The 52,454-nt window shown below is 64.3% G+C and carries 69 protein-coding genes and 1 pseudogene (1 of these 70 running past the window's edge); 26 read left to right on the forward strand and 44 right to left on the reverse strand.

The genetic code is table 11. The annotated features are described in order from the left end of the window. On the reverse strand, positions 1–324 hold a 324-nt coding region (locus tag GR328_RS12525), incomplete at its 3' end, for a response regulator (protein WP_160884877.1). 126 nt (positions 325–450) lie between these two features. Here GR328_RS12525 and dsbD point away from each other — a divergent pair. The 7 genes and pseudogenes from dsbD (at position 451) to GR328_RS12560 (ending at position 7,036) form a co-directional block, all read left to right on the forward strand. After that, positions 451–2,274, forward strand: coding sequence for a protein-disulfide reductase DsbD (gene dsbD / locus GR328_RS12530; RefSeq protein ID WP_343039370.1), 1,824 nt, complete (start codon positions 451–453; stop codon positions 2,272–2,274). Between the two features lie 39 nt (positions 2,275–2,313). Further along, positions 2,314–2,766 (forward strand): thioredoxin family protein, encoded by a 453-nt coding sequence (locus GR328_RS12535; RefSeq protein ID WP_160884879.1) that lies wholly within the window; start codon positions 2,314–2,316, stop codon positions 2,764–2,766. A 43-nt stretch (positions 2,767–2,809) separates the two neighbouring features. Beyond that, complete coding sequence (locus GR328_RS12540) at positions 2,810–3,436, forward strand: DsbA family protein (RefSeq protein WP_160885110.1); 627 nt, start codon at positions 2,810–2,812, stop codon at positions 3,434–3,436. Between the two features lie 53 nt (positions 3,437–3,489). Then, a pseudogene (locus GR328_RS12545) lies at positions 3,490–4,164 on the forward strand (L,D-transpeptidase); the annotation flags it as partial. A gap of 51 nt (positions 4,165–4,215) precedes the next feature. Then, entirely contained in the window at positions 4,216–4,917 is a 702-nt protein-coding gene (locus GR328_RS12550; RefSeq protein ID WP_160884881.1) for a DsbA family protein, read from the forward strand. Positions 4,918–5,099: 182 nt separating this feature from the next. Next, positions 5,100–6,017, forward strand: coding sequence for a L,D-transpeptidase family protein (locus GR328_RS12555; RefSeq protein ID WP_246215844.1), 918 nt, complete (start codon positions 5,100–5,102; stop codon positions 6,015–6,017). Between the two features lie 107 nt (positions 6,018–6,124). After that, positions 6,125–7,036, forward strand: coding sequence for a DMT family transporter (locus GR328_RS12560; RefSeq protein WP_160884882.1), 912 nt, complete (start codon positions 6,125–6,127; stop codon positions 7,034–7,036). 69 nt (positions 7,037–7,105) lie between these two features. Here GR328_RS12560 and GR328_RS12565 read toward each other — a convergent pair whose 3' ends face one another. From GR328_RS12565 to GR328_RS12580, 4 genes are read right to left on the reverse strand one after another with little or no spacing between them, the layout of a single operon-like run. After that, positions 7,106–7,546 carry a protein tyrosine phosphatase family protein gene (locus GR328_RS12565; protein WP_160884883.1) on the reverse strand — a complete coding sequence of 147 codons (441 nt, stop codon included), beginning with the start codon at positions 7,544–7,546 and terminating at the stop codon, positions 7,106–7,108. A 13-nt stretch (positions 7,547–7,559) separates the two neighbouring features. After that, a complete protein-coding gene (gene trxC, locus GR328_RS12570) occupies positions 7,560–8,000 on the reverse strand; it encodes a thioredoxin TrxC (RefSeq protein ID WP_160884884.1) in 441 nt (146 codons plus the stop codon). A gap of 23 nt (positions 8,001–8,023) precedes the next feature. Next, a complete protein-coding gene (locus GR328_RS12575; RefSeq protein ID WP_160884885.1) occupies positions 8,024–8,809 on the reverse strand; it encodes a sulfite exporter TauE/SafE family protein in 786 nt (261 codons plus the stop codon). 38 nt (positions 8,810–8,847) lie between these two features. Then, the gene (locus GR328_RS12580) at positions 8,848–9,393 is read right to left on the reverse strand and encodes a rhodanese family protein (RefSeq protein ID WP_160884886.1); all 546 of its coding nucleotides are present in this window, start codon (positions 9,391–9,393) and stop codon (positions 8,848–8,850) included. Positions 9,394–9,517: 124 nt separating this feature from the next. Between GR328_RS12580 and GR328_RS12585 the strand changes: the two genes are divergently transcribed. Both GR328_RS12585 and GR328_RS12590 read left to right on the forward strand, forming a co-directional pair. After that, positions 9,518–10,405 carry an MBL fold metallo-hydrolase gene (locus tag GR328_RS12585; RefSeq protein WP_160884887.1) on the forward strand — a complete coding sequence of 296 codons (888 nt, stop codon included), beginning with the start codon at positions 9,518–9,520 and terminating at the stop codon, positions 10,403–10,405. Positions 10,406–10,617: 212 nt separating this feature from the next. Continuing rightward, positions 10,618–11,232 (forward strand): L,D-transpeptidase, encoded by a 615-nt coding sequence (locus GR328_RS12590; RefSeq protein WP_160884888.1) that lies wholly within the window; start codon positions 10,618–10,620, stop codon positions 11,230–11,232. A 97-nt stretch (positions 11,233–11,329) separates the two neighbouring features. Here GR328_RS12590 and GR328_RS12595 read toward each other — a convergent pair whose 3' ends face one another. From GR328_RS12595 to GR328_RS12650, 12 genes are all read right to left on the reverse strand, one after another. Beyond that, a complete protein-coding gene (locus tag GR328_RS12595) occupies positions 11,330–11,881 on the reverse strand; it encodes a hypothetical protein (protein ID WP_160884889.1) in 552 nt (183 codons plus the stop codon). A 28-nt stretch (positions 11,882–11,909) separates the two neighbouring features. After that, positions 11,910–12,392: a DUF411 domain-containing protein gene (locus tag GR328_RS12600; protein ID WP_160884890.1), complete on the reverse strand. Its 483-nt coding sequence runs from the start codon at positions 12,390–12,392 to the stop codon at positions 11,910–11,912. A gap of 23 nt (positions 12,393–12,415) precedes the next feature. Beyond that, the gene (gene dmeF / locus GR328_RS12605) at positions 12,416–13,420 is read right to left on the reverse strand and encodes a CDF family Co(II)/Ni(II) efflux transporter DmeF (protein ID WP_160884891.1); all 1,005 of its coding nucleotides are present in this window, start codon (positions 13,418–13,420) and stop codon (positions 12,416–12,418) included. 114 nt (positions 13,421–13,534) lie between these two features. After that, entirely contained in the window at positions 13,535–13,972 is a 438-nt protein-coding gene (gene copM / locus GR328_RS12610) for a CopM family metallochaperone (RefSeq protein ID WP_246215845.1), read from the reverse strand. A 26-nt stretch (positions 13,973–13,998) separates the two neighbouring features. Then, positions 13,999–14,373, reverse strand: coding sequence for a hypothetical protein (locus GR328_RS12615; RefSeq protein ID WP_160884892.1), 375 nt, complete (start codon positions 14,371–14,373; stop codon positions 13,999–14,001). Positions 14,374–14,393: 20 nt separating this feature from the next. Then, positions 14,394–17,519 (reverse strand): efflux RND transporter permease subunit, encoded by a 3,126-nt coding sequence (locus GR328_RS12620; protein ID WP_160884893.1) that lies wholly within the window; start codon positions 17,517–17,519, stop codon positions 14,394–14,396. Between the two features lie 9 nt (positions 17,520–17,528). Further along, the gene (locus GR328_RS12625) at positions 17,529–19,250 is read right to left on the reverse strand and encodes an efflux RND transporter periplasmic adaptor subunit (protein ID WP_160884894.1); all 1,722 of its coding nucleotides are present in this window, start codon (positions 19,248–19,250) and stop codon (positions 17,529–17,531) included. A 62-nt stretch (positions 19,251–19,312) separates the two neighbouring features. After that, entirely contained in the window at positions 19,313–19,777 is a 465-nt protein-coding gene (locus GR328_RS12630; RefSeq protein ID WP_160884895.1) for a hypothetical protein, read from the reverse strand. A 135-nt stretch (positions 19,778–19,912) separates the two neighbouring features. Next, a complete protein-coding gene (locus GR328_RS12635; RefSeq protein WP_160884896.1) occupies positions 19,913–20,398 on the reverse strand; it encodes a cupredoxin domain-containing protein in 486 nt (161 codons plus the stop codon). A 12-nt stretch (positions 20,399–20,410) separates the two neighbouring features. Continuing rightward, positions 20,411–20,908, reverse strand: a complete 498-nt coding sequence (locus GR328_RS12640) for a DUF4396 domain-containing protein (RefSeq protein WP_160884897.1) — start codon at positions 20,906–20,908, stop codon at positions 20,411–20,413. A gap of 10 nt (positions 20,909–20,918) precedes the next feature. After that, complete coding sequence (locus tag GR328_RS12645; RefSeq protein WP_160884898.1) at positions 20,919–21,149, reverse strand: heavy-metal-associated domain-containing protein; 231 nt, start codon at positions 21,147–21,149, stop codon at positions 20,919–20,921. Between the two features lie 63 nt (positions 21,150–21,212). Next, a complete protein-coding gene (locus GR328_RS12650; RefSeq protein WP_160884899.1) occupies positions 21,213–21,479 on the reverse strand; it encodes a heavy-metal-associated domain-containing protein in 267 nt (88 codons plus the stop codon). A 247-nt stretch (positions 21,480–21,726) separates the two neighbouring features. Between GR328_RS12650 and GR328_RS12655 the strand changes: the two genes are divergently transcribed. Then, complete coding sequence (locus tag GR328_RS12655) at positions 21,727–22,164, forward strand: cupin domain-containing protein (protein WP_160884900.1); 438 nt, start codon at positions 21,727–21,729, stop codon at positions 22,162–22,164. Positions 22,165–22,435: 271 nt separating this feature from the next. On the opposite strand, the gene GR328_RS26855 is transcribed toward GR328_RS12655, so the two are convergent. The 5 genes from GR328_RS26855 to GR328_RS12680 form a co-directional block, all read right to left on the reverse strand. Further along, positions 22,436–22,663: a hypothetical protein gene (locus tag GR328_RS26855; RefSeq protein ID WP_205789943.1), complete on the reverse strand. Its 228-nt coding sequence runs from the start codon at positions 22,661–22,663 to the stop codon at positions 22,436–22,438. An 83-nt stretch (positions 22,664–22,746) separates the two neighbouring features. After that, the gene (trhA, locus tag GR328_RS12665; RefSeq protein WP_160884901.1) at positions 22,747–23,394 is read right to left on the reverse strand and encodes a PAQR family membrane homeostasis protein TrhA; all 648 of its coding nucleotides are present in this window, start codon (positions 23,392–23,394) and stop codon (positions 22,747–22,749) included. A gap of 163 nt (positions 23,395–23,557) precedes the next feature. Then, positions 23,558–23,740 (reverse strand): hypothetical protein, encoded by a 183-nt coding sequence (locus GR328_RS12670; protein WP_160884902.1) that lies wholly within the window; start codon positions 23,738–23,740, stop codon positions 23,558–23,560. A 477-nt stretch (positions 23,741–24,217) separates the two neighbouring features. Next, positions 24,218–24,808: an alpha-ketoglutarate-dependent dioxygenase AlkB gene (locus GR328_RS12675; RefSeq protein ID WP_160884903.1), complete on the reverse strand. Its 591-nt coding sequence runs from the start codon at positions 24,806–24,808 to the stop codon at positions 24,218–24,220. Between the two features lie 260 nt (positions 24,809–25,068). After that, positions 25,069–25,512, reverse strand: coding sequence for a hypothetical protein (locus GR328_RS12680; protein WP_160884904.1), 444 nt, complete (start codon positions 25,510–25,512; stop codon positions 25,069–25,071). A gap of 463 nt (positions 25,513–25,975) precedes the next feature. On the opposite strand from GR328_RS12680, the gene GR328_RS12685 reads away from it, so the two are divergent. Then, positions 25,976–28,174, forward strand: a complete 2,199-nt coding sequence (locus GR328_RS12685; protein ID WP_205789945.1) for a family 1 glycosylhydrolase — start codon at positions 25,976–25,978, stop codon at positions 28,172–28,174. A gap of 125 nt (positions 28,175–28,299) precedes the next feature. Here GR328_RS12685 and GR328_RS12690 read toward each other — a convergent pair whose 3' ends face one another. Continuing rightward, positions 28,300–28,578 (reverse strand): hypothetical protein, encoded by a 279-nt coding sequence (locus tag GR328_RS12690; RefSeq protein WP_160884906.1) that lies wholly within the window; start codon positions 28,576–28,578, stop codon positions 28,300–28,302. Between the two features lie 134 nt (positions 28,579–28,712). Between GR328_RS12690 and GR328_RS12695 the strand changes: the two genes are divergently transcribed. Next, entirely contained in the window at positions 28,713–28,856 is a 144-nt protein-coding gene (locus GR328_RS12695; RefSeq protein ID WP_160884907.1) for a hypothetical protein, read from the forward strand. 118 nt (positions 28,857–28,974) lie between these two features. Continuing rightward, on the forward strand, positions 28,975–29,517 hold the full coding sequence (locus GR328_RS12700) for a DUF892 family protein (protein WP_160884908.1): 543 nt from the start codon (positions 28,975–28,977) through the stop codon (positions 29,515–29,517). 25 nt (positions 29,518–29,542) lie between these two features. Here GR328_RS12700 and GR328_RS12705 read toward each other — a convergent pair whose 3' ends face one another. From GR328_RS12705 to GR328_RS12735, 7 genes are all read right to left on the reverse strand, one after another. Continuing rightward, a complete protein-coding gene (locus tag GR328_RS12705) occupies positions 29,543–30,289 on the reverse strand; it encodes a Crp/Fnr family transcriptional regulator (RefSeq protein ID WP_160884909.1) in 747 nt (248 codons plus the stop codon). 263 nt (positions 30,290–30,552) lie between these two features. Beyond that, the gene (locus GR328_RS12710; RefSeq protein ID WP_160884910.1) at positions 30,553–31,158 is read right to left on the reverse strand and encodes an exopolysaccharide biosynthesis protein; all 606 of its coding nucleotides are present in this window, start codon (positions 31,156–31,158) and stop codon (positions 30,553–30,555) included. Further along, on the reverse strand, positions 31,155–32,255 hold the full coding sequence (locus GR328_RS12715) for an SDR family NAD(P)-dependent oxidoreductase (RefSeq protein ID WP_160884911.1): 1,101 nt from the start codon (positions 32,253–32,255) through the stop codon (positions 31,155–31,157). Before GR328_RS12715 ends, GR328_RS12710 begins: the two co-directional genes overlap by 4 nt. Further along, entirely contained in the window at positions 32,252–33,478 is a 1,227-nt protein-coding gene (locus GR328_RS12720) for a patatin-like phospholipase family protein (protein WP_343039371.1), read from the reverse strand. Before GR328_RS12720 ends, GR328_RS12715 begins: the two co-directional genes overlap by 4 nt. Next, positions 33,388–34,614: an NAD(P)/FAD-dependent oxidoreductase gene (locus tag GR328_RS12725; protein WP_160884913.1), complete on the reverse strand. Its 1,227-nt coding sequence runs from the start codon at positions 34,612–34,614 to the stop codon at positions 33,388–33,390. Before GR328_RS12725 ends, GR328_RS12720 begins: the two co-directional genes overlap by 91 nt. 144 nt (positions 34,615–34,758) lie before the next feature. Then, positions 34,759–35,085, reverse strand: coding sequence for a hypothetical protein (locus GR328_RS12730; RefSeq protein WP_160884914.1), 327 nt, complete (start codon positions 35,083–35,085; stop codon positions 34,759–34,761). A 59-nt stretch (positions 35,086–35,144) separates the two neighbouring features. Then, the gene (locus GR328_RS12735) at positions 35,145–35,489 is read right to left on the reverse strand and encodes a response regulator (protein WP_160884915.1); all 345 of its coding nucleotides are present in this window, start codon (positions 35,487–35,489) and stop codon (positions 35,145–35,147) included. A gap of 708 nt (positions 35,490–36,197) precedes the next feature. Here GR328_RS12735 and GR328_RS12740 point away from each other — a divergent pair. Beyond that, positions 36,198–36,416 (forward strand): hypothetical protein, encoded by a 219-nt coding sequence (locus GR328_RS12740; RefSeq protein WP_160884916.1) that lies wholly within the window; start codon positions 36,198–36,200, stop codon positions 36,414–36,416. Between the two features lie 11 nt (positions 36,417–36,427). Here GR328_RS12740 and GR328_RS12745 read toward each other — a convergent pair whose 3' ends face one another. Continuing rightward, positions 36,428–36,718, reverse strand: coding sequence for a hypothetical protein (locus GR328_RS12745; RefSeq protein WP_160884917.1), 291 nt, complete (start codon positions 36,716–36,718; stop codon positions 36,428–36,430). A 750-nt stretch (positions 36,719–37,468) separates the two neighbouring features. On the opposite strand from GR328_RS12745, the gene GR328_RS28560 reads away from it, so the two are divergent. The 6 genes from GR328_RS28560 to GR328_RS12775 all read left to right on the forward strand — a co-directional run bounded on the left by GR328_RS28560 (position 37,469) and on the right by GR328_RS12775 (position 40,705). After that, the gene (locus GR328_RS28560) at positions 37,469–37,549 is read left to right on the forward strand and encodes a hypothetical protein (protein WP_425487038.1); all 81 of its coding nucleotides are present in this window, start codon (positions 37,469–37,471) and stop codon (positions 37,547–37,549) included. Positions 37,550–37,568: 19 nt separating this feature from the next. Next, complete coding sequence (locus tag GR328_RS12755; RefSeq protein WP_246215847.1) at positions 37,569–38,090, forward strand: sigma-70 family RNA polymerase sigma factor; 522 nt, start codon at positions 37,569–37,571, stop codon at positions 38,088–38,090. A gap of 23 nt (positions 38,091–38,113) precedes the next feature. After that, complete coding sequence (locus GR328_RS12760; RefSeq protein WP_160884919.1) at positions 38,114–38,497, forward strand: DUF2934 domain-containing protein; 384 nt, start codon at positions 38,114–38,116, stop codon at positions 38,495–38,497. A gap of 28 nt (positions 38,498–38,525) precedes the next feature. Beyond that, positions 38,526–38,900 (forward strand): LemA family protein, encoded by a 375-nt coding sequence (locus GR328_RS12765; RefSeq protein ID WP_160884920.1) that lies wholly within the window; start codon positions 38,526–38,528, stop codon positions 38,898–38,900. A gap of 105 nt (positions 38,901–39,005) precedes the next feature. Further along, entirely contained in the window at positions 39,006–40,373 is a 1,368-nt protein-coding gene (locus tag GR328_RS12770; RefSeq protein ID WP_160884921.1) for a DUF2254 domain-containing protein, read from the forward strand. A 170-nt stretch (positions 40,374–40,543) separates the two neighbouring features. Further along, positions 40,544–40,705 (forward strand): LemA family protein, encoded by a 162-nt coding sequence (locus GR328_RS12775; protein WP_160884922.1) that lies wholly within the window; start codon positions 40,544–40,546, stop codon positions 40,703–40,705. Positions 40,706–40,731: 26 nt separating this feature from the next. On the opposite strand, the gene GR328_RS12780 is transcribed toward GR328_RS12775, so the two are convergent. The 3 genes from GR328_RS12780 to GR328_RS12790 form a co-directional block, all read right to left on the reverse strand. Continuing rightward, complete coding sequence (locus GR328_RS12780; protein ID WP_205789947.1) at positions 40,732–41,022, reverse strand: hypothetical protein; 291 nt, start codon at positions 41,020–41,022, stop codon at positions 40,732–40,734. Between the two features lie 45 nt (positions 41,023–41,067). Beyond that, positions 41,068–41,277, reverse strand: coding sequence for a hypothetical protein (locus tag GR328_RS12785; RefSeq protein WP_160884923.1), 210 nt, complete (start codon positions 41,275–41,277; stop codon positions 41,068–41,070). 160 nt (positions 41,278–41,437) lie between these two features. Continuing rightward, positions 41,438–41,617: a hypothetical protein gene (locus GR328_RS12790; RefSeq protein ID WP_160884924.1), complete on the reverse strand. Its 180-nt coding sequence runs from the start codon at positions 41,615–41,617 to the stop codon at positions 41,438–41,440. A gap of 207 nt (positions 41,618–41,824) precedes the next feature. On the opposite strand from GR328_RS12790, the gene GR328_RS12795 reads away from it, so the two are divergent. Together GR328_RS12795 and GR328_RS12800 are read left to right on the forward strand one after the other, a co-directional pair. After that, on the forward strand, positions 41,825–42,106 hold the full coding sequence (locus tag GR328_RS12795) for a hypothetical protein (protein ID WP_160884925.1): 282 nt from the start codon (positions 41,825–41,827) through the stop codon (positions 42,104–42,106). 21 nt (positions 42,107–42,127) lie between these two features. Beyond that, positions 42,128–42,790 carry a histidine phosphatase family protein gene (locus GR328_RS12800; protein ID WP_160884926.1) on the forward strand — a complete coding sequence of 221 codons (663 nt, stop codon included), beginning with the start codon at positions 42,128–42,130 and terminating at the stop codon, positions 42,788–42,790. Between the two features lie 31 nt (positions 42,791–42,821). Here GR328_RS12800 and GR328_RS12805 read toward each other — a convergent pair whose 3' ends face one another. Together GR328_RS12805 and GR328_RS12810 are read right to left on the reverse strand one after the other, a co-directional pair. Further along, the gene (locus GR328_RS12805; RefSeq protein ID WP_160884927.1) at positions 42,822–42,971 is read right to left on the reverse strand and encodes a hypothetical protein; all 150 of its coding nucleotides are present in this window, start codon (positions 42,969–42,971) and stop codon (positions 42,822–42,824) included. Between the two features lie 44 nt (positions 42,972–43,015). Continuing rightward, positions 43,016–43,630, reverse strand: a complete 615-nt coding sequence (locus GR328_RS12810) for an undecaprenyl diphosphate synthase family protein (RefSeq protein WP_160884928.1) — start codon at positions 43,628–43,630, stop codon at positions 43,016–43,018. 301 nt (positions 43,631–43,931) lie between these two features. Here GR328_RS12810 and GR328_RS12815 point away from each other — a divergent pair, with 301 nt between their 5' ends. Continuing rightward, the gene (locus GR328_RS12815; protein ID WP_160884929.1) at positions 43,932–44,441 is read left to right on the forward strand and encodes a ferritin-like domain-containing protein; all 510 of its coding nucleotides are present in this window, start codon (positions 43,932–43,934) and stop codon (positions 44,439–44,441) included. A 553-nt stretch (positions 44,442–44,994) separates the two neighbouring features. Here GR328_RS12815 and GR328_RS12820 read toward each other — a convergent pair. Beyond that, positions 44,995–45,213, reverse strand: coding sequence for a hypothetical protein (locus GR328_RS12820; RefSeq protein ID WP_160884930.1), 219 nt, complete (start codon positions 45,211–45,213; stop codon positions 44,995–44,997). Positions 45,214–45,468: 255 nt separating this feature from the next. On the opposite strand from GR328_RS12820, the gene GR328_RS12825 reads away from it, so the two are divergent. Further along, on the forward strand, positions 45,469–45,624 hold the full coding sequence (locus GR328_RS12825; RefSeq protein ID WP_160884931.1) for a hypothetical protein: 156 nt from the start codon (positions 45,469–45,471) through the stop codon (positions 45,622–45,624). Between the two features lie 71 nt (positions 45,625–45,695). Here the strand turns inward: GR328_RS12825 and GR328_RS12830 are convergent, their stop codons facing one another. The 6 genes from GR328_RS12830 to GR328_RS12855 form a co-directional block, all read right to left on the reverse strand. Next, positions 45,696–46,769: an alpha-amylase family glycosyl hydrolase gene (locus GR328_RS12830; RefSeq protein WP_160884932.1), complete on the reverse strand. Its 1,074-nt coding sequence runs from the start codon at positions 46,767–46,769 to the stop codon at positions 45,696–45,698. Positions 46,770–47,008: 239 nt separating this feature from the next. After that, a complete protein-coding gene (locus GR328_RS12835) occupies positions 47,009–48,202 on the reverse strand; it encodes a sensor histidine kinase (RefSeq protein ID WP_160884933.1) in 1,194 nt (397 codons plus the stop codon). A gap of 214 nt (positions 48,203–48,416) precedes the next feature. After that, a complete protein-coding gene (locus tag GR328_RS12840) occupies positions 48,417–48,722 on the reverse strand; it encodes a hypothetical protein (protein ID WP_134499943.1) in 306 nt (101 codons plus the stop codon). An 83-nt stretch (positions 48,723–48,805) separates the two neighbouring features. Continuing rightward, complete coding sequence (locus GR328_RS12845) at positions 48,806–49,108, reverse strand: hypothetical protein (protein WP_160884934.1); 303 nt, start codon at positions 49,106–49,108, stop codon at positions 48,806–48,808. Then, entirely contained in the window at positions 49,105–49,305 is a 201-nt protein-coding gene (locus tag GR328_RS12850) for a hypothetical protein (protein WP_160884935.1), read from the reverse strand. The genes GR328_RS12845 and GR328_RS12850 overlap by 4 nt, the downstream gene beginning before the upstream one ends. 147 nt (positions 49,306–49,452) lie before the next feature. Beyond that, positions 49,453–49,662, reverse strand: coding sequence for a cold-shock protein (locus GR328_RS12855; RefSeq protein ID WP_160884936.1), 210 nt, complete (start codon positions 49,660–49,662; stop codon positions 49,453–49,455). Between the two features lie 467 nt (positions 49,663–50,129). Here GR328_RS12855 and GR328_RS12860 point away from each other — a divergent pair, with 467 nt between their 5' ends. Further along, positions 50,130–50,384 (forward strand): DUF2934 domain-containing protein, encoded by a 255-nt coding sequence (locus GR328_RS12860; RefSeq protein WP_160884937.1) that lies wholly within the window; start codon positions 50,130–50,132, stop codon positions 50,382–50,384. Between the two features lie 53 nt (positions 50,385–50,437). On the opposite strand, the gene GR328_RS12865 is transcribed toward GR328_RS12860, so the two are convergent. Continuing rightward, on the reverse strand, positions 50,438–51,709 hold the full coding sequence (locus tag GR328_RS12865) for a glycosyltransferase family 2 protein (RefSeq protein WP_343039372.1): 1,272 nt from the start codon (positions 51,707–51,709) through the stop codon (positions 50,438–50,440). Between the two features lie 165 nt (positions 51,710–51,874). On the opposite strand from GR328_RS12865, the gene GR328_RS12870 reads away from it, so the two are divergent. Beyond that, positions 51,875–52,454, forward strand: the 5' portion of a protein-coding gene (locus GR328_RS12870) for an SDR family oxidoreductase (RefSeq protein WP_205789951.1). Its footprint extends 218 nt past the window's final position; the window shows 580 of its 798 coding nt (coding positions 1–580); its start codon is at positions 51,875–51,877; the stop codon falls past the right edge of the window.

Consider the following 52,454-nt stretch of genomic DNA (forward strand, 5'->3'; position numbering starts at 1 on the left):
GACCTCGTCGAGATCGAAGGGCTTGCCGAGATAGTCGTCCGCGCCGCTGTCGAGGCCGCCGATCCGGTCGGCCACGGTGTCCTTGGCGGTCAGGAGCAGGACCGGCGTGGGGTTCTGGCAGCGCCGCAGTTCGCGCAGGACGTCGAGCCCTGAGCCGTCCGGCAGCATCAAGTCGAACACGAGCGCGTCGAACGTCGCGGCGGCCAAGGCAGCCCGGGCGTCGCCGCAGGACGCCACCGCATCGACCGTGAAGCCGTGAATGCCAAGACCGACCTTCAGCCCGTCGAGCAGCACCGCATCGTCTTCGAGCACAAGAATACGCATCGAGCACCTCCGCGGGCTCTGTGGTCCGCTCGCCTTAAGGCAGCCTTAAGGTTGGCCGGGAGTTTGGGGACATCATTCCGGATTCGAGGTTCTCCCTTGTCCCACAATCCTATCCGAATTTTGTTCGTGCTTGCTGCGTTTGTTCTCAGCTCGGCCGGGGCGCAGGCGCAGTTTAAAATCCCGAGCGCCGACGAGGCGTTCAGGCTCAGCGCCTCGAAGAGCGCCGATGGAGGCGTCATCCTCGACTGGGCGATTGCCCCGGAAATGTATCTCTATCGCGACAAAGTGATCGTGTCGGCCTCTCCCGGCGATGCCCAGCCAATACCGGTCGAGACCAGCCCCGGCATCAAGAAGGACGATCCGACCTTCGGCGCAACCGAGGTCTACCATGACGCGGCCCGCGCGACGGTGTCGGCCGGCTCGCTGGCCGCCGCCGGCTCGCCGCAGACGATCCATGTCACCTACCAGGGCTGCGCTGAAAAACTTGGCATCTGCTATCCGCCCGAGACGAAGGCCATAGAACTCGCGACGCTTCCAGCGGCGGCGAACCAGAGTGCAGCGGCTTCGAATGGCAGTTCACCCTGGAGCACCGTGCCGACTGGCCCTTCTCAGGCGGTCGGGACCACAACGTCCACCAGCGCCGCCCCATTGGCCTCGCAAGCCGCTCCACAGGACAATGTCTGGATGAGCGGCAGCCTTGTCTCGGTCCTGGCGACCTTCCTCGGCTTCGGGTTGCTGCTCGCCTTCACCCCCTGCGTGCTGCCGATGGTCCCGATCCTGTCGGGCATGCTCGCCCGCAGCGGAGGCCAGCTCTCGGCGGGGCGGGGACTCGCGCTCTCGACCACCTACGTGCTCGCCATGGCGGCGGCCTATGGCCTGCTCGGCATCGCCGCGGCCTGGTCCGGGCAAAACATCCAGGCGGCCCTGCAGACGCCCTGGGCGCTGGGCGCCATGAGCGTGCTCTTCGTGGTCCTCGCGCTGTCGATGTTCGGTCTGTTCGAGCTCCAGCTCCCCAGCTCCTTGACCAGCTTCATCTCCGGCCGGACCTCCGGGATGGGCGGCTCGCTTCCCGGCGCGGCGGCCCTGGGCTTCACCTCGGCCCTGATCGTCGGCCCTTGCGTGACGCCGCCGCTGGCAGGAGCACTGCTTTACGTGTCCCGGACCGGCGATATGGCACGCGGCGCCGCAGCCCTGTTCATGCTGGGCCTCGGCATGGGCCTGCCGCTGATCGTGTACGGCACCATCGGGGCCAAGGCCCTGCCGAGATCCGGACCTTGGCTGGTGCGCGTCAATCAGGTTTTCGGCGTCGTCTTTCTGGGTGTCGCTGTCTGGATGCTTGCCCGCGTCGTGCCGGCCCAGGTGACACTTGCTCTATGGGCCATGCTCGCCATCGGAGCCGGCGTGTTCCTCGGCGCCTTCGATCCGGTGCCGAGCTGCCCGGCCCGCCGGGTCGCGAAGGCGGCGGGCATAGCGGCGGTGCTCTATGGCGGCACCCTGGTCGTTGGCACGGCAGGTGGAGCAACCGATCCGCTCCAGCCGCTCGCCTTCCTGGCCCGCGGATCGCAACCTGAGCCAACGACTGAGCTGGCAGCTACCCAGGTGACCACGCCCGAGCAGTTCGATGCAGCAATCCGCAGGGCCCAAGCACAGGGCCAGCCGATCCTCGTCGACTTCACGGCCGAGTGGTGCGTGACCTGCAAGGAGATCGACCGCGATGTCTTCGCCAATCCCACCGTGCAGGCCCGGCTCAAGGACGTGGCGTTCATCAAAGCGGACGTGACGGACTACAACGACGCGAGCCGCGATCTGATGCGGCGCTTCGGCGTGGTCGGGCCGCCGACGATCCTGTTCCTCGATCCGAAGACGGGACAGGAGATTGCCCCGGCCCGCACCATCGGTGCGGTTGATGCCGACGGCTTCCTCCAGAAGCTCATGCTTTCAGGTGTCTGACACCAGCCCCGTGTTTATCCTTTCGATTGGAGCTGACGGATGCAGCGCCGGACTTTCCTGACCCTCGCGGCCGGCCTTTCGGGTGGGGCGCTCCTGCCGGGCCGGGCTGACGCAGGAGCCGCCGAAATGGCGTTCGCACGCGTCACCACGCCAAACGAGTTCGATACGGCCGTCGCCAGGGCAAGGGATCAGCACAAGCCGATCCTCGTCTACGTCACCGCGGACTGGTGCCCGGTGTGCGGGAGCGTCGACCGCCAGGTCTTCTCCAACCCGATCATCATGATCCGTCTTTACCCCATCGCCCTGATCCGTGCCGACGTCTCCATGATCAGCGACGGCAACCGGGCCCTCATGCAGCGCCTCCGGGTGCCTGGTCCGCCGACGATGTTCTTCATGGGGCCCAAAGGCGGCGGGGAGATCCCGAGGACGCGCCTGACCGGAAGCGTCAACGCCAACCTTTTCCTCGACACCCTTAATCTCACTGGCTTCTAGCCGACCCACCCCACAATCTTTTCGGAGTCACAGAGTGCCCCTGATCACCAAGTCGCTGTTGTCCGCCCTCGTCGTCGGGCTCTCCCTGGCTCTTGCTTCCCTGTCCGCTCCGGCTCGGGCCCAGGACATGGCTATCTCGGTCGATGCGATCCTGAACGATCCGCAGGCGCCGGTGGGCGGCAATCCAAAAGGTGATGTCACCATCGTGGCGTTCCTCGACTACAACTGCCCCTTCTGCAAGAAGTCGGCGCCCGACCTGGAGAAGCTGGTCAAGACCGACGGCAAGATCCGGCTGGTCTACAAGGACTGGCCCATCCTCACGCCCGCCTCCATGCACGGCGCGCAGCTGGCGCTGGCGGCCAAGCACCAGGGCAAGTACGAGCAGGTGCACCACGCCCTGATGGCCATCCCCGGCATGCGGATCAGCCAGGAGAAGATGACCGAGGCGGTCCGGCAGTCCGGCGTCGACATGGAGCGCCTGAACGCGGACCTGAAGCAACACGGCCCCGAGATCCGGGCACTAATCCAGCGCAACCTCGATCAGGCCGACGCGCTAAGGCTGTCGGGAACGCCGGCCTACCTGATCGGCCCGTTCAAGGCTTCGGGCGCGCTCACCTATAAGCAGTTCCGGGATGCGGTCGCCGAGGCCCGCGCCCAGGGCACGCGATAACCCGCGCCCGCTCCCATGCTTCGATTCACATTCCACTGACTGCCGGGATATCCATGTTCAGTCTCACACAGCTGGTACAGCCAGCCGGTCTCCTCCGCGCTTTTGCCCTGATCCTCCCGCTCGCCCTGGCCGCGTGCAACACAACAGCCGCACCGCCTCCACCTGTCGCTGCGGCACCTGCTGTCGATCCCGTCACGGCCGAACGCTACGCCGCGGTGACCACCGACAAGCATCCGGTGCCCGGTGTCGATCCCACCACGCTCAAGCCGCGCAATGTGCGTCAGCTCGTGGACTACGCGACCACCGAGAAGCCGGGGACCATCGTGGTCGATACGGACGCCCGCTTCATCTACCTCGTGCAGGAGGGCGGCAAGGCGCTGCGTTACGGCGTTGGCGTCGGAAAGGAGGGGCTGGAGTTCAAGGGCACGGCAACCGTGGCACGCAAGGCGCAGTGGCCGCGCTGGACGCCAACGCCCGACATGATCAGGCGCGAGCCGGAGCGTTACAAGAAGTGGGCCGGCGGCATGGAGGGCGGCACCGACAATCCGCTTGGCGCGCGCGCCCTGTATCTGTTCAAGGGCGGCAAGGACACGCTCTACCGCATCCACGGCACCAACGAGCCCGAGACCATCGGCGAGGCCGTGTCCTCCGGCTGCATCCGCATGATGAACCAGGATGTGATCGACCTCTACAGCCGCGTTCCAACCGGCGCCAAGGTGGTGGTCCTGTGACGGCCATCCACCCCTTGCCGTGACATTGAACCTGATCGGAGTGATACCATGGATTTCGACAGACGCCGGATCATCCAGGGCGCCGCGCTCGCCCTCTTGGCTCCCTCATCCTTCAAGGCCGCCCAGGCCCAGAGCGGGGAGGGCTGGCACCCGCTCAAAGGTGACGATGGCACGCCCGTGCCCAACGCGCGCCTGCCGGTCGAGCTGACCAACGAGATCGAGCATCTGCCCGGCGTGATCTGGGTCGGCTCGAAGAGCACCGCCGTCACGCTTTACGAGTTCTACGACTACAACTGCCCCTATTGCCGGGTGGCGGCGAAAGACCTGCACGATCTGGTGAAGAAGAGGCCGGAACTGCGCCTCGGATTGATCAACAACGCCATCCTGTCGCTCGGATCGATGCAGGCCGCCAAGGTGGAACTGGCGCTTTTCCTGCTGAAGGGGCCTGCGGTGGCCTACGAGTTCCACCGGCGACTGTTCGCCATGCCGGGCTCGAACGACGGCGCACGGGCGCTCAAGGTCGCCGAGGATCTGGGTGTCCCGCGACGCCGGATCGAGCCCATGGCCGACAGCGAGAAGGTGGGCGGGATGCTGCGGGAGCAGATCCAGCTCGCGGCCAACCTGGGCCTGGTGGCGACGCCGTCCTTCGTGGCCGGCGGGATCGGCGTGCTCGGCTATCCCGGCCCGAAGACCATCGGCAGGATCGTCGCCGCTCTCGACCGATGCGGCGACGCCGTCTGTCCAGACTGATGCGGCGCGTCCGATCAAGTTGCAACAACGAAAGCCTCGAAGAATGCGGATGAACTCGGCGCGTGGCGTTTCGAGCGGAGTGATCCTTGTCGCGGCCTTGGCGGGGTGCGTGACGGTTGGTGATCAGAAATACCTCCAACCCGTGCCGCCGAACCTGGTGGCCAGCATGCAGACGAAGGGGGATGACGCTCTCCGATCCGATTCTCATCCGGGTCTTCAAGAAGGAGGCCGAACTGGAGGTCTGGAAACGCGACGGATCAGGCCAGTACACGCTTCTCAAGACCTACCCGGTCTGCCGCTGGTCGGGGCAGCTCGGGCCGAAGATGCAGGAGGGCGACCGCCAGAGGCCTGAGGGGTTCTACACGGTGCGTGCGGGCCAGATGAACCCGAACTCCGCCTGCTACCTATCCTTCGATCTCGGCTTCCCGAACGAGCTGGACGGGGCGCTTGGCCGGACGGGGTCGGCGCTGATGATCCACGGCGCCTGCTCGTCCTCGGGCTGCTTTGCCATGACGGATGACGGCGCCGCCGAGCTCTTCGCCCTGGCGCGGGAGGCCATCCGGGGCGGGCAGGAGGGCTTCCCCGTTCAGTCCTTCCCCTTCCGCATGACGCCGGAGAACCTGACCGAGCACCGGGCCAGCCGGCACATCGCGTTCTGGCGCAACCTCAAGGAGGGCTCGGACCACTTCGAGACGACCCGCCGGCCGCCGAAGGTCGCCAGCTGCGGCCGACGCTACGTGTTCAACGCCGGCCCGAACGATCCCGGTGCGCGGTTCGGCGCCGGGGCTGCGTGTCCTCCGTACACGGTCGAGGCAGGAGCCGCCATGATGGTCGCGGCCAAGCAGGCAAGCGACGAGCGACGGGTCAGGGAGATCGTGGTCTCAGGGAAGGCCGCAGTTTCTTACACCTATCTCGATGGATCGATGCACCCGTCGTTCCAGGAGATCCTGCGTCGCGCGGGACCGACGCGGCTTCAGGCCCTGACCTCGGGGCCGGTGGAGGTCAGCCGTCCGGAAACAGCCCTGGCCGAACCGAAGGTCACGCCGGCAGGGCCCGCCCCGGCCTGGGCCTCCGGCACCGTCCAAAACGACGGAACCTGAGTGGCTGATCCCGGTCGATCCCTGTAGCCGTTTCACCGGCATCTGCTAGAGGGAGGATCCGATCCCCACACAAGGACCGGGAGACCAATCCCGGCGAGGACATTTCCTTGGCCTTCTTTGCCCTCGGCACATCGTTCTGCATCGCGCTGGCAACGCTCATCTCCGCCGAGGTGGTGAAGGCGGTCGGCGGTCCCATGGCACTGTCGCGCTGGCGCATGCTCATCGGCTTTCTCATGCTGGCCCTCATCGCCACCGCGGTTGGAGGTTGGGGCAGCCTGTCGGCCGGCCACCTCCCGTTGATCGTGCTGTCGAGCCTCGTGGCCATTGTCGTGGCGGATCCGGCGCTGAACGCGGGCATCGCCCTCATCGGGGCGCGGCGGACGGGGCTGATCTTTTCGCTGAGCGCACCCTTCGCCGCGGGATTGGGGTTTCTGGTTCTCGGGGAGACGCTCGGCCCCAGCCAGTTGGTCGGCTGCGCTCTGGTGGCGGGAGGGATCGCCTTCGCCGTTGGCTTCAGCCGCAAGCCGGCGGCTTCAGGCACCGGTTCGGACCGGAACGCCTCCATCCATGCCGAGGTCCGGCTGTCGGCCGCGGGCGTTCTGCTGGCCGTGCTCGCCGCCTTCGGCCAAGCCGTCGGGATCCTCTCCATGCGGCCAGTGATGCTCGACAACCCGGATCCTTTTGCGGTAATGGCGGCCCGCGGGCTCGTGGCCGTCATTGTGCTGTGGGCTTGGCATCTGGCATTCCCGGGGACGTGGAAGACCGGCATCACCGTCCCGGACTGGAAAACCCTGGCCCGTGTCTCACTCGGGGTCTTCATCGGTTACGTGGTCGGGATGTCGATGCTGATGATCGCCCTGACCGGCACCAGCGTGGCGGTCGCCTCGACCCTCTCTTCGATGGCGCCGGTCGCCATTCTGCCGATGCTGTGGCTGCGCACAGGCACCAGGCTCGCATGGCAGGCCTGGTGCGGCGCGTTCGTGACAGTGCTCGGCACCGCTGTCCTGTTCTGGCGCTAGGAGGCCTCTTGGAGGGGCAGGAACAGCCGCCCGCCCCTTTGGGGCGTCGATCAAGCCGGTTCAAGACGATCAGGTGCTGGAAGACCGCTTGCCGGAGGTGGCCTCCAGTTGCGGCCGCAAGGCTTCCAGATTGTAGCCAGCCTCCGAGGTCGTCTGCAAAATCTCATTGACCGAGAGGCGGTCGCTGGCCGCCAACGCCCACAGGGTCGTCGAGCGCGTCCCTGTGCGGCAGAAGGCCAGCGCCGGCTTCGCCGCCCCGCCGAGGGCCGTCCTGAACGCCTCGACCTGGGCGTCTGAAATCTGGCCCGAAACGGCCGGGATGTGATGGTACGCGAGGCCCAGGCGTTGCGCGGCGGCCGCCAGCTCCTCGCTTGGGGGCTGATCCGGAGCCTCGCCGTCGGGACGGTTGTTGATGATGGTCTTGAAGCCCGCGGCCGCGGCCTCCTCAAGATCCCGTTCGGTCAGTTGATGGGCGACCGAGATGTTGGGTGTCAGCTTGGTGACCTTCATGCGACAGCTCCTTTCAAACGGTTGAGAACCGGCGGACCCAGTTTTGGAGGGTGGACAGGTTGGCCAGCCCAGCCTGCCGCGCAACGACTGAGCCGCTTTTGATGACGAAAAGGGTCGGAATGCCCTGAACACCGAGCCGCCCGGCCAGTTCCGGCTCGTTGTCCACGTTGACCTTCACGAAGCGGGCCTTGGGTTCGAGCTCCTTCGCCGCCCGCTCGAAGATCGGCGCCATGGCCCGGCAGGGGCCGCACCAGGGCGCCCAGAAATCCGCGATCACCGGAATGTCGCTGCGCTCGGCGTGGCGCTGGAAACGCTGGCCATTGAGCTCGATGGAATGACCTTCGAAGAGCCTTGCCTTGCAGCTGCCGCAGACCGCCTGCGATGCAGGACGATCCTGCGGAACGCGATTGACGGCGTCGCACCGGGGACAGACCACATGAAACGATTTCGACATGGACCACCTCCTGTCTTTGCGCCTCAGAGCAGGTTGAGGCTGCGCACCAGCATGTAGATCGCCACGACAAAGATCAGGCCGGCAAAGACCGTGTTGAGCGCGCCTTTCCTGCCAGCGAGTTTCGTGCCCAGGCGGGCGCCGAGCAGGCCGCCCAGCACCCCGCCGCCAATGAACAACGCCGCCAGGGTCCAATCGACCAAGCCCGAAGCGGCGTAGTTGGCCGCGGTGGTGAGACCGAAGCCGGTCACGGCCACAAGGGAGGAGCCGACGGCGTACAGGATCGGCATACCGGTCGCCAGGATCAGCCCCGGCACGATCAGGAAGCCCCCGCCGATGCCGAAGAAGCCCGACAAGGCTCCCGTTGCCAAGCCGATCCCCACCAGCTTGAGGACGTTCCCTCGGCCGAGGCGGACGTTTCGGTCACCCTCGCCGGAGCGCTTTTGCAGCATGAGGGCCCCGACGATCATCATCAGCACGGCGAACAGGGCGAGGAGCTTCTGGCCGTCGACCATCTTGCCAAGTGAGGAGCCGCCGAAGGCCCCGAGGATGCCGGCGACGGTGAAGACCAGGGCACAGCGCCACTTCACGTTCTTGGCGCGGGCATGGTTGGCGAGATTGGCGGCGGCGTTGGCCGCCACCGCAATCGCGCTCGTGCCGATGGCCACGTGCGGGTTGGTTACGCCGACGAGATAAACCAGCAGCGGCACCGCCAGGATCGAGCCGCCGCCGCCCACGAGGCCGAGCGTGAAGCCGACGAGCGAGCCCGAAGCGAGGCCGAGGGCGCTCTGGGTGAGGGACAGTGTGATCATGGTCTTCTGCTGTGGCGGCGATAGAGGTGTTGATTGCGTTAGGCGTGCTTAGGGCGAGCGAAGGCGGCGCGGTTCCAGGGCGCTTTCTTCAGGATCCGGGCCATGCCGCAGAACCCGGTGGCCCCCGCCACTGTCAGGCCGGCGCCGACAAAGGCCGGAATGGCAAAGAACCAGGGCGACACGAACAGGCCCAGCATCGTGCCGAGGAAGACCATGCTGCCGGCCCCGATCTGCACCTGACGCTGCATCTCCAGGGGCTGGCGGCGGTCGACCGCGACGGGCAGGCCGGCCTTCTTCCAGGCGTCGAGGCCGCCCTCAACGATGAAGGCCTCACTCGCGCTGCCGGCTTTGGCGGCAAGACGGGCAGCGTTGCCCTGGGTCCGGGCGCCGCTCTTGCAATGGAAGATCACGCGCTGGCCCGGTTGGTGGCCAAGGTCCGCTTGGTCCAGCCGGGACAGAGGCGCCAGGCGGGCGCCGGGGATGTTCTCCCGGGCGTGTTCGTCGGCGTCGCGGATGTCGACGAGGATGGCGCCCTGGTCGAGCAGGCGCTTGGCTTCGGCAGGGCTGAGGGTGGGAAGCGGCATGGTGGGTCTCCAGATGGGGATCGGCCGTAGAGGCGGCGCGCATTAGATTAGATATTGCTTATTTAGATGATTCTTATATATTGTCAACCACAACGGCGGACGAACCATTGAGGAGGTTCAGACCATGTCAGGCCAACCCATCATCCGAGCATTCTTCGACGAGCCCACCAACACCGTCAGCTACCTGGTGGCGGATCCGGCAACGAAAAAGGCGGCGATCATCGATCCTGTCTTCGACTACGACCACAACTCGGGCACGGTGGACACGCGCTCGGTCGAGGCGATGCTGAAGGCGGCCGAGGAGGCGTGCTACACGGTGGAATGGGCGCTGGAGACCCATGCCCATGCCGACCACCTCTCGGGCGCGCCCTACATCAAGGCGAAGACGGGCGCAAAGATCGGCATCGGCGAGCACATCAGGGACGTCCAGAAGATCTTCCGGCCGATCTTCAATGCCACCGACCTGAATCCGGATGGCCGCGACTTCGACCACCTGTTCAGGGACGGCGAGCGCTTCACAATCGGCGGACTCAATGTCGAGGTGCTTCACACGCCCGGGCACACCCCCGCCGATATCTCCTACAAGGTCGAGGACGCGGTGTTCGTGGGTGACACCATGTTCATGCCCGATTATGGCACTGCCCGCGCCGACTTCCCCGGCGGCAACGCTCATCAACTCTACCGCTCGATCAGACGCCTGACCGCGCTACCGCCTGAGACCCGGCTGTTCATCTGCCACGACTACAAGGCGCCGGGCCGCGACACTTATGCCTGGGAGACCACGGTCGCGGAGCAGCGCGAGAGGAACGTGCATGTGAAGGCGGGTGTCACCGAGGGGGAGTTCGTGGCCATGCGAACCGCCCGTGACGCGAAGCTGGCTGCACCCCGGCTGCTGCTGCCCTCGATCCAGACCAACATCCGTGCTGGGAAATTCCCGCCGGCTGAAGCGAACGGCGTCCGCTACCTGATGATCCCAGTCAAGATGAAGGGCGGTGCCGAGGAGGTCGTGTGATCGGAAGAGCCCTGACATTGGCGAATGCTGGGGCTCCTTTCACGCTTCGAGATCAGCCCGGGACGGGATGACCATGCCAAGCGCACGGCGAAAGCAGGTCGTGAAGCAAGTCCACACACTTCCGTGAGGTGGGATCCATCGGCGGAACCGTGCTCCTGACCGGACGTCTGTAGGAATGTCGCCTTGTATTCCTACGTGAAGGACTTTTCTCTATGCGTCTTGTTGGTCTGCTTGCCGCGTCTTTGTTGGGCGCTCTCACCTTCGGAGCCGGTTGGGCAAAGGCAGATGTGCTGATCACCGTCGACAAGACCACCCAGCGCATGTCGGTCTCCGTTGATGGTCAGCCGCGCTACGCTTGGACGGTGTCGACCGGCAAGGCAGGGTATGAGACGCCGGTTGGCACCTTCGGGCCATTACGTCTGGTGAAGGACCATGCCTCCAAGGAGTGGGATAACTCGCCCATGCCGCACTCGATCTTCTTCACGCACCGCGGTCATGCCATACACGGCAGTAACGCCACCCGAAGCCTGGGGCGGACCGCTTCGCACGGCTGCGTCCGCCTTGCGCCGGCACACGCGGCCAAGCTGTTCGCCCTCGTCCGCAATGAGGGAATGCGGAACACAAAGATCGTGATCCGTGGAGACGAGCCGAGGAAACTCTCCGCACGGACGGTGAAGCGAAGTCGGCCCAAGGCCCGGGATGCGGAACCGTTATCTGGAGCAGATTATTCCAGCCGCCAGCCGCAGCGTACTGAGGCACGGCGCCCTGCGCCAGCCTATCGCTACGGAAGTGCGCTGAACACGCGGGCCATCTTTGATTGGCGATGAACAGTGATCTGCCTCTCGACTCCAAGATGGGCATATACCCAGAACGCGAAGCATCCTGCGATCTCGGCCGGCGCCGCCGCGATGTAGGCGAGGGCGGTCAGTGGTGGCTCTTGGGGCCATGCCCGTGGCTGCCCGAAGTCCCATAGCCGCGCAGTTCACTGTAGCGGCGGACTTGCTCGGGCGTGAGGACCTCCAAGGCGAAAGAGTGATAGCGCAGGTGGGGCCCGCGCAGCGCGCCCTGGGTCGCACCGATGTCGGGCGTGGCGGCCTGCAGGCTCGCCGGGGCGACGGACTGGGTGGCGAACTGCCGGTCGAGGTCGGTCTCCTGCGCGATCAGGCGCTCGCCGAGCGGCACCGTCTCCGTCCTCATGGCCGCATGGAGGTCCCGTACCCGGGTGCGCTGCTCCCCAGTCGGCCCGAGCCGGTCGCCGAGTTCCAGGACATGGATCGGGCCCGGATAGCCGTTGAGCTCAGCTGGCAGTGCAAGGCCCATGCCGCGTCCCGCGCGAAGATCGGCAATCTGCTGGTCGGACGGACCCTTGATCGGCCGTGCCTCCAGGCCGGAATAGGGTGAAGGGGAAGCATGCTGGGCTTTGGCAGTGCCAGCGGCAATGAGGGTTGCGGCCGTCACGATCCATAGGCGGAACATGGACGATCTCCTTTCGTAGGGACAGGGATCAGAGCAGGCGGGCTCCCTGGTAGCGGGCGAAGGTTGTCCGGCTCGATGGCCCGAACAGCACCACCTCGTAGGTCTCCGGCACCATGCCCTCCATCTCCATGCCCGGCGAGCCCATCGGCATCCCGGCAACAGCCAACCCCTTGCCCGTCGGCTTCTCGGCGAGCAGGCGCTTAATCGCGTCGGCTGGCACGTGGCCCTCGATGATATATCCCCCGATCTCGGCGGTGTGGCAGGAGGCCAGGTCCTGAGGCACCCCGAGGCGCACCTTCACCCGGTTGATCTCCGACGTCTCGACCACGTCCGCGGAGAAGCCCGCCTGGCGCAGATGGTCGACCCAGGCGGTGCAGCAGCCGCACGTCGGATCCTTGCTGACGACGATCTTCGGAAGATCCTCGGCCTGCAGGGGGCGGGAATACGCCAGCAGGGCGCATGCCGCGAGGCCGGTGACGAGGCTGCGCCGGGTCATGTGCGTGGTGTTCATCGGATTGCCTTTCCGGCAGCCAATCAGGCTGCCTCGCGCTGCGGGTGGTCGGGGCAAGCATGGACCTCGACGGTCACGTGGGACAGCCCTTTGATGCCGGAGAGCCGCTGCTTGTAGACGTCCGGCGGCTGAGGGGCGTCCGATACGACCGAGACGATCAGGCCAGCATGGCCGGGACCCAAGCGCCAGAGGTGGAGGTCCGTCACGCGGTCTTCCCCGACCTCGATGCGTTCGCGCACCGACCGTGTAAGCGCCTGGTCGGGGACCGCATCGAGGAGGGTGGCGCCGGCTGTGCGGATCAGCCCCCATGACCACTGCGCGATGACGACAGCGCCCACCACGCCCATCACGGGATCGAGCCAGCTCCAGCCATAGAAGCCACCGGCAAGCAGCGCCACGATGGCGAGAACTGAGGTCAGGGCGTCGGCGAGAACGTGCAGGTAGGCGGCGCGGATGTTCGTGTCGCCGCCATGATGATGGTGATCGCCGTGCGTATGGCCGTGGTGGTGATCTTCATGGTCATGATCGTGCTTATGGCCATGATGATGACCGTGATCATGGCCGTGATGATGGTCACCGGCCAGAAGCCAGGCGCTGGCGAGATTCACAGCGAGCCCGATCACCGCCACCACCGTCGCCTCACCGAACTGGATCGGGACCGGGTTCATCAGGCGCATGAGGCTCTCGTAGCCGATGAGCAGGGCAATCAGGGCCAGAATGATCGCGCTGGAGAACGCTGCGAGCTCGCCGACCTTGCCGGTGCCGAACGAGAAGCGGGGATCGTGGGCATGGCTGCGGGCGAAGCGATAGGCCAGCGCCGCGATGGCGAGCGCCGCCGCATGGGTCGACATGTGCCAGCCGTCGGCCACCAGCGCCATCGACCCGAAGATCGTCCCGGCGACGATCTCGGCGATCATCATCGCCGCCGTCAGGCCTACCACCATCCAGGTGCGCCGCTCATGCCGGTCGTGGTGCTCGCCAAGGAAGACATGCTCGTGCTGCCAATGGTGCAGGGTATGATGGTGCATCTGATCGCTCTCGTTGCTCACGACTTAGATGGAGCCTCAACTCGTGCTGGGGAGCGGCCCATGGCCGCTCCGGGTTTAGGGGCTACATCTTGGCCGACGACCGGCCGTGGGATCCTACTTGCCGTTCTTCTTGAGCCAGTCCTGCATCTCGGCGATCTCCTTCTCCTGATCGTCGATGATCTTCTGGGCCATCCGCTTCGTCTCTGGATCCTTGGTGTGCTTGAGGGCGACCTTCGCCATCTCGACGGCACCCTGGTGATGCGGGATCATGTGCGTGCGGAAGTCCACGTCCGGGTTGCCGGTGTAGGGCACGTGCATGTTGTGCATCATCTTCATGTCCGCCGCCTTGAAGTCCTTGGTCGAGGCCGGATCGTTCGGCGACGGCATCATGTCCTGCATCATCTTCTGCATCGCCGCCGGGTCCATGTTGCCCATGGGCATGGCGCCGGACATCGGCATGCTGCCATGGCCCTGGTGCGAGGTCTGCGCGTACGCCACGCCTGCCAGGGCGGTGATCGCGAGGGCCGCGATGGTCTTGGTGATCATCTTCATCGTTTTCTCCTTGCTGTCAGGAAAGCTCAGTTGTTGACGAAGCGGGCCTGCACGGCGTGGCCGTCGGCCATGGTGGCCGAGACGACCACGCGGGCGCCTGACCCGAGCGGCTGGGCCAGGGCGCCGACGAGCTTGTTGGGCTCGGCCGGCTGGAGTTGAACGGTCGCCGTCTTGCCGCCGTCCTGCACGATGGCGCGAGCGTTTTTCGTGCCCGCGGACGCCAGCGGCTTGCCGTCGGCCTCGGTGAGGAACAGGACGAGCTCGGAGCCATTGGCGACCAACTCGACGTGGTGTCCGGCGCTGTCGACGACGGGGCCGCCGTTCGGGCCCTTGGCCATCTCGTGGGCGGTCGCCGCCAAGGGGGCGGCTGCGATGGCAAGGGCGAGGACGAGATGCTTCATGGTGTTTCTCCTTGATGGGATCAGAAGGCTTCCGCCGGGGTGAGGCCGCCGGTGCGGCCCTCGCGGCTGGCCCGGATGCGCTCCAGAGGCTTCTTGCCAAAGGTCAGGAACAGGACCGGGGTGAGGAAGGTGTCGATCAGCGTCGCCGAAATCAGCCCGCCGAAGATCGTCACCGCCACCGGGTGCAGGATCTCGCGCCCGGGCTCGTCCGCCCCGATCAGCAGCGGGATGAGCGCGAGGCCGGCGGAGAGCGCTGTCATCAGCACCGGCGTCAGCCGCTCCAGGCTGCCGCGGATCACAAGGTCCCTGCCGAATTGCTCGCCTTCGTAGAGGGCAAGATTGATGTAGTGCGAGACCTTCAGGATGCCGTTGCGGGCCGAGATGCCGGCGAGCGTGATGAAGCCGATCATTGAGGCGACCGAGAGTGGCTGCCCGGCGATGTTGAGCGCGATCACGCTGCCGATCAGCGCCAGCGGGATGTTGCCCATGATGATCAGCGCCAGGGCCGGTGACTGGTAGCGGCTGTAGAGCACCACGAACACGATCGCGAGCGACAGGAGCGACAGCGCACCAATCCGGAGCGTCGCCTCCTCCTGCGCCTGGAAGGTGCCCTCCAATCGGGTGACGTAGCCCTGCGGCCACTGCGTCTCCCCGGTGATGCGGCGGATGTCGGCGATGACCGCCGCCATGTCGCGCCGGCCGTCGGTGTTGCCGAGGACCGCGATCCGGCGCTGGCCGTTCTCACGCAGCACCTGGTTCGGCCCGTCCGTCTCCTGGACGGCCGCGATCATGCGCAGCGGCACGTGTCCGGTCGGCGTGGCGATGAGCAGGTCGCCGAGGCCCGTGGTGGAGCGGTCCTGGTCAGACAGGCGCATCACCACGTCGAAGCGGCGGTTGCCCTCCACGATCTGCGAGACCGTGCGCCCGTTCGACATGGTCTCCAGGGCCTGGGTCACGGTCGCCGGCGTCAGGCCGTAGAGGGCGGCCTTCTCGTAGTCGACGTCGATGCGCAGCTGAGGGATGCGCACCTGCTTCTCGACCTGAAGGTCCACGAGACCTTCGATGCCCGACAGCCGCTCGCGCAGGCCCTCCGCCAGGGTGCGCAACGTGTCGATGTCCTCGCCGTAGATCTTCAGCGCGATCTCGGCGCGCACGCCTGAGAGCATGTGGTCGAGGCGGTGCGAGATCGGCTGCCCCACGTTGAGCGTCGCGGGCAGGACGGCCAGACGGGCGCGGATGTCGCTCATCACCTCCTCCTTCGAGCGCTCCGACCGCTTCAGGTCGACATCGATCTCGGAGGAGTGCACGCCCTCCGCATGCTCGTCGAGCTCGGCCCGGCCCGTGCGGCGCCCGACCGAGATCACCTCGGGCACGTCCTTGATCAGGTTCTCGGCGACCAGCCCGAGCCTGTGGCTTTCGGCCAGAGCGATGCCGGGGTTGTAGGCAAGGCTGATGGTGAGCGTGCCCTCGTTGAACGGCGGCAGGAAGGCCCGGGGCAGCAGGGTCGCCCCGTAGGCCGCGAAGCCGACGCCGAGCAGCACGGTTGTGAACAGGACCCCGCGGTGCCCGAAGGCCCAGCGCAACAGGGCGACGTTGCCCCGCTTGAGGTGGCGCACCACGAAGCTGTCGTGCTCGTGACCCTTCACCCGCCCGGACAGCAGGTAGTAGGCCAGCACCGGCGTCACGGTGATCGACGTGACGAGCGATGCCAGGATCGACACGATGTAGGCTACGCCGAGCGGCGCGAAGAGGCGCCCCTCGATGCCCGACAGCGCGAAGAGCGGGATGAACACCAGGATGATGATCATCGTCGCGTAGACAATGCCCGAGCGCACTTCCTGGCTTGCGGCCGCGATCACCTCCAGCACCGGCTGCGGTTCGGGGAGTTCCCGGTTCTCCTTGAGCCGGCGCAGGATGTTCTCGACGTCAACCACGGCGTCGTCGACGAGCTCTCCGATGGCGATGGCGAGGCCGCCCAGCGTCATCGTGTTGATGGTCAGCCCGAAGGCGTTGAAGACGAGCACGGTCACCAAGATCGAGATCGGGATAGCCGTGAGCGAGATCACGGTCGCCCGCACGTTCATCAGGAACAGGATCAGGATCACGGCGACGACGGCCGCGGCCTCCAGGAGGACCCGCTTCACGTTGTCGACCGAGGTCTCGATGAAGGTGGCCTGCCGGAACTGCAGGTTCGTGGCCGACACGCCTTGCGGCAGCGTCTTCTGGATCTCAGCCAGCGCGGCCTCGATCTTGCCGGTGAGGTCGACCGTGTCGGCGCCGGGCTGCTTCTGGATCGACACGATCACGGCGGGCTTGCCCTGGAAGCCGGCGTCGCCGCGCTTCACTCGCGGGGCGAAGTCGACCTGGGCCACCTGGTGCAGGAAGACGGGCTGGCCCTGCTTGTGGACCACGACCGTGTTGCGCAGGTCCTCCAGCCGTTTCGTGACGCCGACGTTGCGGATCAGGTACTCGCGCCCGTGCTGGTCGACGAAGCCGCCGCCGGTGTTGGTGCCGAAGCGGGTGACGGCCGCCTCGATCTGCTCGTGAGTGACGTCGAGCGCCTGCAGGGCCGCGATGTTGGGCACGATGCGGTACTGACGGACCTCGCCGCCGATGGGGATCACCTGGGCCACGCCTGCGATGGTGAGGAGCTGCGGCCGGATGATGAAGTCGGCGATCTCGCGCACCTCCATCGGGGAGACCGTGTCGCTGGTGACGGCGACCAGCATGATCTCGCCCATGATCGAGGTGACCGGCCCCATCTGCGGGGTGACGCCGGTTGGGAGCTGCTCGCCCACGAGCGCCAGGCGCTCGGCCACGAGCTGGCGCGAGCGGTAGATGTCGGTGCTCCAGTCGAACTCGACATAGACGATGGAGAGGCCGACGCCCGAGACGGACCGGACACGTGTGACGCCCGGCATGCCGTTCATCGCGGTCTCCAGCGGGTAGGTGACCAGCTGCTCGACCTCCTGCGGCGCGAGGCCCTCGGCCTCAGTCATCAAGGTGACGGTCGGCCGATTGAGGTCGGGGAACACGTCCACCGGCACGCGCGGCAGGATCCACGAGCCGTAGGCGACGAGCACGAGCGCGGCCGCGATGACGAAGAGGCGGTTCTTGAGGCTGTTGCTGACGAGGAAGTTGAACATCGCCGTGCCTCACCGGATCTGGTTGATCAGCTCGGAGCCGCGGACCACGATCCGCTCGCCCTCGGCGACGCCGGCCCGGATCACGAGCCGGGTGGCGTCGAAGGGCTCGGTCCGCACCGGCCGCGCCTCGAAGCGCTCGGGATCCGTGTGGCGCCAGACGACTGCCTCGCCGTTGGCGCCGCGCACGACCGCATCGCGTGGCATGATGATGTCCCTGACGGAGGCCCCGTTCTGCGCGAAGACCGTGACTGGCGAGCCGACGGACAGGTTCCCCGGCGGGTTCTCGACCGCGAACTGCACCACGCTGGCCTGCTGCTGGAGCGCCTTGCTGAAGCCCTGGAACGCGAGCTTCAGGGGCGTGCCGTCGACAGCCGTGGCGCTGGCGCCGGTGACCTTGGCGGGGTCGATCTCGCCGTAGACGAGCGCCTCCACCCAGAGCCCCTTCGGGTCGACGATCTGGAAGATCACGTCCTGGGAGGCGACGACCTGGCCGGCGACGACCCGCGCCGCGGCGATGGTGCCGTCGACGGGGGCCAGCAGGACCTCGGGCTCGATGCGGGTCTGGCGCACGATCTCACGCCGCCGGCGCAGGCCCTCCAGCTCGGTCTCGGCGTCCGTGACCTGGCTCGGCGGGGCGACGCCGCGATCCGAGAGCTGGCGCACGCGCTTGAGCTTGGTTTCGGCGACCGCGATCTCCTGCTCGATCTCGCCGACGCGCTCCGACAGCGTGGTGCGGTCCGCCTGGGGCACCGCCTGCTCGACGAGGGCCAGAACGTCGCCCTTCCTGACCGCCTGTCCAATGCGGGGGAGCCCCTTCTCGGGAGCGATGATGCGGCCGCCGTTGATGCTCTGCACGAGGCCGGAGCGGTTCGGGTCGGCGATGACACGTCCGATCAGGCTCACCGCCTTCTGTGCGTCCTCCGGCTTCGTCAGGGTCGTGCGCACGTTGAGCAGGCGCTGGCTCCGCTTGGGGACGAACACCGTGCCGTCCGGCAGGCGGCGGGGCGTGTCGCCCGCGGGGAGGGCGGCCTTGGCGGCCTCGGCCCCGTGATCGTGCCCCTCATGGGCGAAGGCATAGGCCGCCGAGACGACCAGCACGACCAACGCCAAGCCCGCCACTGGCACCAGCTTCCGCCGGCCCCGGGCCACAAGGCCAAGCAGGAAGCCGAGTGCGAGCGCGACGCCGGCGATGACATAGGGGGTGGCCACCTCAATGCTGCCAAGCCGCACGGTCGGTGTGTTTTGCAGGACCTGAAGCGGGGTGCCGCGCGCCGGGGTTGGAGCCGTGGCGACTGCCTTGGCGGGCAGCTGCAGGGTGCCGATCAGCAGGTCGTCGCCGCTCGGGGCGGTGACGGCGAAGATGAGCTCCAGCGGGCCTTCCCCTGCGAACTTGGGCGAGGCCACCGCGAAGGTGCCGTCGGCGGCGGCCTCGGCTTGCGCCTCCTCGTCACCACCGATGGTGACAGTGATCCGGGCATCGGTCACGGGCTCGTTCGAGGCGAATCGATCCAGGAAGATCCCGAGACGCTCACCGCGGAGGACGCCGACGAGCTCGTAGGCGTCCGACTGGGCGGTGACCCGCGGATTGTTGGTGGTCACTGCGGCGGGCGGCGGGGAGCCGTGGTCATGCCCTTCGTGGGCAACCGCTGCGGTGGCGATGGTGGTCAGAAGGCCCAGGCCGATCAGCATGGCCTGGAGGCGGCGCAGGGCGCCGTTGGAACGGGTAAACATTGGGAGGACCCCGGATCATGAGCACATCGTCGGGAGCGACGCGGCTTCGACCGGTCGCTCGGTTACGCGATGCTGGGGGTTCGTGGTGGGCGCTTGAGGCCGTCGAGGCTCATGCCCGTGCCGTTCTGGGACGTGGGCAGGAGCGCAGCCGCTATGCCCATCGGCGCGGAGATGCCGTCGGGGCCGAACGCGGTGAGTGCGATGGCGCAGACGCTGGCACAGCAGGGCGAGGGCTTCGCGTCGGACGCCGTATCGCCGGCATCGGCGGGGTCCAGGCTCTCGTCAAGGTGCTGGTGGGCCACACCGTCGCCGTGAACATGCCCAGCCTGAGGGGCGTGCGCCGCGGAGTGGTTGTGGGCGGCGGCCTGGTGCACGTGTCCTGCCGGGGCAACTGCCGCGCAGTCGGTCGAACCCGGTCCATGTTGGTGCATGCCCGCCATGGCGCCGCCGTGGAGCACGAACGACGTCATCGCCACGAGCATGAGGCTCGCGACGAGACGACGGAAGTGGGTCCACAGGGTGTTCAACGATTCGCTCCTGAGATCAGGGGAGTGATCTGACTGGCAGCCGGTTTCGAAACGGTTACCTCTAGGGTCTTTGTGGCCTTTGTGGGCCACAGGGCCCTGCTATGGCGGATTCGTTCGCCAAGGCAAACCACGCACTCACTTCACTACCACGCTCCCGACCATGCCCGCCTCGCGGTGGCCGGGGATGAGGCAGGCGTACTCGAACGTGCCGGCCTGGGTGAACTGCCAGCGCAGCACGCCGGAGGTCTTCGGGCCGAGGCGCTTGGCGTTCGGATCCTCGTGCGCCATGTCCGGATGTGCGGCCATGGCCTCGGCATGCACCCGGTTCGCGTCGACGGTGCCGATGACGAGCTCGTGGTCAAGTTCGCCGCCGTTGTGCAGGACGAATTGGACCTGCTCGCCCTGGGCGACCTCGATGCGCTCCGGCGCGAACGCCATGCCGCTGTCGGTCTCCTTCATGACCACCTGGACGACGCGGCCGCCCTTGGTGGGATCGCCGGGCCGTCCGTAGGCCGCCTCCCTGGCGTGATCATGGCCGGCATGGCCCGGGTCGGCCCAGGTCACCGAAGTAGGCAGCAGCAAGAGTGCCGTAGTCGCTAGGATGGTTGGAAAAGCACGCATGACCGACCTCCTTCAGTGATGGGCGTGGACGAGGGCATGACCCCGTCCGCGGGCGATGAGCCAGCGGTTGAGCGGGAAGGCGAAGCCGCCGGCGATCACAAGCGCGAATGCCAAGCTGCTCCAGAACAGCGGGCTCGACAGCGGCGCGTCCATGGCGCCGGGGATCACGAGCATGATGGCGTTGTCGACGATCTCCATGATGGTGATCGAGGCGGTGTCCGAGGCGAATGCGAGACCAACCGCGGTGCCGAACGCCATGCCGCTGCGCAGGAGGGGCAGCATCGTGAGCGCGTAGCCGAACAGGAAGGCGAGCGCGACTGCGAGCGCGATGGTCGCGCCGGCGCCCCAGCCCAGGGCCGTTCCGATGACCATGCCGAGCACCTCTCCGATGGCACAGCCTGTGAGGCAGTGCACGGTGGCGCTGAACGCCACCCGGTTGAGGCTCGGGGCCGGGCCGGTGGAGCCATGATGGTCGCGGTGGGCATGATGGTGATGAGCATGGGCTTGCATGACGATTTCCTTACCCGAGAGGCTTCAGGACAGGCTCGGCATGAAGGCCGGCCTCGTGCAGGGTTCGCAGAAGTGCGGACTCGTAGTGCCGTGAGACGACGCGGACCGTTCGCGCCATCAGGTCGGCCTCAGCGCGAGCGACCTCGTCAATGGCGTGCAGGGCGCTGGTCAGGGCGGCGACGCAGCGGTCGCACATCATCTTCGGGATGTGGAAGAGATTGTCGGCCTGGAAGCGGTGCATGGTCCGGGTCCTTGATTGGGGTCAGGCAGCGGGATCCGGCAGGCACCAGGATCCCACCTGGGCTCATCCGAGCGCCGGAACAGACGGGGTGTAGCCGGCGGCGGCAATCAGGGCCTCGACCGTGGCGATGTCTTGCGTGCCCCGGATCGAGACGAGCTTCGTGGCCAGATCCGCCTGCACGCAGGCGCCTGGCAGGCCAGCCTCGACGGCCTTGGTGATCGTGCTGGCGCAGTGCCCGCAGGTCATGTCCTCGACCTTGACCCTCAAGGCTTTGGGATCGTGCTCGGCAGTGGTGCCCGACTGAGCCTGGTGGGTGCTGCATCCGCACATGGGATAACTCCGGCTGGCCTTGACGATGTGCAGACGGTGCGCCTTCCCATCATGGGAAGGTCAAGGCCCATTTTTGAGGGGAGTTTTCAATGCATGGGGACGCCCGCTTCGTGATCTGGGAAATCGGCCGTGATCCAGAGAGGCAGTCTGGCCAAACCTTTGCCGCGTCGAAAGTATTGACAATTCGGCAGGTGAGGTTTCGACTCCTCTGGTGCAGACTTTGCACGCGCAACTGCAGGATGAAGTCATGACAGAGCTCATGAGCCGCAGATCAGCAGTAGCACTGGGGCTGACCGCAGCGGCGGCCCCCTTATTGGCTTCAACCATGCCCACCCGGGCCGCGGGAGCACCGAATTACGGCCCCACCGACGGCAGGGAACTCAGCCCCGGCCGCCGGTTGGTGGAAATCGGTGAGATCCCCTCCGAGATGGACGCCTACAAGAGCATCAGGATCGTGGACGTCGTGTATCAGCCTGGCGCCGCCGACCCCAAGGAGGCGGTGATGGACGTGGATATGATGTGTTACATCCTCGCCGGCGAATTCAGCGTCAAGAAAGCGGGCAAGGAGCCGTACACCGTCAAGGAAGGCGACTTCTACACCTGCGGGAAGGGCAAGACCGACAAGGCCACCAACATCGGCAACGGGGTTGGGATCCATCGGATTGCCATGATGATGCCAGCTTAACCCGGCAACGGCCCTGGCCTTCCAGGTGACGCGGACCAGATCAAAGGCTGGCCGGGACCGTCCTTCGCGCGGCGTCCCTTCGATCCGATGACGATGGTGGCCCCGCTGCCAGGCCACCATTGATGCTCAGGCTCGTGCGGGCCCCCGACAACAGGGGCGTGGGCCGTGCGGGAGGAGGAGCCCAACACTCCATTGGTCCCTGAGCGGCCCCTTGCATTGATGACGTAGGCCATCCCCAATCGCGCATGGCGGAACGGTCTGAGAGGCCCGATTACACCCGGGAACCTCGGCCGCGGGCCTGCACCAGGCTCCTGGTGGTGAGGGCGTCGGCGGTGGCGGCGAACGCCGCCGTGTTGTCGAAGATGCACCAGGTTTTAATGCCCGCTGCGGCATCCCTGACGAGCACCTCCGCGATGGCAGCCCGAAATTCTGCGCTGTAGGCCGTCGTCAGGTCCCATGGGCAAACTCGGGTGGAGCTCCAAACTTGGTCAAGAGACATTCTGGATCGGGAGTTCCGAATCCTGCCCCTGAGTCAGCCGCGGGCCAATATGCGAGATCGGTGGCCACGACGGATTTCACTGGTCATGCCCGCGCCAGCACCACACAGTCCAGCACGGCACCATAGTGGCAGGCTGCTGCGACCAGTACGAAGGCGTGCCAGATCGCGTTCTGAAAGCGCAGGCCTTCCCACATGTGGAAGACCACGCCGACCGTGTAGAAGACACCTCCGATGGCAAGGAGAATGAGGGTCGAGCCAGGCAGGGCACCGAGCACAGCCTCATACGCCATGACGCCGCTCCAGCCGAGGAGCAGGTAGAGCAGGATGGCGAGCCGATCAAACCGGCCCGGTAGGCACAGCTTCAACACCATCCCGGCCAATGAACCGGCCCAGACGCCGACCAGCAGGACAATGGCGGTGATCTCGCTCCTCATCTGCATGATGAACGGCGTGTAGGTGCCGGCGATCAGGAGATAGATGGCGGAGTGGTCGAACCGCCGCAGGACCCACTTGAACGGGGACACCGGCCAGAGATTGTAGACCGCTGAGATGACGAGCGCGGCCAGCAGGCCTCCGCCATAGATCACTACCGAAGTTAGCTCCCAGGGACCGACGGCTGGCGCGGCGAGAACCAACAGCACGATCACGGCGGCAAGGCCGCCAACGACCCCCAACGCGTGCACGATCCCATCCGCCAGGATCTCGTGCTTATCGTAGTCCCACCTGATCATCGTCCCCCACGTTGTTAAAGGCAGCCCGGCCGCTGGCGTGGCAGCCTCCGGCTTCTAAAGCCACAAGCTTGGCTTCAGGAGAACCAGCTACCAGAGCACGGGTTCCTGCGACTTGGTGGCGGGGCGTCGCGATGTTGGGGTACTGGCCTTGGTCTTCCTGATCCTAGCGGGAACTTGGCTTGTCCGGGTGCGATCCAGCGGTTTCGACAAGGCAGACCAGCACGAAGACGGCCACGACCGTGATCAACTCAGCGGTCTGGGTGGCCCATTCAGGCGCACCGTTCGACAGCAGGCCAAGCGTCAGGCCCGACAGCAGGGCCGCGGCAAGAGCGGACCAGATCAGCATGTTGACCTCATTTGTCAGCGAAGTCGGATGTTTAGGCCAAGGCGTCTGAACCGGACCTGTACGGGTTCGTCAGGTCCTCGCCAGCCGGTACGCGCTGCCAAGCAGGTCGAACAGGTCCAGCAGTCGAGCCACATAGGGATCGCGGGCCACGAAGCCGGCTTCCTCCCGCTCCGCATCCCACTGGCGCTCCAAAGCATCGTGATGGATGGCGTGAGGTCGGAACGTCTCCTCGTCGCACGAGGCGGAAATACACGGAACTTCGGTATAGCGGCTGTGAGCAGACGTTCAGAAGGCTGGAGCTCACCAGACGACCTGGGTAAGGAAGAGCCGAGCGATCAAACCTGGGGATGGGATTAACCGCTCCTCACATTGTCACTGGTCGGGGCTGCAGAAGATGTCGAGGTGAACGGCATCCGGTCCACATGCCGGATACACACCTGCGAGATCACGGCATGTCGCAGGGCAGCAGTCCCGTTCTTACCGTTCAGGCTGGTGTGAAGGTTTGAGGTTCCTAAAGGTGATCGAGTAGCGCAGGTTGTCCACTGCCGGGATGCTGTGCTCCCACTCCGTTCGAGAGGGTCCCTGCAACAGGTAAGCCGAACGCGGCTCGACCACGACGGAGGCACGCTCCCATGTGGGTCCCGCCTTGCGCCGGAAGCGAAACACGCATGGGGATCCAAGCGAGATGCCAACCACATCGGCGAACATGGGCTTGTCCTTGTGCCACCCGATCCCAGCGCCAGCTGCATATTCCGTCAGAAGGACATGCTGGAATTCAGCGGCCTCGAGGCCCGCGAAGCGGCCCGCACGTTCGCGCAATGGGAGCAGGAACGCTGGCATGTCCTCGCTTCGCTGCAGTTCCATCCGGTTGAAGTCGTACTGCCAGCCGAACGACAGAACGCGTCGGTTGCCGCGGTACCCGCGGAACTCGAACTCTTTGAAGGGCAGGTCCGCAAACCGCTCCACGAGACCGCGCTCCTCGTCCGCCGAGAGGAAGTCAGGCCAATACTGGAACCCCTCGGGAAGGGCAGGGGGAGCTTGGAACAGGTCGGGTTGGATTTGGTTCATGAGTCCATCCGCTCGCCGGTGAGCCAATGAAATCGTGGATGTGTCCGTTCCTTGGATGGGCGTTCCCTGATCGATCCGCCCCAACGGACCGTTGCCACCGGTCTGTCCTGTACCAGCACGTCCCGTTCACGCGGAGAGTCAACTTTTGCCTTGTTGAGGTCAGTTCACCTTCGTGACAGCAGTAGGGGCACCAGCCGCACTTCCCACAGAAGCGGATGACCTGCGTGTTGAAGCCCGGACCTTCCAGGATTCCGCCACCTTTATCCTGGCGGGCGGAGCATCCGCTTTGCGCCGGGTGCGACCTCCTCAAGGCAGCGCTGAAAGACACTTTCCATGATCGGGAGCAGATCATCAGGATTGAGCAAAGAGGAACGGTTTGATGCCTTGGATCGAAGTCCATGCTCTATCAAGGCATCGTGGTAGAAATCGACCGCCTCGGTGTCGATGTGTCCCCAATCCAATCCAGTCTCATTGAAGAGCCGGGTCAGGTTCCGGCCATACCGTCTGAGATCATCCGGCGTCGCGCTCCTTGCGAGAAGAACAGCCTTAAGGCTGAGTTCAATGCAGTGACAGGCCAGCGCCCCGGCTGGCGCCGGATGGGCCAGCGATGGTCCGGCGGCTACATGGAAAGCCGACTGACCAAAACCTTCCGCGCACGTGATGAACCCCTGCCATGTGCAATCTATGGTCTCAACCTTGTTCATTTGGCTTGCTTTCTAACATGTGTGGAGTTCCTGCCGTTGCCGCTCGTTTGGCCGCTTCCCGCCGATGTTCGCATCCATCACGGGACGCCTAATTCACGCTGGGTTGCCAGAATGGCCGGCCTTGCAGGTGCATGGCCAATTGACGCCGAACAGGACAGAGCGCGGAAGTATAGAATTCCCCAGGTTTGCAGTCCATCCGATTGCATTAACCTATGTTATTGGAAAAGAGTAGAAGTAGCTTGGAAAAATGCTGCAATGAACGCTAAAGTTATGATGAAGTTCCGGGCGGGCCATTTGTTAAGCAGTGCCAAACATTAGTCCCTCCGCCTTGTTCTTAATAACACATGTTAAACATGGCCAATAAACTTGCTTTTCGCTTGGAACTGGCCGCGCCTCCCTGGGTTCAAGAGTCTCCTTTTCGCGGTTTCCGCGTGACCTGAACTGACGAGGTTTGATCTTGGTGATGCCAGCGAGCGGGCCGCTCGAACTGTGGGGCGGCGTCGAGTGCACTGTTGTGCAAATCGGCAACGGGTTTCGTAATCAGGTCGAAGAGACAGGACATCTTCAGCGCCTGTCCGACCTTGATGCCATCGCGGGTCTTGGGATCAGAACTCTTCGCTATCCTGTCGTATGGGAATCCATCGCACCCGATCATCCTGACATCTGCGACTGGTCCTGGACGGACGAGCGCTTCAGCCGCTTGCGCGAACTCGGCATCCGGCCGATAGCAGGTCTTGTCCATCATGGCAGTGGCCCGCGCTATACCAGCCTGATCGACCCGGAGTTTCCCAACCTGCTGGCTCGCCATGCCGAGCGTGTCGCAGAGCGCTACCCATGGGTGGACATGTTCACTCCGGTCAACGAGCCGCTCACGACGGCGCGCTTCAGCGGCCTTTACGGCCACTGGCACCCGCACGGTCGCGACTACGCCACCTTCCTGCGATGCCTCGTCACCGAATGCCGGGCAACGGTGCTGGCCATGCGCGCCATCCGCCGGATCACGCCGCATGCGCAGCTGGTGCAGACGGAGGACATGGGCAAGGTCTTCAGCACGCCCCATCTGAGTTACCAGGCCGACCTGGAGAACCAGCGCCGCTGGCTCAGCCTCGACCTGCTGTTCGGGCGCGTGGACCGCTCGCATCCCTGGCACGAGATCTGCCTCCGGCACGGCATCAAGGAGGAAGAGCTCGATTTCTTCCTTGAGGGCGACGGCGCGCCGGACATCATCGGCATCAACCACTATCCCACGAGCGAACGCTACCTCGACGAAGCAACGGATCGCTATCCCGAGTGCTTCCACGGCGGCAATCACCTGCACCCGCTCAACGGCGCCACGCGCATCGACCACTACGCCGACGTCGAGGCGCTGCGGATGGACATTCCATCCGAAGAGCTCGGCTTCAAGGCGCGGCTCGCGGAGGTTTGGGACCGCTACCGGCATCCTATCGCGGTCACGGAGGCCCATCACGGCTCCACCCGCGAGGAGCAGGTGCGCTGGCTGATGGAGGTCTGGCAGGGTGTTCAGGAGCTCAGAGAAACGGGCCACGACATTCGGGCCGTTACGATCTGGTCCCTGCTCGGAGCCGTGGACTGGAATTCCCTGCTGGTGGCCCGCAACGGCTTCTACGAGCCGGGTGCATTCGATATTCGCGGTCCCAACCCCCGCCGCACGGCTATCGGCAGGGCGGCCGAATCCCTGGCACGCACAGGCACCTTCGAGCATCCTGTGCTCGACCAGCGAGGCTGGTGGCGGCGTGATGGCCGGCACTATCATCCACCAGCGCGGAAAGTCGCCGCGTCTGCTCCTGCATCTCGCCCGATCCTGATTGCCGGCGCGACCGGTACTCTCGGCCGTGCCTTTGCCCGCCTCTGCGATCAACGCGGGCTTGATTGCGTGCTCCTCACCCGCGGTGAGATGGATATCACGGATCCGACCTCCGTGGACGCGGCCCTCGCGCGGCATCGGCCCTGGGCGGTGATCAATGCAGCAGGCTACGTTCGCGTCAGCGATGCTGCCCGTGAGCGGGACCTTTGCTTCAAGGCCAATGCCGCCGGAGCCGAAGCCGTTGCGCAGGCCTGCGCCCGTCTCGGGCTGCCGGTGGTCGCCTTCTCGTCAGACCGGGTGTTCGATGGAAGTCTTGGGCGCCCTTACCTGGAAAACGATCCGGTCTGTCCCGCCTGCGTGTACGGGGAGAGCAAGGCAGAGGCTGAGCGGCGGGTCGCCGGCATCCATCCCGAGGCCCTGGTCATCCGCACAAGTGCCTTCTTTGGACCATGGGATAAGGCCAACTTCGTCTATCAGGTGCTCAGCGATCTTGAGGCAGGCCGAACCATAAAGCCATCCGCTGGCGTCGTGTCACCGACCTATGTTCCGGATCTCGTTCACGCCGTTCTCGATCTTCTGGGCGATGGCGAGCACGGGGTCTGGCATCTCGCCAACCAGGGCATGACCTCCTGGAGCGAACTGGCCGAGCGCGTGGCGGCGGAGGCCGGCTTCTCCTGGAGAGCAGGACCTCGGGCGGTGGAGGAGATTCCACGCATGACGGCCCTCTCAAGCGAGCGCGGTCTGATCATGCCATCCTTCGAGAGCGCCGTCTCGCGCTACTTCAGCGAATGCCAGGTGGACTGGAAGGCTCAGAGGTTCCTCGACGCTGCCGAGTAGAAAGATATCAGGTGGAGCAATCAGGGTGAAAGATCCGATTGCTCCACCTGGTTTTGACGCAGGTCCGACACCAGCACCAATCGGCGCATGCCTTTTGACGATGACGCGCAATATACGAGAACGCGCTACTCCGAGGCAGGCGCCGCGTCTCGGAACATCTCCTTGAGGGCGCGCATCAGCATCGGTTGCGCGGCCTGACCTTCTGCAAGCGTAAGAAAGTCGTTGATCCCGAAGCGCTGGGCCCCCTGAGCGGTCTCACCATCCATATGGGAGCTCGCATGCACCCAGGTGTGTTCCACGTACAGGCCCGGCGCATCGGTGTCGAGGACCAGGTGCCACCAATCGCCCGCATTCTCCAGGGGGCGATCCGCAACGAAGGCCAGCTCACGCTTGAAGACAGGCATCAGTTCACTCCGGTTGTCAGCCCCGTGGCAAAACGGGGCGGATTGGCAGAACCAGGCCCCAGAGGTCCTTGGGATCAAGGGAACCCGCGGGTTGCCGGCTCGTTGGCCCTGTCACCCCGACAGTGGAGACATCAATGAACCGGCGCACCATCATCATTGCCCTTGCCGTGATCGTCGTTGTTGCCACCGCTCTGATGACCTACTTCGGCTCCATGGAAGACACAGTCGCACCGGACAGCCAGAACCCGAACCCCGCGCCTGCAGCGCCAGCTCAGTAAACCCAAGAGCCATCTGAATGGCCGACGCTCGGGCTGCCAGACAGGCGCACCAGACCTGGGGCTGAACAACCCACGCCTTCATCTGTTCCGTGAATGGACGCGCAGCGAGGAGGACACCATGCGCCAGACTGGAAACGCCACTGTTCTTTTGTGGCTGCGCGACGCGCACGCGATGGAGAGCCAGTCGGTGCAGATGCTCACCACCCAGTTGCCGTCGCTGATCGGCTTTCCGGCGTTCCATGAGAGCGTCAAGGCGCACGCGGAACTCTCGCGCGAGCAGCGCGACCGGCTGGGCGCCCGCATCGCCGAGCTGGGTCAGGCCTCGTCCCTGCTGCGCGACGGCTTTGGCATGGCGCTCGGCCTGACCGCGCCGATGATGATCGCGGCCCTGCCGGACAACGTCGTCCGCAGCGCGGTCACGAACTACGCCTTCGAGCATCTGGAAATCGGCACCTATCGCGCCTTGATCGGTCTGGCCGAACAGGCCGGGGATCGGGAAACCCGCAAGCTCGCCGAGTTCATTTTGGCGCAGGAGCTGGAGATGGCGGCCTGGCTGGAGGAGCACCTGGCTGCAATTGCCGGCGAGGTTCTGCCGCGGGCCACAGCCGTGCATGAGGCCTTTTTTCCGTTCGGCGGAATGGTCCCGCCGATGGGGCTATAGGGGCGAGCTCTACCGGCGATGCTGTTCAAGCCGCCGCCTTGTTATGCCCCAGATGGAGGTAGTCCGGATCAAATTCGCCTGCCTCCTGCAGCCGGTACCAATCCGGAATGGTCAGCGCCGTTCCCTTTGTTTGGATCAGGCCCTCGGCTCGCATCTTCTGCAGGACGCGGTTGACGTGGACGGTCGTGATTCCGAGCGCATCGCCAAGCTCGGTCTGGGTGATCGGCAGATCGCAGGAATGGTCCGAGGCAAGCCCCACCGCATTCAGGCGTATCATCATCTCGCACAGGAGGTGGGCCATGCGCTTGTACGCTTCGCGCTGGCCGATGTTCACGACCCATTCCCGGTAAACGGCCGCATCGACGAGGGACTTGCGCCAGAAGGCTGCCATGATCCGGGGATGGCGCTCGCAGAGATCCTGCAGGACCTCGTGCGGAATGAACGCGACCTTGCACGGATCGAGCGCCGCCACACTGGCGTCCAGGGTCTGGAGATGGAAGCTGTGCAGGTCGGGAATGCTGCCGGGGATGTTGAAGGCCACGATCTGCCGCTTGCCTTCCGGCGTGACCTTGTAGGTGCAGCCGATGCCTTCCAGGAACAGGCAGGACCGGGAGGGGCGGTCGCCCTCGTGCACGATGTCCTGTCCCCGCTTGGTGGCCATGACCTGCATCGGCAGGCTTGAGAGCGCCTGGCGCTCGTCATCTGTAAGGGTGAAGATGCTCTCCAGCTTGCGGGTGAGCGGATGGTCGTTGAAATGATAAGCGGCATGCATGACGGTGCTCCTCTTGCAGGCGGAAGCACCCGGGTCTTTCAGACACCAGCGCCTAAGTTCAGTTGTTGTCCGTTCTCCTGTCTCACACACATGAATGATTGTCGCTAACCTAAGTTTCCCTCGATGCTTGGTGGCACTGACCAGAGTCTGGCTCCAGCATAGAGATTGTTTGCGCTGCAGCCTTTGCTCGCCTCCTGCAGCCGGGAGGTGGCGGTCAGCACCGGCTCAACAGGGAAATTGGGCACGGCGAGCAGTTTGGCACGTCACACCAGCAGATAGATCACGCCCGCCACCGCGGCCCAGCCGAGTGCAATAGAGACACCGGCCGCAACCGCCGCCAGGATCAGAGCTCCCAGCACCGCGAGTCCGTCCCTTGCGGCGAGGCCAAGGCCCATGAGGATCACCGCAAGACCTGGCAGCGTGTTGCCGAACGGGATCGGCAAGGCGATCAGGGTCCCCATCAACGCCATGACGGCGGCGAGCGCGGGCGTGATCGGGTTCGCCACCAGCAGGCCGGCCCGGGGCCGCAGCCGATGCTCGACATGGCGGAGCAGGACAGGGCCGCGACGGCTCAGAAGCACGATCACCGGAGCTCCAAGCCGGACTTGGCCCAGCCATTGCGGAAGCCAGGGCCGTCCTCCTGTTCCCACCATGCGATAGGCGAGGATGACCAGAACCGTTCCGAACACGGCTCCAAGCGGAACTCCGGGAACGGGAATGATCGCCGGAACGGCGACGATGGCCAGCAGGATGCCGCCGGCCTTCTCCCCCAGCGCATCGACAAGATCGGACAGGCGCGGATTCGGCGGCAGCGAGCGCCCGATTGCCGCTACGACCTTGGAGGCTGCCTCCGGCCGGTCGCTAGTCATGGGCCTGTGCGTCGGAACGGAGAGGTGAGAGCAGCCGGCAGCCTGTCTCCTGCCGCAGCAACGGCGCCGGCCAGCGACGGCGCGAACTGCATGCCGAGCTGCTGGGCAAAACTCGCCGACAGCTTGAGGGTGTAAAGGGCCGGAGCCAAAGCGAGGAAGGCAGGGCTGGCCATCAGGGGCAGGGTGTCACCCACGGCCAATCCGGGCCGATCAGGGGAACTCCATCCTCCGCTCTTGCCGCCGTTGCCGCTCTCAGGGGTGAACAATGATCCATCCGTTGGCGCCGCCGGTTCGTCCTGGAACAGGCTCTGCTGCGTGAACCCCGCAATCACGGCTTCCATCATGTCAGGCTGGGCGGTGTACTGTTCACTTGCCATCCAGCCCGAGGCACCGGCAAAGACCTCGCGCTGCGGATAGCGGATCAGGTTGAGGAGAACGCTTGCCACCTGCTCGACCGGATGAACCGGATCGAGCGGTTTGATCGCGCGGCCGCTGTAGTTGGCGCTGCGCTGCCAGAGAGGGGTGTCGATAGACGCGGGCGAGAGGACGCAGACATGAACGTCGGGCAGGTGCATCACCTCCTGGCGCAGGGCGAACGAAAGGCCGCGGATCGCGAACTTGCTCGCCACATAGGGGCTGTGGAACGGGGAGGGGCAGTTGCCGACCAGCGAGGCGTTGTTGATCAGGATGCCGGAGCCGCGCTCCGTGAAGTGGGGCAGGGCGGCTCTCGCCCCATGAACGGTTCCCATCAGGTTGATCTGGAGCACGCGCTCGAAGGTTTCCGCGGGAATGTCCTCGAAGCGGCCGAATGCGTCCATGCCGGCATTGTTGAACCAGACGTCGATCCGGCCGAAGACCTCGATGGCGCGGCGGGCCAGCGCCTGAACCTGCGCCTCCTCGGCAACATCGGCGGGGACTGCGACGGCCTCGGCACCCTTCACTCTGCAGGCCTGTGCGGTGTCCTCCAGTTCCGGCTCCCGGCGAGCCGCCAAAACCAGGCGGGCGCCGTGTTCGGCCAACGCCTCGGCGCTGGCTTTGCCGATCCCGCTCGATGCACCGGTGATGACGACGACTTTGCCGTTGATCTCATTGGTCATGATGCTGTTTTCCTTTGCTCCTGCGGTGCGCCAGCCGGAACAGGAGCTTGCAGCGCAGCCCTGGCCTTGGCTTCGCCAGCCTGCCAGCGCGTCCTGATGGCTTGCTCCGAATAGTCGTAAAACCAGTTGCCGGTCTCAGGGTCCGGATCCCCCGCAATCGTCACCAGCCGCATGTCCGGCCGATCCGCCTCCGCCAGGGCGGTTTTGATTTCGGGCCTGTTGCGCACCTCATCGGGGATCAGGCCCGCCACAACACGGAGTGCGCTTCGGACCCGGTCCTCTCGGGCGTGCGCCTCCAGGAACCACCGGCTCTGATTAGCGAACAGGAGCTCCTGCCGCCGGGCGACGGCCTCGGCGAAGCTGGTGCTTGGCGGCCGCCGGGCGGAGAACAGCTCGACGGCGATGCAGAGGCGGCCCCCATCGGGTTCACGCCGCACCACGTCAATCGGCAGGTTTGCCGACAGCCCACCGTCGCCCAGCAGTCGGCCGTCAATCTCAACCGGCTTGAAGTCCGGCACCAGCGCATTGCTCGCGATGATGTGCTCCGGGCCAAGCCGGCCGGATCGGGTGTCGAACAGGACCTCGTCTCCTGTCTCCAGATCGACCGCCACCATCGTCAGCCGGACGGGTCCCTCGTTGAGGAGATCGAAGTCGACCAGGTGCTCCAACGTGTCGCGCAGCGGGGCAAGATCGTAGAGGCCGATGGCTTTCATCTCGCTGGCCATGAAGCCGGTAGGGCTGGGGAGGAACATGGCGAGGTTGCCGAACGAGGCCGTCTGCATCTGCCCGGCCAGACGCTGCATCACATTAACCAGTCCATCAGGAGCGCTCCCGCTTCCTGTGGGCCACGAGACTTTTGACCAGAATGTCCGCAGAGCATCTGCCCGCCGCTCAGGAGGATTTCCTGCAATGATCGCGCCGTTGACCGCTCCTATCGATGAGCCCACCACCCAGTCCGGCTGGAAGCCCTGGTCATGCAGCGCCTGGTAGGCTCCGGCTTCGAACGCCCCGAGCGCATTGCCTCCGGCGAGGACAAGCGCCAGGCGCCCTTCTACGGCCGAGGTGCCTGTTCTTCTCCTGGCTGTGGTTCGCTTCGGCCTCGGACTTTTCAAAGGCAGGATCCCCTTCATTGCTAGCGTTGGGACCGATGGATGCCGGCGGGCTTGAGGCACCGGCCCTCGGAGCGGCCGGTCAGGTCGAGTGGTGTGCGGTTCTCCGCACATCGGTGATTTGATCTGGGGTTTGGCTTGGGGTCGGAACCTTCGCTCCGACGGCCCCGTCCTGACTGGCATTGGCGGGTTGCGTCCTGATGACGTCCTCGGTGATCAGGACGCAACCCGCGCTGGAAGGTGAGATAGGTCCACAGCCAGCGCATGGTGACCAGGAAGCGGTTATGGAAGCCGACCAGAAGATAGACATGCGCAATGCCCCAAACGAGCCAGGCGATGAAGCCCTTGAGCTTAAGGCTGTCCCAATGCACGACCGCCTCGTTGCGGCCAATCACCGCCAGGTTGCCCCGGCTATGGAAGCGGAACGGCGGAGGCGTCTCGTGGCGGAGAATGCGGGCCAGCAGCGCCTTGCCGAGATAGTGGCCCTGCTGGCGCGCGACTTGCGCCAAGCCGGGCAGGGGCTTGCCGTCCCCTCCCAAGGTCAGGGCGAGATCGCCGAGAACATAGACGTTGTCGAGTCCTGGGACAGACAGGTCAGGTGCGACGGCAATACGCCCGGCGCGGTCGGTGCCGACGTGCAGCCATTGCCCGGCTGGCGATGCTGCATCCCCTGCGGCCCAGACGATGGTGGAGGCAGGAATGAACTCATCGCCAATGGTGACGCCGCGCTCGTTGACATCCTCCACGGGCTTGCCCGTGTGGAGGGCGACCCCGAGCCGCTCAAGCGCCCGCACAGCGTAAGCTGAAAGATCCTCAGGGAAGGGACCCAGGATGCGAGGCGCCGCCTCGATCAAAAGAATGCGGGCTTTCGTCGGGTCAATGTGGCGGAAATCGCGGGCCAGCGCCTGCCGGGCCAGCCCCGCGATGGCGCCTGCCATCTCCACCCCGGTCCGGCCGCCGCCGAAGATCGCAAAGGTCATCAGCCGCTCGCGCTCGGCCGGGTCGTGCCCCCTTTCAGCCGTCTCGAACGCCGTCAGGATCTCGGCCCGGATGCGCCGGATCGGCTGGGCGATCTCTCCCGGCGACAGCGCGGCCGTGGCGATCTGGTATAGCAGGGGCTGGAACAGGTGGTAGTTGCGGCGGTCGATCACCGTCGCGCGCAGCGCCGTGCCGCCGAGGGACCGGGCAAGGGACAGGCCCGCGAACCCGGCACCGACGATCACGACGTGATGCGCTTTGTCCAGGCTCATCCCTGCCTCATTGGCATGACGTGTTTGACTGGTCATCTCGCCCCCTCGGCGATTATACGGGCGCTCGAAGTGGGAAAACGACGGGGGCGGAGAAATGGTCCATCGTGGCCGCAGCCTGCGGAACGCGAGCCCCGGAGTGCCCCGTCAGCTCTGAAGCTCCGGCGGAATGGCGGCGATGTCCTCGTGATCATGGTCAATCGGGACGAGGAAGGTCACAAACATCCCGTCGCCGTCATCCTCGTCTTCATCATCGGCATCAACGTCGAATTCAGGGGCGGCGAACGCCGCAACCTCCTGCTCCGATGCAGGCCGGATGGTCAGCGAAGCCTGCCCGTCCCAGAGCGGCGTTCCCCCGCTGGTCATCGCCGTCAGATCCTGCTTGAACTCGTCGCTCTCGAAGATGTCCCGCGCCTGAGGCTCTTCCGCATCCGTGATCGCAATAGGCCTGCCGTCGACTTCGAGGGTGAACATCGCTTCTCCTGCTCGTCGTTTGTCGAGCGGCTCGCCGCACGTCATACCCGACGACCGTCTCAAGCGTCGGTTCGATGGAGGCGGGCCAGCGTTTGAGTGAGCTCTTCCCGTGGAACCGGCTTTTCCAGCCACGGCACGTCTTTGAGTTCCTCCGGCAGGCTGGCGCTGTACGGAAGGCCCGAATAAACGGCGAAGGGCGTGTTGCGCCCCTTCAGGGCCTGAGCAATCGGCAGCGAGGTTCCATCCCGGAGGGATACGTCGAGCACTGCAATCTGTGGCGTGTTGTGCTCCAGCCAGCGAAGGGCATCGGCGCAGGACGGGAACGGGCCGGCCACAGAGAAGCCCGCATCTTCGAGATAGGCTTCAAGCGACATGCCGATCAGCGCCTGGTCTTCAACGATCATGCAGCAGGGAGCACTCATCTCGATTGATCTCGTCTTGTGCGAGGGAGGTGAAGAACCCTGCTGGAGGAGGGAGCCGGCAGGGTTCTCACTCGGGCGGATGGCAAGAGAACACCATCTGTCGCGCAGCCTGCCCGGGATTGAGTCCTCTCTCACTTACTCAAGTTAAACGTGGCATTTGTTTTAGATCAGACAGCGCACGTGACCTGTGTCTGTTTTCAGTCGCGCATCTGGTCTCCGAATGAACATAGGTAATGGCGGGATCCATCAGTCATCCGCGGCCGGACAATCCTTTGATCTGTGGGAAACAAGCCCCTTCACTCTGCATTGACGTCCATTCCATCGTGGAGAACGGAGCGATATCGATGACTCATCCGAAGACCGGCCCCGACGGAGAAAGCAACGATCTGAAAGCCTCTCCCACAGACGCCCATCAGCCTTCGGCCGCACCCTCATCTGAGAGCGCTCAAGCCATTGTCGAGGGGCACAGCCACGGCACCGTCGAACCGGGCAACAGTGATGCTAATGCACCCGCCCCGTCGAACCAGCTTCCTCCTGCAGGACCGCACGCGGATCCTAAACTGATGAGCGACATCGCAACATCAGGCACGGGGGCTTTGACCCCGACCGGGGCACACGATGATGTGGACTCGACAAGCAGTTGAACTGAGACGCGCTTCCTTTGATCCGACTTTGAGAGGAGAGTGCCTGATGGACGCAGACCGCCTGTTGACGATGATCCATGACGAGTGCACCAAGTCCCCAGAGGGACGCGCGGACCGGGCCACCGTTGAGCGCCGGTTCGGGCCAGAGTTCGAGGATGCTTTCCTCGCGCTGATGAACCAGGATTGCATCGCCAAGAATGGTCCCGCCGACACAATCTCCCTGTTGCCCACCGGTCGGGAGAGGGCGGAGGCCTTGCTCGGCTGACATGGTCGCGACTATTGCCCGTTGTCGATCTCGACGGACCGGCAGACTCCTCCGACAGGGCATTGAACCCTATCGGCCGTGCGCACCCAGGCGGGACGGGCCGTTTCCTGGAGGGCGCAGAAGCTCCCGTCCCGAACATAGCGGTCGTAGGTCGTGGGGCCGGTGCGCAACACGACCGCACCTTGGGAGGCGACGATTCCCCTGGCCTGGGCACAGGTCATGGCCAGGGTCGTGGGGCCTGACTGGGCCATGACCGCAGTCGGGATGCCCGCCATTACGAGGGCAACGAGATTGGATTTCATGCTGCAACTTCCGCTGATCCGTCTGAGATTCTGCCAACAAGCTCAACCCAGCTCTGTTCCACGATGGTCTCCAACGCGGCGACGCCGGCCGACCATAATCCGGCAAAAGGGAAGGCATGCTGAATGGCTATGCCGTCGCCGGTGATTGCTTCCGGTCGGAGCAAGGCAGTCTCTCGGCCGTCAAGCAAAAGGCGTGCTCTTCGTTCACGGGTGCGACGTCCTCGCTGCCGAGCTCGATCAAAGGCGCAGGGTCGAGTGAGTAGCAGGATGTTGCGGGCCGAGGTTGATGGTGACATTCCGAAGCTGTTGCTCCGCGCGGGCCTCGTGCTTGGCAGGGAAGAGGCCTGCCAGGGGAGTTGAGCCGGCAGGGCGCCCATCGGCCGCTTGGATGCCTGAATACCACCAGGTGCGGGCGTCGCCTGAGCATAGATCTGTTCATTCACCCAAGTGAGACATGGCTTCATATTTCTGCCGCGGTGGATGCCTGCACTCGGCCGCGTAGGACTCATCGTGCTCCCAAGCTCATCATAGATTAATGGCAGACCTGCGCCGGCTGTCTACGCATAGATGGTCTGCCACAGAGTTGGAGCAGTGCTCGTGCTGAATACACCACCCCGCCACGCCCAGCAGGAATCTGTCACGTGTCAGCTGCCTGAGACTGCCTCAGGGAAATCCCTCCAAGACCCAACTCTTCCGCCGCTGGTCGCCGCCGGTCTCGGGGAGCGGCTTCGGGCCCACTACGCTCAACTCATGAACGATCCTGTACCGGAAGCCCTTCTCCGGATCCTGAAGCCGCTGAACGAGAAGGGGAGGGTGGATGATGGTCGTTGATCCTCTTGTGCGGCAGGCGATGCTGGATGCGATTCCGCATCTGCGCGCCTTTGCCATCTCGCTGTCCGGCGATGTCACGTATGCGGACGATCTCGTCCAGACGGCCCTCCTGCGGGGCCTTGAGAACATCGACAAGTTCCAGCCCGGCACCAGCATGCAGGCCTGGCTCTTCACCATCCTGCGCAACCAGTTCTACACCGATATGCGGCGTCGTCGCCGCGAGGTCCAAGACAGCGACGGCGTGATGGCCGCAAACCTTGCGATCTTGCCCGAGCAGGGCGCACACTTGGACTACAGTGATATGCTGGCCGCTCTTGCTCAGCTCAGCGTGGAACACCGGGAGGCCCTGCTGCTGGTCGGCGCCGAGGGCGTGTCGTACGAGGAAGCGGCACAGATCTGCGGGGTGAACATTGGCACCATCAAGAGCCGCATCAACCGCGCCCGCACCAGGCTGGCGGAACTGCTGGATTTTGTTCCCGATGAGGACCTCGGGCCCGACCGTCTGGTCAAAGCCACCCTGTTCACACATGCCCCTATGTGAGGATCTCGCACCGGTGCTCATCAATGACAGCGTCACCGCCGCGTCAGAATGACTTGGACCTGCTGCCTGATGCAATCCCGCGCATTGGCCTCGATCTCGGCCGTCAGATCTTTGACGAGCCGGAAGGCGGGACCCATCAGGAGGGGAACGCGGGCGCAAGCGAGGACAGGATCCGCCAGCGCGCCTATGAGATCTGGGAGAGCGAGGACCGCTCAGGTGATCCTCAGGATCACTGGCACCGAGCAGAGCGCGAGCTAAGCGAGGTGCCGCAGGAGCAGTCCGGACCGGCGTCCGAAGATCCGGAATCCGGCACGGCCTCCCCCAGCATGGCGCAGGTCGGCAACCGGAAGATGCCACGGCCCAAGAAGGTGAGCGACCGCTCGGTGCCGGACGACATCGAGGAGTAATCGACCCTGCACACGACAGGAGAAGGCATTGCTCACGCGTCTGGGGCAATGGAGCCTTGCTGCCGGCCTTATGTTCGGCGTGGCGGCCTGTGACCCTGGCGACGTGCCAGTCTTGAGAGAGCGGGCCCAACAGACTTGGACCGCAGTGCAGACCCGATACCGCCAGCGGGCGGACCAAGTGCCAGCGCTGGTCGAGGCTGTGCGAGTGAGGGCACCTGCCGAGCGCGAGGTGCTCGCCGAAGTCATGGCGGCCCGTGACGAGGTGGTGGCCATTCTGAATGCGGACGGGCTCATCGCCGAGCCGGAGCGCTTCCGGCAATATGTGCAGGCCCAGCGCCGCCTCTTCGCTGCTCTAGGCTCCCTGTATGAAACCGTTGCGACATTCGGCAGCAAAGACCACTAGGTTTTCACCAGTCCGATCACCTATGTGGCGGGCGTGCCTCTCAGTTCCAGCCTCTCAGAGTATGGCTTGGGAACGAACCGTCCCTGCTGCGGCGTTTAGGGAGGTATGTGGAATTGGTTTCTCACCACCTGGGACTATGTCCGGACCAGCCTTTGGTTCATTCCCTCCATCATGATCGTTGTGGGCGTCGGTCTCGCCATCGGCATGCTCCAGGTGGATGCCGGCGTTGGATCTGAGGATGACGTCCGGGCGTGGTGGATCAACAGCGGCGACGGCGAGGATGCCCGCAATCTCCTCTCCACCTTGCTCTCCGCCATCATCACCATGGCCAGCATGGCTTTCTCAGTCACAGTGGTGGCCCTAACCCTCGCGGCGAATGCCTATGGTTCGCGGCTGATCCGCATCTTCAGGGCCGACCTGCGCACCCAGTTCGTGCTCGGCCTGTTTGCGATGACGATCGTCTATTGCCTGATCGTGCTGCGCTCCATCCATGGCAAGGCCCCCATACCGGAGGTCCCACATACATCCGTTACGCTCGGCACGGCTCTAGCGCTAGGGTGCGTTCTGGGGCTCCTGGCCTTCATCCAGGGGGTCGCCCGCTCCATCGTGGCTGACGAGGTCGTGCGCCGGGTGCGCAAGGATGTCGACAAAGCCGTCGCTGAACTGCCGGAGCTCACCGAGGAGAATGCCCCCGAGCACGCACCGGCCGACCTGCCCGCCGATTTCAACAACAAGGCGGCGCGGATCCCGCTCCCCTACGGCGGCTATGTCCAAGCTGTCGATTACAGCGGGATACTCTCCTGGGCCGAACGGCACGATGCCATCCTGCACCTGGAGTTCCGCGCCGGCGACTTCATCGTCAGCGGCGACAGGCGTGTCCATGTCTACCCGGCACCGCCCGATCCGGGCAAGGCTAGGGAGGAGATCGGAAAGCATATCGTCAGCGGCGACGAGCGCACTCCGGTCCAGGATCTGGAGTTTGCGATCCGGCATCTCGTCGAGGTCGCAGTACGAGCCCTGTCTCCCGGCATCAATGATCCGTTCACCGCCACGGTCGTGATCGACCGGCTGAGAGGTGCGCTCTCGCGGCTCATGAGCCGGCGGCTTCCGCCCGAGACGCTGCGGGACCCCTCCGGCAAGGTGCGGATCTATCGCCAGGTGACCACCTATGAGGGCATTCTGGATGCAGCGCTGCACCAAATCCGGCAGGCCGGCTCCTCACATCCTGCAATCCTGATCCACATGCTGGAGGCGCTTGCCAGAATGGCCGAGCACACGCGCTTGGACGAGCAGCGCCGGGCCCTGATCCGGCATGCGAACCTGATCAGGGCCGCAGGCGAACGGGACATCTCCGAACCTGCGGATCGGGAGGATATGGAGCAGAGCTTCCGGCGCGCTATTGCAGCCTGCGAGGCACCTTTCACAGGCAATGGTCAGGTTGCTCAGAATCGGATCGTTCGGACTGGGCAGTGAGGGGGCTCGTATCCGTGGCAGCGGCTTCGATAGGTTCGCCATGGAATCAAGTGAGATCGGGTTGTGTTTGGTATGGTATGCCGAACCGTTGTGCGGGATCCCGAGTTCACGGGCGACACGAGGGTTACGACGCAGGTGGCAGAATTCCAGAGGCTGGAGATCGGATTGTTGTGACGCGCAGCGACCTCATGAGCGCCGTGCGGGCGCACAACCAGGAACTTCGTACGTTCCCGGATAGCTGGATTGCGGCCGTTCTCAATCCGGATGCCAAACCGCTAACCGCTTTCTCCCAGGCGCAGCTGGAGCATCCGCCGACGCGCGTCCATCCTTGAACGTGGAAGCGGGCTGGCCCCATTGATCAGCTGGAGGTGTCCGGGCTCTGCCGATCCTCATCTTGGCCATTGGATGGTTCAGGCGGGATTACAGCGTCCAGCGGGTTTGGCCTGCCGACGGTCACCGGGTTCTCGCCCACCACGTCCTGATAGTCGCGCGCCGAGCCGCCGCTGCCATAGCCGGCGGAGTCGCCGAAGTCGCGTCTAGACGGATCCGAGGTCGGCCCGAGGTTCGGGATGTCACCCTCAGTTTGTGCAGGTTCTTGTTGTTCCCCGGCAGGGGAGGGATTGGCGTTCGGATCGTCTGGATCTGCCATATCAGGCCTCCCTGATTCCGGATGGTCACGCCCACGATGGGCTTTCTAGCCGTGGCCGCGGTTCTGCTTGCGGTTGTCCACCCCCTCGTTCGCCTGACCCTGGCCCTGCGTCTTGGGAACGCCACCGCCACCATCGCCATGATGCGGGTGATGGCCGGCATCCTTGGTGTGGCCCTTCGCAACGGACTCGTCGCTGCGGTCGGGCACGTGCCCCTTCTGCTTCTCGCTGCGGTTGTTATGGTTCCGGGTGGTCATGGTTCTGCCTTTAGCTGCGCTTCTGGGTGACTTTTTCCGCCCGCGATCCGGACGGCTGGCTCTTGATCCGCTTGGCCTTCTTCCACGACGGTCTCATGCGCGCTTTCTTGGCCATGACAACTCCTTTGGTCTGCCGTGATCATCGAAGGTTGAACGCGTCCTAGCTCCGGCCGCCGGTCATATCGCTTGGCGCCCGGCCGTCCGTACCGGTCCCGGGATCGAGCGGCTTGGCTTCCGTCTTTCCGTCTCCGGTTTGATCGTCCTGCCGACGCTTGCTGTCCGCGCTCTTGTCCTGGGTCTTGTTGACCCCGCCCTGATTGGCGCCTGCGTTCTGTGCCATCTGGTTTCTCCAAGAAAGCTGTGATCGGACTGAGCCAACCTGTCTGGGGAGGCGATGTTCCCTCTCTTCCGTTACGTCCTGAGCGACCCGCCGCCGCATGAGGAGTGTCAGGTTCGAGGGGAGCCGATGCCCAGCAACCAGGGAACGTGTGAACCTTCGCAGGATTGAGGGACTGAGACCAAGCATCGTCGCAAGGGAGCCGTCAGCATGACCGACAGCAAGGATTCGAAGACCACGATGACTCTGGAGCCCAGACAGGTGGCAATTGTCCTCGGCATGGAGGATGGCCAGATCAGCCGCCAGTTGTTCGCCAGTCCCGAGGTCGATGCCATGCTCGACGATGAGCATTCCGACATTCCGTTCCACTACTTCCTGGCTTCGGCCTTCTTGGTGCGTCTGGATCAGGATGAGGATTTCGCCGCCGACCTGGCCGAGTGGTACGATGAAAGGCTCCAGGGGGAAGCCGGCAAGGCAGATGCCGGGAAATAACCGCCAAGCCCCGTGATGTCGATGAGCTGGATACGGGCACAGATCGGAGTGTGGCTTCTTGGTGCGGTCCTGGCGCTCACCGTCATCTGTCCGGCAGGCAGCCAGAGCCTGACTCCGGTCACGGTACAGGAGCCCGAGGGAAGGGCACTGGTCGAGCGCCTGCGCCGCGGCGGGCTCGTCCTGTTCTTCCGGCATGCGGACACCACAGGCATGCCCTGCGACAGCTCCTACCGCATCGGCGACCGTGCCGGCCAGAGAAACCTCTCACCTGAGGGCCGGGAACAATCGCGCCGAATCGGCGAGGTTCTCCAAAGGCTTGGAATTCCGGTGGCGGAACCGGTTCTCGCCGGGCCCGTGTTTCGGGCCCGCGACACGGCCGAGATTGCCTTCGGCCGTGGGCGGGTTCAGGTCACGGACAGCCTTCTCGCGGACGACTATGCCGGGGGACGGTTGCAATGGATCCTGAATGAGCATCGGAGGCTGATGTCCGAGCCGGTACCAGATGGGGTCAATCGCGTGCTGGTGGGGCATCGCACCCCGGCGATCATGGTGCTGGGGCCGAGCGTCGGCGGGACCGCGCTGCCGGAGGGCGGTGCGATTGTTCTGGAGCCCGGTGGCGCTCCGAAGATCCTCGGCGTTCTGACGCCTGCATCCATCCCGAACCGTGGGTTTCACGGATGCTGAGTTGGCGGGCGCAGGCTTATCCCGAAGCGCGTCACGCTCTGGCAAGGCGGTAGGCGCTGCCGGGCACGTTAAAGGGATCGAGCAGGCGCGCCACCTCACTCAGGAAGGGGATACTTCGGGCAATGAGCAGGAGAGCGAGCGGCAGGAACTCTATGCCGAGCACAGGCAGGAACCATATCATACGGGACAGAACCAACGGCACCCCGAGCGGAAGATTGCTGCCTCCTATCCCCCCAGGGTTTGATCCTGCTCCCTGAACCAACGGAGAGCCTGGTCAAAATGCTCAGGCTTGAAGTCCGGCCAATACTCGTCAACAACATAGAAGTCGGCATAGACCGACTGGACGGGCAGGAAGCCGCTCAGCCGCCGTCCACCACCCCAGCGCACAATCATGTCGAGCCTCGAAACGGCATGAGACCGGATGCTCCCCTCCCGCAGGCCGGCTAAGTCCCACTCCCAGTCATAGTTCACCAGCAGGTTGACCTTCATCCCGTTGCCCCGCCGCGTTCGGAAGTCGCGAAGCTCAGGTGGAAACAGATCCGATGTCTCGTCGCCAACGATCATCAGGGCCGCGTCTCGGCGGGCCACTTCCATGGCATAACTCACGCATGCAGAGCGGAAGGCTTCGCGTTGTGGGACGGGACGTTTGGTGTTGTCTTGGGTGAAGCCGTAGATCGAGATTTCCGGGATGCCCAGGCTCCTGCAGATCTCGAACAGGACAAGTCCCGGATCAATTCCAAAGTCGTAACCCTGCTCCTTGGACAAACCTCGACTTGCGGCCCAGCGCCGGTTCCCATCGGGAATGAAGCCAACGTGCCTGGGAAGAGAGCGCTTTGCCATAGTCCGGGATCCTGAGGGTTTCTGCCTCAATGGAGTAATCTTAGCTCTTGCGCGGCACCATCGCAGCTATTGCGGCATCTGATACTCCTGCAGCTTTGAGTTTGTTCCGACTCGACAACCTCGTCCAGGTTCGCGCAATCCAACTGGATCCTCAACCCGCCCGCTCGTTCCGGGCGATCTTCCCAAAACATCGCAACGCTGAGTGCGGCTACTCTCACACGTACGTGTGGCCAGGTCAGGCTGGGGAACATGACCAGAGCAGGTTCGTTAGCCATACGTTCCCTTTCAACGGAGTACGCTGATGGTCGCGGATGCCCGCTCGATCTACATTTCGGCATTGCGCAACACCCACGCCATGGAGCAGCAGGGCCTGCAGCAGATGGAAATCCAGGTGTCCCGGCTGGAACGCTACCCTGACTATGCGACCCTTCTCCAACAACATATCGACACAACGCGCCAGCAGGTGCAACGCCTTGAGCAGGCGCTGCAATCCGTAGGCAAGAGCGCTCCCACGCTCAAGGAGACGGTCACCAGTGTGGCCGGCAGCGTCGGAGCAACCGTGCATGGGATGTTTCAGGACGAGACGCTCAAGAACCTCTACGCCGGATATGCCTATCAGTACGAACAAATCGCGGCCTACCGCTCGCTGATTGCGATTGCCGAAGCTGCCGGCGAGACCGCCCACACATCCGCCTTTCGGGAGGCGATCAAGGAGGAGGAGATGGCTGCACAGCAGGTCGCCGATCTGATCGAGCCGGTGACGCGCCAATATGTCGACCTCACCACGAGCGGCGAGAAGGCGGATCGTTGACAACGGCACAGGAGAGCCGGACAACACTGTTATCCCCCGGCATGATGGAGAACTCGGCTCCTCGCTTCTTGAGGCGGAGCTCGCCACCATCACCAGGAATCTTCGCCATGTCGAGCACAGACCAGGAAATCATGAATAGCTCCTGACCGGTCGGAGGCATCTCGGAGGGCTGCCTCCGGTCTGTAGACACGCTCAACCTGGTTGACTAGCCTCTCGTCGCGCTGCCGAACAGACATCCTGGCTGAGTTGGTCAAGGTATGGGCATGCATTCTGAAGATACCAGTCGCGAAGCCCTGGCTGGTACGGCGCCACCAGCATGCCAACCAGCACGAGCCCGCCAAGCAGGGCGATTAGGAGGATGATTAGCCTCATGATTGGCGGTCCTTAGCACAGAGCATCGACACAGTTTGCCACAGTCCCTCTTTTCTCAGCAAAGAACCCGGTACAAGGCCGGGTTCTCGCCGTAGAGACAGCCATGGGCATCAGCATGTCCGATGATCAACGCTCAAGCTCACGCGAGCGTTCCGGGACTGTCATGACCGATTACGGCTTCTCACACCCGGTTGCGACCGCGGGAGAAGTACCAGATCGCCAGGGCAACAACGATCACCACCAGGATCACCCACCAGTAATCCATAATGCCGCCGCCGGCTGCTGCCGCGTCACCGGCCGGAGGAGCACCGCCAGGTGCAGGCGAAGGAGCCGGGTCCTGCGCTAGGGCTGAAGTGGCAGTCAGGACGAGGAAGCTGATCAGGGCTGTGAGTTGGCTCATGAAGGTCTCTCCGGTTCAGGAGGCGCAGCAATGGAATGCCATTGAATGGCTAAGCTGAGCCTGTGGGTGAACGCCTCCTGTGGCAGGGTGTTCCGGCCTGCAAAGAAAATGCGGGGAGAAGGAGAGCCCCCGAAAAGGTTTGAGGCACTTCGCAGATCCTTCTTCTCGGAAGGGGCAACAGTCCGTCGCATCCTAGCTCTCCGGCACGAGCAGCCGTCCCCAGTATGCATCGAGCGGCACCACGGCTGCGCCTCTATGGACCTCAAACGTGTGGCCTGGGTTCAGCACATCAACAAGCCTCCGAGCCCCGCTGAGGCTGATGCGGACCTGCGTTGGCGCACCACCTGCATTGACGGCAACGACAATCCGACTCTCTCCAGCCTCACGGATAAAGGCGAACTGCTCTGGTAAGACGTGAAGCTGACGGTACGAACCACACCTGAGAGCCGCCCATTGCTTGCGAAGCGCCGCCAGCCGCTGGATCACGGCAAGAAGGTCCGGATGAGCGCCTCGATGAGGAAGATCAGAAGGAGCCAGAGCCGGGCGCAGGGGAGCGTCCGTCCCCGCACCTTTGCGCCCCTCCTTGCGCCCCTCCAGGCCAACTTCGCTTCCATAGTAGATGGAGGGAATGCCAGGCATCGTGAACAGCAGGATGTGCAGGGGTAAAGGTGGCCCGCCTCCTTCAGGCGGCTCGCGATCCGCTCCACATCGTGATTGTCAGCAAAGTTGTACAGCAACAGCCCCTCATACAGGCCGCCATGACCAAACTGGCGGGTTAACGAATGAGCGACCTCAAACAGATTGCGGTCGTTGTGGCTGGAGTAGAGACCCTTGTGAAGTTCGTAGTTGGTGACACTGTCCGCGCCACCCTCATTGATCCAGCGGCGGTAGTCACCATGGATCACCTCGGCCATGATCCAGAAGTCGGGCCGCAGAGCACGGCAGAAGGCGGCAAGCTCCTTCTGAAAGCCGAGGTCGAGGGCATCGGCCGCATCAAGCCGCAGACCGTTGATCCCGAACTCCTCTACCCACATGCGGATGGCGGCAAAGATGTGCTCCCTGACCTCTGGATGTGTCATCCGCAGCTTCACAAGATCATAGTGGCCGTTCCAGCCTTCGTAGTAGAAGGGGTCTCCGTGTGGGCTCCGGCCCGTGAAGTCGGGGTGGAACCAATGGCAATAAGGAGAGGCTTGACCATGCGCAAGCACATCCCGGAAAGCCCAGAAGTCGCGCCCGACATGATGGAAGACACCATCCAGAACCAGCCGAACGCCACGCTGATGCAGCGCCTTGCTCCTTTGGGCGAACTCCTCATTGGTGCCCAGACGGCGGTCGACGCAGAAGAAGTCAGCCTTGTCGTAGCCGTGGGCTGTTGACTCGAACACCGGCCCGAGAAGAAGCGCATCGGCACCGACTGCTTGCACATGAGAGATCCATGCATAGAGTTGCTCGATCCGCTGTGAGGCAGGAGCCCGAAGATCATTGCGGGCAGGGGCACCGACAGCGCCGAGCGGATAAAGATTGTAAATGAACGCATCGCTCGCCCAGTCGGGCATGTGGGTCCTTCTTGTAGATGCTGAGGTGGCAAGGGACGATCCTGCCTTGTGCTCATGGGCATACTTCACCCTGTTGGCAGGCTCATCCCACGTGGGTTCAGCACTCCGCATCCTTTGCGGGTCACCCCTCGAATGCTGGAGGAGTAAAGCGACGCGAGGAGTTGGGTTCTGGGAGCAGTGAGCCAGGGTTTGATCATGTGAGTGAGAGACGGCTCCTTGGTACCAGTCGAGAACAACCACTAAGATCTGATGGCCGTTGGGAACCGCACGGCAATCCGCGTCCTGCGGTCACCCTCGATGGTCAAGGTGCCGTTGAGACTGCGAGCCATGCCCTCGATCAGGCGCATGCCCATGGACCCCGCACGCGGGGTGGCCGGAAGGCCGATGCCGTTGTCCTCGATGGAGAGAAGCACGTCCTCCCCTTCGTGGTGCAGCCCGACGCGAACCGCGCCTCGCCGCTTGTCGGGAAACGCATGCTTGAGGGCGTTGGTGATCGCCTCGCCGGCAATCAGGGCCACGTTGATGGCCCGGTCCACATCCAACGTGATGTCGTCCGCATCGCTCGTGAGTTCGATGCGATGGTCCTCCGGGCTCCGGAGATGGCCGAAGTTCCGGCATAGCTCCGTCAGATAGGCGGCCATGTCGACCGACTGCACGTCGTTGCTGTCCTGCCGGTAGAGAAGCTCGTGAATGCGGGCGAGATGATCGAGCCGCTGGATGGCGTTCTCCAATGCTTCCGAGATGCCGGGATCGCCTTGTCGGACCATCTGAAGGCGCAGCATCGAGATCGCCATACTGATGCTGTTCTTGGCCCGGTGATTAACCTCGTGCAGCAACACATTCCTTTGGCCCAGAAGCTTGTCCTTCTCCCGGATGCTCTCCGTCAGCACGCCCTCCAGGGCATGTCGGCGGTCCAGCTCGTTCTGAAGTTCCTGGGTGCGTTCCTTGACGCGGCTTTCCAGCACCTCATTCAGGCGCCGGGTGCGGCGCTCGGCCCTGACGCGGCGGGTGATGTCCCAGAATGATGCGAAGTGCTGAGCCACGCGACCCTGGTCATCGTGCACAGGGCTGACGAACTGCGCTGCCCAGACCTCCCGCCCGCTTTTGGCCCGAAGCTGGACTTCCAGGTTGAGAGGCTCGTCCGCCATCATGGCGGCCCGGATGTGCCGCTCCACGTCAGGATCAGTGTCGGGACCAGTCAGAAAGAAATAGTTCTGGCCCAGGACCTCCTCGCGGGAGTAGCCGAACAGGTCGATGAAGGATTGATTGACGTAAACGATGGGATTGCCATTCACACTGGGGTCGGTGACCACCATGGGCATGCGGGTGGTCTCGACCGCGGCGACGAATGGGCCGCCGCCGCGCTGGAAGGCAATCACCCGCTCTTCGGCTTTTCCCTGAAGGATGTCAGCGGGTGTTGGGGCAGGCCTCAATTGATGTCGCTCCCGTTGCGGTCCAGCTACGATGCTCGCTTACCGCCGGGCGGTTTCGTCGGGACGCTGCCCTTGCCTTGGCTCACGAAGGGAGAAGCCGGGATTGGGGTCTTGGGCTTTTGCTGCTTCGGCTTCTTTGCCTCGCGGTTACCGCGCTTTTCGCCTCTGGCCATAGGGTATCTCCGTTGTCAGTTGGGGCTTGGGAAAGTTCGTCTCAGTCGTGGGGTGGCTTGTCGAGCAGATGATCGAAGTCAGCCAGCACCCGGTCGATCAGCCGGCGGCGACGCAAGTCGGATGCGTCCAGACTCCGCGCGAGCAGACCCAGCAGATAGCGCGCCTTCTCGACAGCTTCCGGCCAGTCGGTCGCAGGGGCGGCCGCAAGCAGATCTTCGAGTTCCGCTTGTCGTGCGTGGAGTGCCGCCTGGTCGGCCTCGACCTCGGATCGCAGGCGTCGAAGGTCGGTGGCTTTCTGGGCCGCCATGCCGCGATGCGCATCAAGATTGGTTGGCTGATCAACCATGGTGAGCCACCTGCGGACTTAGGAGCGAAACTGTTGCCAGCGATGTGATCTCATCCATGCATTCACCTCCGCACTCGTCGTTGTCAGGTTCGCTCCGTGAGCAGTCGCGCCAGCGTCTTGGCTTGCTGAGTACTCTCGCCGATAGGCTCGGGCGTCACGAGATGCCACGCGTGGGCTCGCAACGCCCAGGCGGCGTCGGAGAGGCTGCCGAGAGGCTCATGCGGCCACGCAGGCTCACCCGTTGGCGTGAGGATCATGAACTGTCGGGACGCCTTCCGGCCGACGCGAGCGAGGTAGAGGGTCTCATCGCCCTGTCGAAGCAGGGCGACAGGATCGTAGACCTGCGATCCGCGAAAGAAGATGTCTGCGCTGGTCAACGGGTTCATGTCTGCGCGACGATCTCGCTCTCGCGCACGGCGCGCTCGCCGAAGCCGGACGACTTGATGCGGTAGGAGACCTCGCCGGTCTGATCGGCCGGCATGAGGCGGGTCACCTCGTAGATGCCGCTTGTCGTTGCGCGCTTGTCCGAGAAGTTCGGGTGGGTGATGCGGACGAGTTGGCGAACTTTATACTTGTGAGACATTCATTGCTCCTGGAGCCCGACCGTAGTCGGGCAGGGCGGGTAACCGCTGCCCGATGATTGCGGGCGCAAACAAAAAAAGCCGCCCCACAGGGGAGCGGCTTCAAGACTGAGCGGCACAGATCTATGTCCTGAGCCGGTCATCGGCGATTACGCCGTTTCGATGTTGTTGACGGCGATCTTGCCGGAGCGGCGGTCTTCCGCCGTGTCGAAGGCAACCTTCTGGCCCTCGACGAGGCCGCGCATGCCGGCGCGCTCAAGGGCGGTGGCATGGACGAACACGTCCTTGCTGCCGTCGTTCGGCTGGATGAAGCCGAAGCCCTTCATGTCGTTGTAGAATTTTACTGTGCCCATGATCATGGGGGTAGCCTTTCGCGATTGCTGTAGATGCACGTGAGGGAAGGCGCGCATAAGCGCGGCCTCAACTCGGTTCGTCGATGTAATGGTAAGAAAGTCCGAACGTGCGCCTGGCAGTGCCAAAAGCGAAACGACCCGATTGTCCGGCCAAAATCCGATAATAACTATATAGGTCTCTTCCTAAACAATAACAAGTGCTGCGTGCCTTTCTCACTTGATTTACAAAAACGTGCGTTTCACGTCACCGTCCAAAGATTGGATTATGTTAGTTACAGGATTGCACGGCCTGTGAGCTCCTTTCTGCGAAGTTCTCGGACCATCTTCTTACTCCTGCGCCAGATCCTCTTGGCGAACAGTCATCGAGGCCGCTACCGAGAGCGCCGGCCCGCCATGTTCGTCCCTGCCTTTGGCATGAACCTCTTCCTGGCTCTATCATTGATCCCTTAGTCGAGGCAAAGGGAGACACGATCATGTCGGGCACGCTGTCTGCAGCAGCCATCGCTACCGGCCAGGATGAGAAGATCCGGCAACGGGCTTACGAGATCTGGGAGAGTGAGGGCCGCACCGGCAATCCTGAGGACCACTGGTTCCGGGCCCGGCGTGAGCTTGATCAGCAGGGTCAGGAGCGCTCGGATGCAACGATGGAGGATGCTCCGCCGGCTGCTGCGGCCGAAGCTGGCTCTGCTGCCACCGGCGAAGTCCCTGACGAACGGTTCACCGCATAGCTGATCAGGGTGCCGCGCTGGCGGACTGGCCATCCGCGAGGCTTGCACGCAGTTCACGGTGCTGCGCGGCCCAGATCAGCCGCGTCAGGACTTCTGTCCAGCAAAGCCTTCCAACGCTCAGGACTTTCCGCCATAAGCACCCGAATGCTCCTCAAGGCAGTTGTGCGATCTCCAAGGCACAGCCGATCTTCAATGTTTTCCACCACACAGTCGAGGAAGATATCTGTCAGCCGCCGCAGCCCAAGATCGTAGGCTGCCTCGGCCTCAGGATCTCCCTCCACCAGTGCCCACTGACGCGCATAGACAGAGCGGATGCTGTGCAGCATCCGCTCGCCATCGCGCGACGAACTCGTGCTGTAGCGGCGGTAGCGGGTGACCGCCGGCGCCTGATAGCAGCAGGCGGTGAAGCGGTGGGACACCCGCAGATAGAAGTCGAGGTCGTCGGCTCCCCACGGATCACGGAAGCCGCCAACCGCTTCTACCACCTCCCGCCGGAACATGACCGATGAAGGCGGAATGATGTACCAGTCGAACCGCAGGAGGGGCAGATAGATGCTGGACTGCGGTGGCGGCGGAGCCACAGACCACGAAACGGGCTCACCCTCGAACGTCATCTCCTCGCGCGGGCCGACTGCAAACCCGGCTTCTGGATGCCTCACCAGAGCATCAAGCCCGGCCGCAAGAGCGCAGGGGAGCAGGTGATCATCGGCATCAAGAAAAACCAGATACCGCCCGCGGCTCCGGGCAATGCCGGTGTTACGCGCAACTGCCGGACCCGCATTGTCCTGGTGCACGGTTGTTGCCCACGGGTAGGTGGCTGCCACGGGTGCCACAGGCACCGGCGAGCCGTCATCCACCAGGATCATCTCATAATCCTGGCTGGTCTGGGCGCACACCGTTTGCAGCGTCTCGGCGAGCAAATCAGCCTGAGCGGGGGTGCCAAGGTGGCAAGGCACGATGATGGAGACGAGAGGCCGGTCGCGCTGTGGAGACGATGAGGGCACTGAGAGGACTCCGCGAAATCCCGCTCTGAAGGCGAGGGGAGATAGGTGAAGAGATTGTGGCACAACTGCCGGCAGGCGGTTCAGGTGCCGCGGGTTGTCTCCCCGGGTATTCCTCAGACGCGCTTCCTTAACCCGCTCAAGAGGCCGGGAGCCGACGTTTGTGAATGGTCGGAATATGAAAGCCTGACCTGAGCCGGTCCTCGCCCGGCGTTTTCGCGACGAGCTCTCTTGCTGGCAGCTCTCGCCTGCCAGCCAACACACGACACCCGTCATGGCTGGAGGGCTCAGACGTTCCTTGGCGCTGCCGAGTAGCAGCCACATCCATCGTGATGATCGGGAGGGAGTCAGGGATCCCCTCGCTGCTGTCGGGGATTGCTATTTTGATCCGGGCTTCAGCCAAAGCCGCTTGACTGGTGGAACAAGCCCGCTTCGAGCGTGCTTTTAAGCATTCCAGTCATCAGCAACAGCTACAAGGACATCGCCACGATGCTTCTCAAAGGCCAAACGGCTCTGGTTACCGGCGGCTCATCCGGCATTGGCCGCGCGATTGCCACGGCGATGGCCGCGGCCGGCGCGACCGTGGCCGTCAATCACCGGGCAGGTGCCGAGCGGGCGGCAAAGCTCGTCGATGACATCCTGAGTGCGGGAGGGAGCGCCTTTGCCGTCGAGGCGGATGTCTCTGACGAAGCGACAATAGAGAGGATGTTCGAGGAGATCATCACTCGGTGTGGCCGCCTCGACATCCTGGTGGCCAATGCCGGCCTGCAGATGGATGCCTCCTTCCAGGCCATGTCCCTTGCCGACTGGCGCAAGGTCATCGACGTCAATCTGACGGGCCAGTTCCTTTGCGCTCGCGCGGCGGTGCGCCAGTTCCTGGCTCAGGAGGAACTCCCGCATCTGTCGCGTGCCCGCGGCAAGATCATCTGCATGTCCTCCGTCCATGAGGTCATCCCATGGGCTGGGCACGTCAACTATGCTGCTTCGAAGGGTGGCGTCATGCTGATGATGAAGAGCTTGGCCCAGGAGGTCGCGCGCGAGCGCATCCGCGTGAACGGCATCGCGCCGG

This window comes from Microvirga makkahensis, from assembly GCF_009830105.1.
GTDB classification, from domain to species: Bacteria; Pseudomonadota; Alphaproteobacteria; order Rhizobiales; family Beijerinckiaceae; genus Microvirga; species Microvirga makkahensis.

Coding starts and splice junctions, on each gene's coding strand:
- GR328_RS26855 (WP_205789943.1), bottom strand. CDS start 22,663: ATGTCTCTTGACCAAGTTTGGAGCTCCACCCGAGTTTGCCCATGGGAC.
- GR328_RS12720 (WP_343039371.1), bottom strand. CDS start 33,478: ATGTGCGGAGAACCGCACACCACTCGACCTGACCGGCCGCTCCGAGGG.
- GR328_RS12600 (WP_160884890.1), bottom strand. CDS start 12,392: ATGAACACCACGCACATGACCCGGCGCAGCCTCGTCACCGGCCTCGCG.
- GR328_RS12580 (WP_160884886.1), bottom strand. CDS start 9,393: ATGCCGCTTCCCACCCTCAGCCCTGCCGAAGCCAAGCGCCTGCTCGAC.
- GR328_RS12745 (WP_160884917.1), bottom strand. CDS start 36,718: ATGAAATCCAATCTCGTTGCCCTCGTAATGGCGGGCATCCCGACTGCG.
- GR328_RS12640 (WP_160884897.1), bottom strand. CDS start 20,908: ATGCAAGCCCATGCTCATCACCATCATGCCCACCGCGACCATCATGGC.
- GR328_RS12860 (WP_160884937.1), top strand. CDS start 50,130: ATGTCGGGCACGCTGTCTGCAGCAGCCATCGCTACCGGCCAGGATGAG.
- GR328_RS12620 (WP_160884893.1), bottom strand. CDS start 17,519: ATGTTCAACTTCCTCGTCAGCAACAGCCTCAAGAACCGCCTCTTCGTC.
- GR328_RS12655 (WP_160884900.1), top strand. CDS start 21,727: ATGACAGAGCTCATGAGCCGCAGATCAGCAGTAGCACTGGGGCTGACC.
- trxC (WP_160884884.1), bottom strand. CDS start 8,000: ATGTCGAAATCGTTTCATGTGGTCTGTCCCCGGTGCGACGCCGTCAAT.
- GR328_RS12705 (WP_160884909.1), bottom strand. CDS start 30,289: ATGCATGCCGCTTATCATTTCAACGACCATCCGCTCACCCGCAAGCTG.
- GR328_RS12810 (WP_160884928.1), bottom strand. CDS start 43,630: ATGGCAAAGCGCTCTCTTCCCAGGCACGTTGGCTTCATTCCCGATGGG.
- GR328_RS12550 (WP_160884881.1), top strand. CDS start 4,216: ATGGATTTCGACAGACGCCGGATCATCCAGGGCGCCGCGCTCGCCCTC.
- GR328_RS12790 (WP_160884924.1), bottom strand. CDS start 41,617: ATGGCACAGAACGCAGGCGCCAATCAGGGCGGGGTCAACAAGACCCAG.
- GR328_RS12850 (WP_160884935.1), bottom strand. CDS start 49,305: ATGTCTCACAAGTATAAAGTTCGCCAACTCGTCCGCATCACCCACCCG.
- GR328_RS12695 (WP_160884907.1), top strand. CDS start 28,713: ATGAACCGGCGCACCATCATCATTGCCCTTGCCGTGATCGTCGTTGTT.
- GR328_RS12715 (WP_160884911.1), bottom strand. CDS start 32,255: ATGACCAATGAGATCAACGGCAAAGTCGTCGTCATCACCGGTGCATCG.
- copM (WP_246215845.1), bottom strand. CDS start 13,972: ATGAAGATGATCACCAAGACCATCGCGGCCCTCGCGATCACCGCCCTG.
- GR328_RS12565 (WP_160884883.1), bottom strand. CDS start 7,546: ATGAAGGTCACCAAGCTGACACCCAACATCTCGGTCGCCCATCAACTG.
- GR328_RS12680 (WP_160884904.1), bottom strand. CDS start 25,512: ATGAACAAGGTTGAGACCATAGATTGCACATGGCAGGGGTTCATCACG.
- GR328_RS12710 (WP_160884910.1), bottom strand. CDS start 31,158: ATGACTAGCGACCGGCCGGAGGCAGCCTCCAAGGTCGTAGCGGCAATC.
- GR328_RS12625 (WP_160884894.1), bottom strand. CDS start 19,250: ATGTTTACCCGTTCCAACGGCGCCCTGCGCCGCCTCCAGGCCATGCTG.
- GR328_RS12675 (WP_160884903.1), bottom strand. CDS start 24,808: ATGAACCAAATCCAACCCGACCTGTTCCAAGCTCCCCCTGCCCTTCCC.
- GR328_RS12770 (WP_160884921.1), top strand. CDS start 39,006: ATGTGGAATTGGTTTCTCACCACCTGGGACTATGTCCGGACCAGCCTT.
- GR328_RS12735 (WP_160884915.1), bottom strand. CDS start 35,489: ATGATCGTTGAAGACCAGGCGCTGATCGGCATGTCGCTTGAAGCCTAT.
- GR328_RS12820 (WP_160884930.1), bottom strand. CDS start 45,213: ATGAGCCAACTCACAGCCCTGATCAGCTTCCTCGTCCTGACTGCCACT.
- dmeF (WP_160884891.1), bottom strand. CDS start 13,420: ATGCACCATCATACCCTGCACCATTGGCAGCACGAGCATGTCTTCCTT.
- GR328_RS12635 (WP_160884896.1), bottom strand. CDS start 20,398: ATGCGTGCTTTTCCAACCATCCTAGCGACTACGGCACTCTTGCTGCTG.
- GR328_RS12755 (WP_246215847.1), top strand. CDS start 37,569: ATGCTGGATGCGATTCCGCATCTGCGCGCCTTTGCCATCTCGCTGTCC.
- GR328_RS12795 (WP_160884925.1), top strand. CDS start 41,825: ATGACCGACAGCAAGGATTCGAAGACCACGATGACTCTGGAGCCCAGA.
- GR328_RS12645 (WP_160884898.1), bottom strand. CDS start 21,149: ATGCACCGCTTCCAGGCCGACAATCTCTTCCACATCCCGAAGATGATG.
- GR328_RS12800 (WP_160884926.1), top strand. CDS start 42,128: ATGAGCTGGATACGGGCACAGATCGGAGTGTGGCTTCTTGGTGCGGTC.
- GR328_RS12805 (WP_160884927.1), bottom strand. CDS start 42,971: ATGATATGGTTCCTGCCTGTGCTCGGCATAGAGTTCCTGCCGCTCGCT.
- GR328_RS12865 (WP_343039372.1), bottom strand. CDS start 51,709: ATGTGGCTGCTACTCGGCAGCGCCAAGGAACGTCTGAGCCCTCCAGCC.
- GR328_RS12595 (WP_160884889.1), bottom strand. CDS start 11,881: ATGTTCCGCCTATGGATCGTGACGGCCGCAACCCTCATTGCCGCTGGC.
- trhA (WP_160884901.1), bottom strand. CDS start 23,394: ATGATCAGGTGGGACTACGATAAGCACGAGATCCTGGCGGATGGGATC.
- GR328_RS12760 (WP_160884919.1), top strand. CDS start 38,114: ATGACAGCGTCACCGCCGCGTCAGAATGACTTGGACCTGCTGCCTGAT.
- GR328_RS12555 (WP_246215844.1), top strand. CDS start 5,100: ATGACGCTCTCCGATCCGATTCTCATCCGGGTCTTCAAGAAGGAGGCC.
- GR328_RS12725 (WP_160884913.1), bottom strand. CDS start 34,614: ATGAGCCTGGACAAAGCGCATCACGTCGTGATCGTCGGTGCCGGGTTC.
- GR328_RS28560 (WP_425487038.1), top strand. CDS start 37,469: ATGAACGATCCTGTACCGGAAGCCCTTCTCCGGATCCTGAAGCCGCTG.
- GR328_RS12855 (WP_160884936.1), bottom strand. CDS start 49,662: ATGATCATGGGCACAGTAAAATTCTACAACGACATGAAGGGCTTCGGC.
- GR328_RS12825 (WP_160884931.1), top strand. CDS start 45,469: ATGGACCTCAAACGTGTGGCCTGGGTTCAGCACATCAACAAGCCTCCG.
- GR328_RS12830 (WP_160884932.1), bottom strand. CDS start 46,769: ATGCCCGACTGGGCGAGCGATGCGTTCATTTACAATCTTTATCCGCTC.
- GR328_RS12615 (WP_160884892.1), bottom strand. CDS start 14,373: ATGAAGCATCTCGTCCTCGCCCTTGCCATCGCAGCCGCCCCCTTGGCG.
- GR328_RS12780 (WP_205789947.1), bottom strand. CDS start 41,022: ATGGCAGATCCAGACGATCCGAACGCCAATCCCTCCCCTGCCGGGGAA.
- GR328_RS12650 (WP_160884899.1), bottom strand. CDS start 21,479: ATGTGCGGATGCAGCACCCACCAGGCTCAGTCGGGCACCACTGCCGAG.
- GR328_RS12785 (WP_160884923.1), bottom strand. CDS start 41,277: ATGACCACCCGGAACCATAACAACCGCAGCGAGAAGCAGAAGGGGCAC.
- GR328_RS12740 (WP_160884916.1), top strand. CDS start 36,198: ATGGACGCAGACCGCCTGTTGACGATGATCCATGACGAGTGCACCAAG.
- GR328_RS12845 (WP_160884934.1), bottom strand. CDS start 49,108: ATGAACCCGTTGACCAGCGCAGACATCTTCTTTCGCGGATCGCAGGTC.
- GR328_RS12685 (WP_205789945.1), top strand. CDS start 25,976: ATGCCAGCGAGCGGGCCGCTCGAACTGTGGGGCGGCGTCGAGTGCACT.
- GR328_RS12700 (WP_160884908.1), top strand. CDS start 28,975: ATGCGCCAGACTGGAAACGCCACTGTTCTTTTGTGGCTGCGCGACGCG.
- GR328_RS12730 (WP_160884914.1), bottom strand. CDS start 35,085: ATGTTCACCCTCGAAGTCGACGGCAGGCCTATTGCGATCACGGATGCG.
- GR328_RS12690 (WP_160884906.1), bottom strand. CDS start 28,578: ATGCCTGTCTTCAAGCGTGAGCTGGCCTTCGTTGCGGATCGCCCCCTG.
- GR328_RS12535 (WP_160884879.1), top strand. CDS start 2,314: ATGCAGCGCCGGACTTTCCTGACCCTCGCGGCCGGCCTTTCGGGTGGG.
- GR328_RS12585 (WP_160884887.1), top strand. CDS start 9,518: ATGTCAGGCCAACCCATCATCCGAGCATTCTTCGACGAGCCCACCAAC.
- GR328_RS12840 (WP_134499943.1), bottom strand. CDS start 48,722: ATGGTTGATCAGCCAACCAATCTTGATGCGCATCGCGGCATGGCGGCC.
- GR328_RS12815 (WP_160884929.1), top strand. CDS start 43,932: ATGGTCGCGGATGCCCGCTCGATCTACATTTCGGCATTGCGCAACACC.
- GR328_RS12590 (WP_160884888.1), top strand. CDS start 10,618: ATGCGTCTTGTTGGTCTGCTTGCCGCGTCTTTGTTGGGCGCTCTCACC.
- GR328_RS12575 (WP_160884885.1), bottom strand. CDS start 8,809: ATGATCACACTGTCCCTCACCCAGAGCGCCCTCGGCCTCGCTTCGGGC.
- GR328_RS12670 (WP_160884902.1), bottom strand. CDS start 23,740: ATGCTGATCTGGTCCGCTCTTGCCGCGGCCCTGCTGTCGGGCCTGACG.